The organism is Ideonella sp. A 288 (genome assembly GCF_002198735.1).
Taxonomy (GTDB): Bacteria; Pseudomonadota; Gammaproteobacteria; order Burkholderiales; family Burkholderiaceae_C; genus Pseudaquabacterium.
On the sequence record NZ_MWLO01000123.1, the window covers coordinates 166,743 to 222,239 of the forward strand.

The 55,497-nt window shown below is 68.2% G+C and carries 59 protein-coding genes (2 of these 59 running past the window's edge); 39 read left to right on the top strand and 20 right to left on the bottom strand.

The genetic code is table 11. The features are described 5' to 3' along the window. The 7 genes from EOINJALH_RS14720 to folP all read left to right on the top strand — a co-directional run. Positions 1-694, top strand: partial view of a formylmethanofuran dehydrogenase subunit A gene (locus tag EOINJALH_RS14720; RefSeq protein ID WP_088281267.1) — the end only. Its footprint begins 1,004 nt before the window's first position; the window shows 694 of its 1,698 coding nt (coding positions 1,005-1,698); its start codon lies beyond the left edge, outside the window; the stop codon is at positions 692-694. Next, a complete protein-coding gene (gene fhcD, locus EOINJALH_RS14725; protein ID WP_234413850.1) occupies positions 691-1,629 on the top strand; it encodes a formylmethanofuran--tetrahydromethanopterin N-formyltransferase in 939 nt (312 codons plus the stop codon). The genes EOINJALH_RS14720 and fhcD overlap by 4 nt, the downstream gene beginning before the upstream one ends. Beyond that, positions 1,626-2,441 (top strand): formylmethanofuran dehydrogenase subunit C, encoded by an 816-nt coding sequence (locus EOINJALH_RS14730; protein ID WP_088281269.1) that lies wholly within the window; start codon positions 1,626-1,628, stop codon positions 2,439-2,441. The genes fhcD and EOINJALH_RS14730 overlap by 4 nt, the downstream gene beginning before the upstream one ends. A gap of 54 nt (positions 2,442-2,495) precedes the next feature. Then, positions 2,496-3,029, top strand: a complete 534-nt coding sequence (fae, locus tag EOINJALH_RS14735) for a formaldehyde-activating enzyme (protein WP_088281271.1) — start codon at positions 2,496-2,498, stop codon at positions 3,027-3,029. 22 nt (positions 3,030-3,051) lie between these two features. After that, the gene (locus EOINJALH_RS14740; RefSeq protein WP_088281273.1) at positions 3,052-3,732 is read left to right on the top strand and encodes an HAD family phosphatase; all 681 of its coding nucleotides are present in this window, start codon (positions 3,052-3,054) and stop codon (positions 3,730-3,732) included. Between the two features lie 207 nt (positions 3,733-3,939). Beyond that, complete coding sequence (locus EOINJALH_RS14745) at positions 3,940-5,103, top strand: methyl-accepting chemotaxis protein (protein ID WP_088281275.1); 1,164 nt, start codon at positions 3,940-3,942, stop codon at positions 5,101-5,103. 50 nt (positions 5,104-5,153) lie between these two features. Further along, complete coding sequence (gene folP / locus EOINJALH_RS14750; protein ID WP_088281277.1) at positions 5,154-6,041, top strand: dihydropteroate synthase; 888 nt, start codon at positions 5,154-5,156, stop codon at positions 6,039-6,041. Between the two features lie 7 nt (positions 6,042-6,048). On the opposite strand, the gene EOINJALH_RS14755 is transcribed toward folP, so the two are convergent. The 14 genes from EOINJALH_RS14755 to EOINJALH_RS14820 all read right to left on the bottom strand — a co-directional run bounded on the left by EOINJALH_RS14755 (position 6,049) and on the right by EOINJALH_RS14820 (position 18,526). Next, complete coding sequence (locus EOINJALH_RS14755; RefSeq protein ID WP_088281431.1) at positions 6,049-6,582, bottom strand: thioredoxin family protein; 534 nt, start codon at positions 6,580-6,582, stop codon at positions 6,049-6,051. Positions 6,583-6,640: 58 nt separating this feature from the next. Beyond that, positions 6,641-7,474 (bottom strand): quinoprotein dehydrogenase-associated SoxYZ-like carrier, encoded by an 834-nt coding sequence (locus EOINJALH_RS14760; protein WP_234413851.1) that lies wholly within the window; start codon positions 7,472-7,474, stop codon positions 6,641-6,643. Positions 7,475-7,479: 5 nt separating this feature from the next. Continuing rightward, entirely contained in the window at positions 7,480-8,475 is a 996-nt protein-coding gene (locus EOINJALH_RS14765; protein ID WP_234413852.1) for an MBL fold metallo-hydrolase, read from the bottom strand. After that, positions 8,476-9,033, bottom strand: coding sequence for an SRPBCC family protein (locus tag EOINJALH_RS14770; protein WP_234413853.1), 558 nt, complete (start codon positions 9,031-9,033; stop codon positions 8,476-8,478). It abuts the gene before it with no gap. A 40-nt stretch (positions 9,034-9,073) separates the two neighbouring features. Further along, positions 9,074-10,081 (bottom strand): YncE family protein, encoded by a 1,008-nt coding sequence (locus EOINJALH_RS14775; protein WP_088281286.1) that lies wholly within the window; start codon positions 10,079-10,081, stop codon positions 9,074-9,076. Positions 10,082-10,107: 26 nt separating this feature from the next. Further along, a complete protein-coding gene (locus tag EOINJALH_RS14780; RefSeq protein WP_234413854.1) occupies positions 10,108-10,977 on the bottom strand; it encodes a quinoprotein dehydrogenase-associated SoxYZ-like carrier in 870 nt (289 codons plus the stop codon). 96 nt (positions 10,978-11,073) lie between these two features. After that, entirely contained in the window at positions 11,074-12,114 is a 1,041-nt protein-coding gene (locus tag EOINJALH_RS14785; protein WP_088281289.1) for a quinoprotein relay system zinc metallohydrolase 2, read from the bottom strand. 17 nt (positions 12,115-12,131) lie between these two features. Continuing rightward, positions 12,132-12,500 carry a hypothetical protein gene (locus EOINJALH_RS14790; protein WP_199873377.1) on the bottom strand — a complete coding sequence of 123 codons (369 nt, stop codon included), beginning with the start codon at positions 12,498-12,500 and terminating at the stop codon, positions 12,132-12,134. A gap of 14 nt (positions 12,501-12,514) precedes the next feature. Then, positions 12,515-13,201 carry a hypothetical protein gene (locus EOINJALH_RS14795; RefSeq protein ID WP_088281291.1) on the bottom strand — a complete coding sequence of 229 codons (687 nt, stop codon included), beginning with the start codon at positions 13,199-13,201 and terminating at the stop codon, positions 12,515-12,517. Continuing rightward, positions 13,198-14,256 carry a serine protease gene (locus EOINJALH_RS14800; RefSeq protein WP_158219776.1) on the bottom strand — a complete coding sequence of 353 codons (1,059 nt, stop codon included), beginning with the start codon at positions 14,254-14,256 and terminating at the stop codon, positions 13,198-13,200. The genes EOINJALH_RS14795 and EOINJALH_RS14800 overlap by 4 nt, the downstream gene beginning before the upstream one ends. Positions 14,257-14,279: 23 nt before the next feature. Beyond that, positions 14,280-15,125, bottom strand: coding sequence for a substrate-binding domain-containing protein (locus EOINJALH_RS14805; RefSeq protein WP_088281439.1), 846 nt, complete (start codon positions 15,123-15,125; stop codon positions 14,280-14,282). A 47-nt stretch (positions 15,126-15,172) separates the two neighbouring features. After that, positions 15,173-15,559, bottom strand: coding sequence for a cytochrome c (locus EOINJALH_RS14810; protein ID WP_088281295.1), 387 nt, complete (start codon positions 15,557-15,559; stop codon positions 15,173-15,175). 113 nt (positions 15,560-15,672) lie between these two features. Beyond that, complete coding sequence (locus EOINJALH_RS14815) at positions 15,673-17,439, bottom strand: methanol/ethanol family PQQ-dependent dehydrogenase (RefSeq protein WP_404872764.1); 1,767 nt, start codon at positions 17,437-17,439, stop codon at positions 15,673-15,675. Between the two features lie 475 nt (positions 17,440-17,914). Further along, entirely contained in the window at positions 17,915-18,526 is a 612-nt protein-coding gene (locus EOINJALH_RS14820; protein WP_088281299.1) for a c-type cytochrome, read from the bottom strand. A 334-nt stretch (positions 18,527-18,860) separates the two neighbouring features. On the opposite strand from EOINJALH_RS14820, the gene EOINJALH_RS14825 reads away from it, so the two are divergent. The 17 genes from EOINJALH_RS14825 to EOINJALH_RS14905 all read left to right on the top strand — a co-directional run bounded on the left by EOINJALH_RS14825 (position 18,861) and on the right by EOINJALH_RS14905 (position 33,960). Then, a complete protein-coding gene (locus tag EOINJALH_RS14825; protein WP_088281301.1) occupies positions 18,861-19,883 on the top strand; it encodes a MoxR family ATPase in 1,023 nt (340 codons plus the stop codon). A gap of 3 nt (positions 19,884-19,886) precedes the next feature. Next, positions 19,887-20,738 carry a DUF58 domain-containing protein gene (locus EOINJALH_RS14830; protein WP_088281303.1) on the top strand — a complete coding sequence of 284 codons (852 nt, stop codon included), beginning with the start codon at positions 19,887-19,889 and terminating at the stop codon, positions 20,736-20,738. A gap of 13 nt (positions 20,739-20,751) precedes the next feature. Next, positions 20,752-21,684, top strand: coding sequence for a hypothetical protein (locus EOINJALH_RS31850; protein ID WP_158219777.1), 933 nt, complete (start codon positions 20,752-20,754; stop codon positions 21,682-21,684). Further along, positions 21,681-22,724 (top strand): vWA domain-containing protein, encoded by a 1,044-nt coding sequence (locus tag EOINJALH_RS14840; RefSeq protein WP_158219778.1) that lies wholly within the window; start codon positions 21,681-21,683, stop codon positions 22,722-22,724. The genes EOINJALH_RS31850 and EOINJALH_RS14840 overlap by 4 nt, the downstream gene beginning before the upstream one ends. Further along, positions 22,715-23,260: an MxaK protein gene (locus tag EOINJALH_RS14845; protein WP_088281309.1), complete on the top strand. Its 546-nt coding sequence runs from the start codon at positions 22,715-22,717 to the stop codon at positions 23,258-23,260. The genes EOINJALH_RS14840 and EOINJALH_RS14845 overlap by 10 nt, the downstream gene beginning before the upstream one ends. Beyond that, complete coding sequence (locus EOINJALH_RS14850) at positions 23,257-24,321, top strand: VWA domain-containing protein (RefSeq protein ID WP_199873378.1); 1,065 nt, start codon at positions 23,257-23,259, stop codon at positions 24,319-24,321. Before EOINJALH_RS14845 ends, EOINJALH_RS14850 begins: the two co-directional genes overlap by 4 nt. Before the next feature lie 18 nt (positions 24,322-24,339). Next, entirely contained in the window at positions 24,340-25,266 is a 927-nt protein-coding gene (locus EOINJALH_RS14855; protein ID WP_088281311.1) for a LysR substrate-binding domain-containing protein, read from the top strand. Between the two features lie 158 nt (positions 25,267-25,424). Then, positions 25,425-26,114 (top strand): substrate-binding domain-containing protein, encoded by a 690-nt coding sequence (locus tag EOINJALH_RS14860; RefSeq protein WP_234413855.1) that lies wholly within the window; start codon positions 25,425-25,427, stop codon positions 26,112-26,114. Between the two features lie 36 nt (positions 26,115-26,150). Further along, entirely contained in the window at positions 26,151-27,179 is a 1,029-nt protein-coding gene (locus EOINJALH_RS14865; protein WP_088281313.1) for an amidohydrolase family protein, read from the top strand. Positions 27,180-27,196: 17 nt separating this feature from the next. Then, complete coding sequence (gene ligK, locus EOINJALH_RS14870) at positions 27,197-27,886, top strand: 4-carboxy-4-hydroxy-2-oxoadipate aldolase/oxaloacetate decarboxylase (protein WP_088281315.1); 690 nt, start codon at positions 27,197-27,199, stop codon at positions 27,884-27,886. Between the two features lie 5 nt (positions 27,887-27,891). Next, positions 27,892-28,812 (top strand): NAD(P)-dependent oxidoreductase, encoded by a 921-nt coding sequence (locus EOINJALH_RS14875; RefSeq protein ID WP_088281317.1) that lies wholly within the window; start codon positions 27,892-27,894, stop codon positions 28,810-28,812. Positions 28,813-28,815: 3 nt separating this feature from the next. Then, positions 28,816-29,730 carry an amidohydrolase family protein gene (locus tag EOINJALH_RS14880; protein WP_088281319.1) on the top strand — a complete coding sequence of 305 codons (915 nt, stop codon included), beginning with the start codon at positions 28,816-28,818 and terminating at the stop codon, positions 29,728-29,730. A gap of 3 nt (positions 29,731-29,733) precedes the next feature. Next, positions 29,734-30,132: a protocatechuate 4,5-dioxygenase subunit alpha gene (gene ligA / locus EOINJALH_RS14885; protein ID WP_088281321.1), complete on the top strand. Its 399-nt coding sequence runs from the start codon at positions 29,734-29,736 to the stop codon at positions 30,130-30,132. Continuing rightward, on the top strand, positions 30,132-30,989 hold the full coding sequence (locus EOINJALH_RS14890) for a class III extradiol dioxygenase subunit beta (protein ID WP_088281323.1): 858 nt from the start codon (positions 30,132-30,134) through the stop codon (positions 30,987-30,989). The genes ligA and EOINJALH_RS14890 overlap by 1 nt, the downstream gene beginning before the upstream one ends. Next, complete coding sequence (locus tag EOINJALH_RS14895) at positions 30,986-31,939, top strand: Gfo/Idh/MocA family oxidoreductase (protein ID WP_088281325.1); 954 nt, start codon at positions 30,986-30,988, stop codon at positions 31,937-31,939. The genes EOINJALH_RS14890 and EOINJALH_RS14895 overlap by 4 nt, the downstream gene beginning before the upstream one ends. A 2-nt stretch (positions 31,940-31,941) precedes the next feature. Beyond that, positions 31,942-32,946, top strand: coding sequence for an aldo/keto reductase (locus EOINJALH_RS14900; protein WP_088281327.1), 1,005 nt, complete (start codon positions 31,942-31,944; stop codon positions 32,944-32,946). 54 nt (positions 32,947-33,000) lie between these two features. Further along, a complete protein-coding gene (locus EOINJALH_RS14905) occupies positions 33,001-33,960 on the top strand; it encodes an AEC family transporter (protein WP_088281329.1) in 960 nt (319 codons plus the stop codon). Between the two features lie 30 nt (positions 33,961-33,990). Here the strand turns inward: EOINJALH_RS14905 and EOINJALH_RS14910 are convergent, their stop codons facing one another. From EOINJALH_RS14910 to EOINJALH_RS14920, 3 genes are read right to left on the bottom strand one after another with little or no spacing between them, the layout of a single operon-like run. Beyond that, entirely contained in the window at positions 33,991-35,247 is a 1,257-nt protein-coding gene (locus tag EOINJALH_RS14910) for an NAD(P)/FAD-dependent oxidoreductase (protein ID WP_088281331.1), read from the bottom strand. Continuing rightward, positions 35,244-35,567, bottom strand: coding sequence for a 2Fe-2S iron-sulfur cluster-binding protein (locus EOINJALH_RS14915; protein WP_088281333.1), 324 nt, complete (start codon positions 35,565-35,567; stop codon positions 35,244-35,246). Before EOINJALH_RS14915 ends, EOINJALH_RS14910 begins: the two co-directional genes overlap by 4 nt. Positions 35,568-35,572: 5 nt before the next feature. Beyond that, the gene (locus EOINJALH_RS14920; RefSeq protein WP_088281335.1) at positions 35,573-36,736 is read right to left on the bottom strand and encodes a cytochrome P450; all 1,164 of its coding nucleotides are present in this window, start codon (positions 36,734-36,736) and stop codon (positions 35,573-35,575) included. Positions 36,737-36,858: 122 nt separating this feature from the next. Between EOINJALH_RS14920 and EOINJALH_RS14925 the strand changes: the two genes are divergently transcribed. Further along, the gene (locus EOINJALH_RS14925) at positions 36,859-37,794 is read left to right on the top strand and encodes a helix-turn-helix domain-containing protein (RefSeq protein WP_088281337.1); all 936 of its coding nucleotides are present in this window, start codon (positions 36,859-36,861) and stop codon (positions 37,792-37,794) included. Here the strand turns inward: EOINJALH_RS14925 and EOINJALH_RS14930 are convergent. Next, positions 37,768-38,685, bottom strand: coding sequence for a LysR family transcriptional regulator (locus EOINJALH_RS14930; RefSeq protein WP_310732309.1), 918 nt, complete (start codon positions 38,683-38,685; stop codon positions 37,768-37,770). The genes EOINJALH_RS14925 and EOINJALH_RS14930 overlap by 27 nt on opposite strands. Before the next feature lie 114 nt (positions 38,686-38,799). Between EOINJALH_RS14930 and EOINJALH_RS14935 the strand changes: the two genes are divergently transcribed. Continuing rightward, entirely contained in the window at positions 38,800-39,153 is a 354-nt protein-coding gene (locus EOINJALH_RS14935) for a protocatechuate 4,5-dioxygenase subunit alpha (protein ID WP_088281341.1), read from the top strand. Positions 39,154-39,179: 26 nt separating this feature from the next. Then, entirely contained in the window at positions 39,180-40,016 is an 837-nt protein-coding gene (locus tag EOINJALH_RS14940; RefSeq protein ID WP_088281343.1) for a class III extradiol dioxygenase family protein, read from the top strand. A 10-nt stretch (positions 40,017-40,026) separates the two neighbouring features. Here EOINJALH_RS14940 and EOINJALH_RS14945 read toward each other — a convergent pair whose 3' ends face one another. Both EOINJALH_RS14945 and EOINJALH_RS14950 read right to left on the bottom strand, forming a co-directional pair. After that, a complete protein-coding gene (locus EOINJALH_RS14945; protein WP_088281345.1) occupies positions 40,027-41,826 on the bottom strand; it encodes a feruloyl-CoA synthase in 1,800 nt (599 codons plus the stop codon). A 104-nt stretch (positions 41,827-41,930) separates the two neighbouring features. Further along, positions 41,931-42,167: a hypothetical protein gene (locus EOINJALH_RS14950; RefSeq protein WP_088281347.1), complete on the bottom strand. Its 237-nt coding sequence runs from the start codon at positions 42,165-42,167 to the stop codon at positions 41,931-41,933. A gap of 163 nt (positions 42,168-42,330) precedes the next feature. Here EOINJALH_RS14950 and EOINJALH_RS14955 point away from each other — a divergent pair, with 163 nt between their 5' ends. From EOINJALH_RS14955 to tssH, 12 genes are all read left to right on the top strand, one after another. Then, the gene (locus EOINJALH_RS14955; RefSeq protein WP_088281349.1) at positions 42,331-42,972 is read left to right on the top strand and encodes a response regulator transcription factor; all 642 of its coding nucleotides are present in this window, start codon (positions 42,331-42,333) and stop codon (positions 42,970-42,972) included. Further along, a complete protein-coding gene (locus tag EOINJALH_RS14960; protein ID WP_088281351.1) occupies positions 42,969-44,807 on the top strand; it encodes a hybrid sensor histidine kinase/response regulator in 1,839 nt (612 codons plus the stop codon). Before EOINJALH_RS14955 ends, EOINJALH_RS14960 begins: the two co-directional genes overlap by 4 nt. 186 nt (positions 44,808-44,993) lie before the next feature. Continuing rightward, positions 44,994-45,998: a type VI secretion system protein TssA gene (gene tssA / locus EOINJALH_RS14965; RefSeq protein ID WP_088281353.1), complete on the top strand. Its 1,005-nt coding sequence runs from the start codon at positions 44,994-44,996 to the stop codon at positions 45,996-45,998. Between the two features lie 42 nt (positions 45,999-46,040). Further along, positions 46,041-46,547, top strand: coding sequence for a type VI secretion system contractile sheath small subunit (gene tssB, locus EOINJALH_RS14970; RefSeq protein ID WP_088281355.1), 507 nt, complete (start codon positions 46,041-46,043; stop codon positions 46,545-46,547). A 42-nt stretch (positions 46,548-46,589) separates the two neighbouring features. Then, complete coding sequence (gene tssC, locus EOINJALH_RS14975) at positions 46,590-48,086, top strand: type VI secretion system contractile sheath large subunit (RefSeq protein ID WP_088281357.1); 1,497 nt, start codon at positions 46,590-46,592, stop codon at positions 48,084-48,086. A 54-nt stretch (positions 48,087-48,140) separates the two neighbouring features. Further along, positions 48,141-48,623 (top strand): type VI secretion system tube protein Hcp, encoded by a 483-nt coding sequence (locus EOINJALH_RS14980; protein ID WP_088281359.1) that lies wholly within the window; start codon positions 48,141-48,143, stop codon positions 48,621-48,623. Between the two features lie 106 nt (positions 48,624-48,729). After that, positions 48,730-49,254 carry a type VI secretion system tube protein Hcp gene (locus EOINJALH_RS14985; protein WP_088281361.1) on the top strand — a complete coding sequence of 175 codons (525 nt, stop codon included), beginning with the start codon at positions 48,730-48,732 and terminating at the stop codon, positions 49,252-49,254. A 15-nt stretch (positions 49,255-49,269) separates the two neighbouring features. Beyond that, entirely contained in the window at positions 49,270-50,088 is an 819-nt protein-coding gene (locus EOINJALH_RS14990) for a type VI secretion system accessory protein TagJ (protein WP_088281363.1), read from the top strand. Between the two features lie 23 nt (positions 50,089-50,111). Then, positions 50,112-50,639 (top strand): type VI secretion system baseplate subunit TssE, encoded by a 528-nt coding sequence (gene tssE, locus EOINJALH_RS14995; protein WP_088281365.1) that lies wholly within the window; start codon positions 50,112-50,114, stop codon positions 50,637-50,639. A gap of 1 nt (position 50,640) precedes the next feature. Continuing rightward, the gene (gene tssF / locus EOINJALH_RS15000) at positions 50,641-52,521 is read left to right on the top strand and encodes a type VI secretion system baseplate subunit TssF (RefSeq protein WP_088281367.1); all 1,881 of its coding nucleotides are present in this window, start codon (positions 50,641-50,643) and stop codon (positions 52,519-52,521) included. A 19-nt stretch (positions 52,522-52,540) separates the two neighbouring features. Further along, positions 52,541-53,698, top strand: coding sequence for a type VI secretion system baseplate subunit TssG (gene tssG / locus EOINJALH_RS15005; protein ID WP_199873381.1), 1,158 nt, complete (start codon positions 52,541-52,543; stop codon positions 53,696-53,698). Then, positions 53,691-55,497, top strand: partial view of a type VI secretion system ATPase TssH gene (gene tssH / locus EOINJALH_RS15010; RefSeq protein WP_088281371.1) — the 5' portion only. Its footprint extends 905 nt past the window's final position; 1,807 of the gene's 2,712 nt are visible here — the first part of the coding sequence; the start codon lies at positions 53,691-53,693; its stop codon lies beyond the right edge, outside the window. Before tssG ends, tssH begins: the two co-directional genes overlap by 8 nt.

Below are 55,497 nucleotides of genomic sequence, written 5' to 3' on the forward strand. Positions count from 1 at the left end.
GCGCAAATGGGTCGGTGCCGACATCGAGGGCATGGCCGGCTGCGGCGTGGTGCCGTTCCGCTATCGCGAGCAGAGCTTCGTGAACGCGCTGCAGTGGACCATCGGCCTCGAGGTCTTCCTGCTGGTGCGCAACCCCTGGCAGGTGGTGCTGACCACCGACCACCCGAATGGCGGCCCGTTCACCAGCTACCCGCACCTGATCAAGCTGCTGATGAACCGCGACTTCCGCAACGAGCAACTCGCCAAGCTGCACCCCGAGGTGGCGGCGAACAGCGCCCTGCGGTCGATCACGCGGGAGCTGTCGCTGGACGAGATCGCCGTGATGACCCGCGCCGCGCCGGCGCGGCTGCTGGGGCTGACCGACCGCGGCCAGCTCGGCGTCGGCGCCGCCGCCGACATCGCGGTGTACCGTGAGGATGCCGACCGCGAGGCGATGTTCCGCACCCCCGAGCACGTGTTCAAGGACGGCACCCTGGTCGCGCGCGCCGGCCGCGTCATGGCCACGCCGGTGGGCGGCACGCACTTCGTCGAGCCCGGCTTCGACCCCGCGATCGAGAAGACTCTGCGCCGCCACTGGCAGGACCATGGGGCGATCCGCTTCGACCACGTGGCCATCGGCCGCGACGAGCTGTGCCAGTGCTGCAACGGTGGTCGCCTGCTGCCGGCGGCGTGCTTCGAAGGCGCGGCAACATGAGCGAGTCGATGGTCCCCACGCTGGTCCGCAACGGCGTGCTGGTCGACGACAGCTTCGCCGAGGCCTTTCCGATGAAGGCCACGCGACTCGTCGTCACCGCCCACACCCTGGCCTGGGCGCGCCACGCGGCCGTGGCCGCTACCGGCTTCGCCACCTCGGTCATCGCCTGCGGCTGCGAGGCTGGCATCGAGCGCGAACTCGAGGCCGACCAGACGCCCGACGGTCGGCCCGGCGTGAGCCTGCTCATCTTCTCGATGTCGGGCAAGGAACTCGCCAAGCAGGTGGAGCGCCGTGTCGGCCAATGCGTGCTGACCTGCCCGACCACGGCGGTGTTCGCCGGCCTGCACGAGGGCGAGGCCATCCCGCTGGGCAAGAACCTGCGCTTCTTCGGTGACGGCTGGCAGATCTCCAAGCTCATCGCCGGCGTGCGCTACTGGCGCATCCCGGTGATGGACGGCGAGTTCGTCGCCCAGGAGACCACGGCGGTGGTCAAGGGCGTGGGCGGTGGCAATCTGCTGCTGCTGTGCCGCGACACCGACAGCGCGCTCGCGGTGGCCGAGGCCGCCGTGGCGGCGATGAAGACGCTGCCGAACGTGATCATGCCTTTCCCGGGCGGCGTGGTGCGCTCGGGATCGAAGGTGGGCAGCAAGTACCTGGCGCTCGGGGCCTCGACCAACGACGCCTTCTGCCCCAGCCTGATCGGCCTGGTCGACAAGACCGAGCTGACACCCCAGACGCGCTGCGTGATGGAGATCGTGATCGACGGATTGACCGAAGCCGACGTGGGCGCCGCCATGCGCGTGGGCATGCAGGCCGGCATCGCGATCGGCGCCGCCGGGGGGCTGCTGCGCATCTCGGCCGGCAACTACGGCGGCAAGCTCGGCCCCTTCCACTTCCACTTGCGCAAGCTGCTGGGCGATGGAGGTGACGCATGAGCGGTTGGCGCCTCATCCTCCGACAGCCGCCCGCCCTGCGGCTCGACCTGACCGGGCTCACGCCCACGGCACTGGCAGCGTTGACCGCGGCCGACGTCGAGCGCCTGCCGATTGGCCATGGCAACCGGACACTGCCGCTGGGCGAGTTCTTTTCGCTGCAGCCCGGCGCAGATGACACGCTGCGCCTCGAAGGCGACCTCTCGTGCTGCGACCGCGTCGGCTGGCAGATGGCCGGGGGGCAGCTCGTGGTAGACGGCAGCGTGGGCCACTATGCGGGCGCCGGCATGACGTCGGGCACGCTGCACGTCCGCGGCCACGCCGGCCTGCTGGCGGCCTGCGAGATGGCTGGCGGTCGCCTCACGGTGGACGGCGACGTGGGCGATTTTGCCGCCAGCACGCTGCCCGGCAGCATGGACGGCATGCGCGGCGGCACCTTGGTGGTCGCTGGCAACGCCGGGGCACGATTCGGCGACCGCATGCGGCGCGGCACGGCCGTCGTGTTCGGCCATGCCGGCGATTTCCTGGCCTCGCGGATGGTGGCCGGCACCATTGCGCTGGGGGGCACGGCCGGTGCCCACCTGGGCTACGGCATGCGCCGCGGCAGTTTGGTGCTGGCCTCCGACGGCCCGCCGATGCCACCGCCACCCACCTTCGTGCCCGCGGTGGCCGATGCCCTGGTGTTCTGGCAGCTCCTGTCACGCGATCTGGCCCGCCACGGCGGGCCCTTTGCCCAGCTGCCGAAGCGGCGCATCGAGCGCCATCTGGGCGACCTGGCCGCAGGCGGCAAAGGCGAGCTGATCACCGTGTGCTGATTCTTCTGGCGAGCGCGTCCTGCGCTGCGCCGTTTTCCTCCTGGAGTTCGATCGATGTCCGACAAGTACGTGTTCCATGCCGGTGAAGCCACCGTGTTCGCGGCCGAAGGCCAGTTCACCGACGCCATGCCTGAGATCCTGATCGGGCGAACCGACGGTCCGGTGGGGCAGGCCTTCGCCAACATGATGGCGCAGACCAAGGGCCACACCGCGATGTTCGCCATCCGCGCCTGCAACCAGCTCGTGCGGCCGGCCACCATCATCGTGCCGAAGGTGACGCTGAAGGACATGGCCAACATCGACCTGTTCGGCGGGGTGGTGCAGGGCGCCACCGCCGATGCGGTGGTCGATTGCCTGATCGAGGGCGTCATCCCCAAGGACATCGCCAACGAGCTGTGCATCATCAGCCTGGTGTGGATCGACCCGCGCTGCGCGAAGGACCCGAACTTCGACAAGAAGGACATGTACCGCACCAACTACGAGGCGACCAAGCTCGCCATCCGGCGTGCGCTGAACAACGAGCCCTCGGTGGACGAACTGATCGCCAACAGGCACAAGATCAAGCACGACATGGACGACTGGAGCTGACGGGCGCTGGCGGCACCTCGCCGTGACGGCCTCTGCCGCCCGCAGGCTGGCCCTGTTCGACCTGGACCACACGCTGATCCCGTTCGACAGCGGCATGGCCTGGACCCAGTTCCTGGTCGGCCGCGGGGCACTGCCCGCCGAGGCCGAGGCCCGCTACCTGGGCTATTGCCACCAGTACGTGGCGGGCACGCTGGACATCCACGACATGCACCGCGCCCACATGGCGCCGCTGGCGCGGTTCGCGGCGTCGCAGCTGGCGGCGTGGCAAACCGAGTTCGCCGCGTCCGTGGAACCGCGCGTGCCGGCCAGCGCACGCGAACTGGTGCGTCGCCACCTCGACGCGGGTGATGTGTGCCTGATCGTCACCGCCACCACCCGCCTGGTGGCCGAACCGATGGCGCGGCTGTTCGACGTGCCTCACCTGCTGTGCACCGAAGCGGTGGTGCGGGATGGCGTGCCCACTGGCGACATCGACGGCCTGCCCTGCTATGCCGGCCACAAGGTCACCCGGGTGCAGGCCTGGCTGGACCGGCTCGACCCCCCTCGACAACTGGGTGGGTTCGAGAGCAGCTGGTTCTACAGCGATTCCGCCAGCGACCTGCCGCTGTTGAAGGCGGTCAGCCACCCGGTGGTGGTGCGACCGGACGCGCGCCTGAGCCTGCATGCACAGGCCGCGGGGTGGCCCCAACTCTCGCTGGACTGACGCCTCGCGTTCGGATCGGCACGGATGGCTCCCGCGGCGGACCGTGACGGGCAGCGCGCCGCGCCTGCCCACACACGCCCACCGTTCGTGAACTGTCGTTCAAGTCACCCCTTGTTCAGTCGATAAGGGGTTGATCTGCGTCCACAAAATGCGTCGCAGCCCAGGACGCTTCCGCGTCATCGCCCATCCGCTCGCCAAAGGAACGCCATGCAATGGATCCGCAACATCAGCCTGGTCAAGCGCGTGACCTACGGTTTCGGACTGATGGCGCTCGTCGCGCTGGCGCTGGGTGCCACCGGGATCTGGGCGCTCGGCGCGCTGGCGGCTGAGTTCCAGCAACTGGCCGGTCCGGCCGGCAAAGGCCCGCTGCCGTCGGTGGCCGGGCTGCAATGGCTGCTCGGTTCGGCGTCGGTGGTCGGCTGCGTGCTGTCGCTGGTGGGCGGCTGGATGACGCGCTCGAGCGTGAAGCATTCGGTGGAAGACACGGTGCAATGCGTCGTCCGCATCGCCCACGGTGACCTGGAAACCAAGATCGAATCGCCCGGCAAGGACGAGATCTCCTGGTTGCGCCACGAGCTCAACAGCATGCGCAAGAAGCTGCGCACCATGGTGGTCGAAGTGCGGCAGACGGTGGACAGTGTGAACACCGCGTCCAGCGAGATCGCCAGCGGCAACATCGATCTGTCGGCGCGCACCGAGCGACAGGCCAGCGCGCTGCAGGAGACCGCCAGTTCGATGCAGCAGTTCAACCACATCGTCAAGCTCAATGCCGACAGCACGATGGAGGCCAGCACGCTGGTGGCCCAGTCGCGCGACGTTGCCACGCGCGGCTCGACCGTGATGCGCGAGGCCGTCGAGCGCATGGGCGAAATCCTGTCCAGCGCCACCCGCATCGGCGACATCGTCGGTGTCATCGATGGCATTGCCTTCCAGACCAACATCCTCGCGCTGAACGCGGCCGTCGAGGCAGCGCGCGCCGGCGAACATGGCCGCGGCTTCGCCGTCGTGGCGTCGGAGGTGCGCACGCTGGCGCAGCGCAGTTCCACCGCGGCGCGCGAGATCAAGGCCCTGATCGGCGACTCCACGTCCAAGGTGCAGGCCGGCTCGAAGCTGATCAACGATGCCGGCCACACGATGCAGGACCTGCTGGACGGCGTGTCGCGCGTGTCGCAACTGATCAGCGACATCACGCAGGCCAGCCAGTCGCAAAGCAGCGACATCGGCCACATGAGCCATGCCGTGCAGCAGCTCGACACCGTGACGCAGCAGAACGCGGCCTTGGTGGAGGAGATGTCGGCCACCGCGATGGCGCTGAAGGAGCAGTCGGGCCGCTTGAGCAAGTCGGTCGGCGCGTTCCAGGTGAACGCCTGACCACACGCTGCCGCGGCGGCCGCATCGCCCCGGCAGGCTAAAGTGCCGGCATGGACCTGAGCCCTGCCGCGACCGCCCCAGCCACTTGCAGCCACTGGCAGACCGCGCGATTCCGCCTGCCGCTCGACCGCGTGCGGATCATGGCGATCGTGAACGTCACGCCCGATTCGTTCTCCGACGGCGGCCTCGCCCTCGACGCCGCCACGGCCTTGAGGCGCTGCGAATCGCTGGTGCGACAGGGCGCCGACCTGCTGGACATCGGCGGCGAATCCACCCGCCCGGGCGCGCCGGCGGTGCCGATCGACGAGGAGCTGCGCCGCGTGCTGCCGGTGGTGCAGGGCGCGGTGACCCTGGGCGTGCCGGTATCAGTGGACACCAGCAAGCCCGAGGTGATCCGGGCCGTGCTCGACGCCGGCGTGGACATCATCAACGACGTGCGTGCGCTGCGCGACCCGCTGGCCCTGGCGGCCTGCGCGGCCCATCCCACCGCGGGCGTGTGCCTGATGCACATGCCCGGCGAGCCCGGCACCATGCAGTCGCTGGCTGTCTACGACGACGTGACACGCGAGGTGGGGGAGTACCTGGCGGCCCAGGCCGCGCGCACGGTTCGCGCCGGCATCGCCACCGATCGCATCGCGCTGGACCCTGGCTACGGCTTCGGCAAGACGCTCGAGCACAACTGCCAGCTGCTGCGTGAGCAACGCCAGTTGCTGTCGTTGGGCCACCCGCTGCTGGTGGGCCTGTCGCGCAAGAGCATGCTCGGCACCCTGACCGGTGGGCGGCCCGCGGCCGAACGCGTGGTGGCCAGCGTGACGGTGGCCCTGGCCGCCGCCGAGGCCGGCGCGCACGTGGTGCGCGTGCACGATGTGGCCGACACGGTGCAGGCCTTCGCGGTGTGGCGGGCCGTGCGCCCGCGCACCGCGCCGGACGTCGGTTGACCCAGGCCTACTGGACCAGGTTCAGGATCTCCAACTGCTCGGGCACCGTCTGGAAGGTGCCGTTGCCCGCGGGCATCTGCATCAGCGGCTTTGCCTGCTGGTTGAACAGCCACACGCTGGGATAGACCAGCATCCGGGCCCGCTCGTCGCCGATGCTGCGCTGGAACTCGGCATAGGGCAGCGACCGGTCGCCGATGCGGATGTACAGCAGGTCGGCCGTCACCATCAGCGCGCTGCGCAGGTCGACCACCAGGTACTTCGCCGCAAAATGCGGCACCAGGTCCTGCGCGTTGCGCTCCAGGAAAGCCTCGTAGCGCCGGCAGTACGGGCAGTCGTTGGCCCCCAGGTACACATAGAGCCGCTTGTTGTCGCGCCGTGCCCGTGCAAAGGCCTCGGTCAGATCGAACTCGTGGCGCGCGGGCATGCCCACGGGCTGCACCACCATCGGCGCATAGGCCGCCGGCAGGCCGGCAGCGAGCGCGCGCGGGGGCATCCAGCCCAGCCACAGGGCCACCAACGCGGCCAGCAGCAGCCGGGGCATGGTGGGCATTGCCTTGCGTGCGCGAAGAGCGGCCATGGTCGATGGTGGGCCGGTCGGGCTATCGAACACCCAGGGTGCCGATCCAGCGGCCATCCTTCGAGTCCTCGACCTCGGCCTTCAGCTGGCCTTCGCCGCGCGGCACGAAGTTGAAGCGCAGGGTCGGGTTCTCGCTGACCGAGAAGTCGAGGTCGGCGTCGAACACCTTGCGGTCGGCATAGCTCACCTTGATCGACCGCACGAAATGCGCCGGGATGTACATCACCGTCACCTGGTTGAGCTCGAAGCCGGTGTCGTTCGGGTGCAGCACGGTCACCTCGGCCGGTGTGGGGCGGTTCATCGCCACCGGCTCCGGCAGGGTCAGCACCGTCTTGCCGATCAGGTTCAGCGCGCTGCGGTTGGGCGGCGCCGAGCAGCCGCCAGAGGTCTTGACGTAGCGCGAATCGGTGTGCAGCCGGCCATTGGACAGCTCTGCGACGACGCGAACGTGGCTGTACTCGTCCACCCGCAGGCGGGTCTCGAAGTCGGCCTGGCCGACCTCGGTGGTCAGGTCGAGCACGGCCGCCACCGGCGACGGGTTCTTGTCGACCAGCAGGTACAGGCGCTTGATGTACAGATCGGCGGTCTGCGGCAGCTTGGACACGATCTTGATCGGCACCGAGGCGCCATAGGCCGCCCGCAAGGGGGCGATGATCTGCACCGTGCCCGGGGTGGCGTCGATGGGCCGCGACTGGAACAGCCGCGTGCGCAGGGCTTCCCATTCGGGCGACGAGTCGGTGTGGGTGGCCGACGGCAGGCCGCCGGGCGCCGCCCGCGCCGCGGGGCCAGCGGCCACCAGCAGGAAGGCCGACACGAAGATCGCGAACAGCTTGCCGGTCATCAGGGTCTTGCGCATGGGTGTCATTCCTTGAGGTCGGCCCGCCTGAACAGCAGGTCGCGTTCATGGCGAACGAAGAGTATCGAGGCATTGCGCCGGTGGATCGTGTCGTACTGGTCCCACCCGGCGGCCTCGGGCACTTCGGCCGCATCGGGCACCGCGCTCAACGCGACGCCCGACTGCAGCAGGTCCAGCACACGCTGCTTGAGCTGGCCGAGGTAGTGCTGCACCTCGTCCAGCACCTGTGCCGATGCGACCGGCCCATGGCCGGGTACCACGACGCGCGGGCGCAGCCGACGCATGGCCCCGAGGGCCGAGAGCCAGCCGTCGTGATCGCTGTCCTGCACATCGGGCACCCGCTGGTGGTCGATCAGACCACCAGCGAACAGGCTGCCGGTGCGTTCGTCCAGCACGGCGATGTCGCCGGGCCCGCTGGAGTGCCCGAAGTACAGCACGCGGACCGGCCGGCCGATGGTGTCGATGGCGTGCGAGTCGTCGAACTCGCGGTCGGGCTTGAGCATCTCGGTACCACGCATCTCGTCGTCGCCCAATTGCCGCTGCAGCGTCTTCAGGCATCGCTCGCAGCGCGCGCGCATCAGCCCGGCGGCCTTGTTGTGCATGGCGATCGGGATGGCCTGTTCGCGGAACGCCATCGCCCCGAACAGGAACTCCTGGCGCGTGTGCGTGATCAGCACCTGGCGCACCGGCTTGTCGGTGACGCGGCGGATCTCGGCCAGCAGGGCCACGCCGTGCCGGTAGGATGTGCCGGTGTCGATGGCCAGCACGCCGTCGGGGCCGACGATGAAGCCGGCATTGCCGATGCGCCCGAGCGTGTCGGCATCGACCTCCCCCGGCAGGCCACGGACCATGTGCACCCCGGCGGCGACCTCGACGGCGCGCCCGGCCCGGTCACCTTCTGCCGCGACGACCGGGCCGCCCGATGCGCAGCCCGCCAGCAGCCCGGCCAGCAGCACCGCGCCGACCGCGGCCACCGAAACACCCCAGCGAGCCACGCGCACTCAGCTGCCTTCGACCAGCTTCTTCAGTTGCTCGAGCCCGCTCTTGTACACGCCGGTGACGGCCTTGACCGCGGCCTCGTCGTTGCGGTCGGGCGGCGGGTCGTTGTTCGGGTGGCCGCGGTAGAAGGCACCACGCCATTCGACGACGGCTTGATTGCCTTCGCCACTGACGGCGATGGTGGAGGTGTAGTTGGTGACCGGCAATGCACCGCCGTCCTTGGCGCGGTAGCTGTAGCGCATCTTGGCCTCGTCGTAGGCCTCCAGCGTCTCGGTCAGTTCACCGCCCCCCTTGAGCTTGATCTGCCGCACCGACCCGACCGTGTTGCCGTTGTCGGCCGGGCTCTCGGCCACCGCCGGATGCCAGGCCTGCAGGGCGGCAAAGTCCTTGATCCGGGCCCACACCGCTGCCGGCGGGGCGTTGATGGTGATCTTCTCGTTCGCCTTCTGGCGGGTGGGCCCGTGGGCCAGTGCCGCGACGGGCCACAGCGTGGCGATCGAGGCGGTCAGAGCGACGGCCATCAGGGCGCCAGTGCGCCGGTTGCAACGGAGGGGCAGCATGCGATGTCTTTCGTGTCCTGCAGGGGTTGGTGTGAAGAAGTCAGGGTGCAATGGGCGCACCGATGAAGGCGCCGAAACCTCGGCTGTTCTTGCCGGTGGCCACGGTGCCCAGGGCTCGGCCGCTGCGCGCATCGAGCACGCTCACGTTGTCGTCCATCCAGTTCACCACGTAGACGCGGTCACCATGCGCGGCCACGCCTTCCGGGTAGGCAAAGCCGGTGAGGGTGCGCAGCAGCGTCAGCGAGGCGGTGTCGATCACGCTGACGCTGTCCTCGTGCTGGTTGGTCACGTACAGCAGGGTGCCCTGTGCCGCCAGGGCCGCCCCATACGGGGCCTTGCCGACCTTGATGGTGGCGACCACGGCCAGGCGATCGGGATCGCGCGTGTCGAGCACCGTCACGTCGTCGCTTTGCACGTTGAGCGCATAGAGCCGCTGGCGCGGGGCATCGAAGAGCAGGGCGAACGGATGCTTGCCGACCTGCACCCGCGTGCGTACCCGCTGCGCCCGGGTGTCGACCAGCGCCACGCTGTCGTCGTCGCGCTCGGCCACGAACACCGTGTCGGCGCGGTCGCTGGCCGCCACGCCGGCCGGCGCCTTGCCGACCGCGATGCTGGCCAGCAGGGCGCTCCCACCCGCGGCCGACGCGGCAGGGCGCGTGTCGAACACCAGCAGGCGGTCGCGGAACCAGTCGGCGGCATAGACGCGCGAACCGTCGGGCGCGGCGTCGATGCCCACCGGGCCCTCGCCAGCGGCCAGCGTGCCCACCACCGACTGCGTGCGCATGTCGATCACCGAGATGGACTTGCTGTCGGGGTTCGAGATGAAGACCCGCCCTGCGGGGCTGGAGGCCACCACGCCCGCCGGCGATCGGCCCACCGGCACCGTGGCCACCACCGCCTGCGTGGCCAGGTCGATCACCGACACATCGTGGCTGCCCTGGTTGGTGATGTAGGCGAACGGTGCCGCCAGCACACGGGCCGGCACGGCGGTGGCCAATGCCAGGCAGACGACTTGGCCAAGGAGCGCGGCGAGACTGGGCAGGCGCATCGACGGGGACGGTGGGCGAGGGTGGCTCAATCGGGGCGCCGAAGCACCATCGCGCTCTGGAAGCGCAGGTCGTTGGAATCGATGACCTCGGCCTTCAACTCGCCGTCGCCACGGGGCACGAAGTAGAAGCGGAAGTTCGGGTTCTCGCTGATCGAGAAATCGACGTCCGCGGACATCACGGGCTGGCCGGCGTAGGTGACGTTCACCTGCCGCACGAAATGCGCCGGCGTGAACAGCCTCGACACCTGGTCCATCGCCAGCCCCGAGTTGTTGGGGTGGCTGATCATCAGCTGCGCCAGCACCGGCTCGGTGCCCGTGGGCGTGCCTTCGACACGGATGCGCATGCGGCCCAGCGTGGCCAGCGCCGCCTGAGCGTCCTTGCCAGGGGGCGCCGAACAGCCGCCAGAGGCCTTGACGAAGCGCGTGACCATGTGCAGCTGGCCGTCGTTGGTCTCGGCAATGGCGCGCACGTGCGTGTACTCGTCGATGCGCACGCGGGTCTCGATGTCGGCGCGGCCGCTCAGCGGCGTGAACTTGAAGATCGCGGCAATCGGCGACGGGTTGTTGTCGATGACGAGGTAGACCTTCTCGATGTAGCGCGCCGGCGTCTGCGCCCAACGCGTCTTGATCGCGATCGGCACGATGGCGGCGTCTTCGGCGCGCACCGGCAGTTCGAGCGACAGCACCGCGTCGCCGTCTGACGCGATCGGGCGGGTCTGGAAAAGGCTGGCCCGCACCTTCTGCCAGATGGCACTGGCCTCCGGGTTGTCGCCGGTCTTGATCTGGGCGCGTGCCGGGCCTGCGGCGCCAAACAAGCCGACCAGCAACGCCATGCCGATCATTGCCGTGCGGAACAGCACCGTGGCGCTGTCGTGGTTCCGGAATCGGAGTTCCATGGTGATCAACCTCTGGGTGTCGGGGGTGGCAGGCGATCCACTCGATTCGGGAGCGGGCAGCCTCGGGTGCAGGGGCGGAACAGCTTGGCGGGCACGTCAGTTCACTGGTCGCTGACCGGATGCCGCCGAACTGGCACCCGGGGTCGTGGGGGAACCCGCGGCGTCGTCTTCCCACTCGAGCTCGGCATAGGCCGCCGTCACATTGCGCCGATGGAACCGTTCCGTCAAGCGCCAGCCGGGCGCCGCCGGCGCCGCGATGCGATCGATCGCCTGCTGGATGGTCCAACCCTGGCGGATGGCCCGGCGGGTGTCTGACAGCAAGGCGCCCAGGTAGTCGGCCTGTGCCGACATCATCGCGGTCCAATCGGTGCCGACGGCGCCGTGGCCAGGCACCACCGTGGCCACGTCCAGGCGCCTCAACTCGGCCATGGCCGACATCCAGCCGCGCAGGCTGCCATCGAGCACCGGCAGGTGCTGCACGAACAGCAGGTCGGCGGTGAAGAGCGTGCGCGTGCGCAGATCAAGGACGGTGAGGTCGTTGTCCGTGTGCGCGGTGGGCCAGGCGCGCAGGTGCAGCACGCGGTCGCCGAGGTCGAGCTCGGCGGTCGATTCCACCTTCAGCGTCGGGTAGACGATGGTGGCCGCGGACGTCTGCAGGCCAAAGTCGCGCCGCAGCGCGTTCAGGTAGTAGGGTGCGCGTGCCGCCAGGGTGCCGGGCAACCTGGCGCTGGCGACGAAGGTGGGCGCCGCCGCGCCCGGCGTGGCGAAGGCCTCGTTGCCGAGCATGTGGTCAGGGTGGGCGTGCGTGTTGATGACATAGCACACCGGCAGCGGCGTCGCGCGCTCGATGGCGGCGCGCAAGGCCTGGCCGACGGCGGGCGTGCCACCGGTGTCGATCACCGCCACGCAGCGGCTGCCGACGACGAAGCCGAGGTTGGCCACATCGCCGCGCCAGGCGGGGGCCCAGTCTTCGACCTCTCCGATGTGCACGTAGACACCGGCGGCGGTCTGGGTCACCGCCAACGGCGTCGCGGCCCAGGCGCCCGGCGCGGTGGCGACGGCGGCCGCCACGGCTGCGGCGCGATGCGAGCTCTGCAGCCACCGCGACACGTCGGCATATCGGGCAGGCTTCGGCATCGCCAGGGTCCGCCAGGCTATCGGGCCGGCGACCGCAGGAAACACCCAGTCTCGGCCTTGATGACCAAGGCGCGATAGCGCTTGATCCCCGGTTCGAGCGACGGCACGTCGCGAATGGCGCTGCCACGCTCACCGCCGATCGACATGGCCTTGGCGGCCGTGCTGAGTTCAACGTACTCGTCGAAAGGGAGTTCCTTGGCGATGGCGTCCAACGCGCAGGAACACTTGCTGGACATCTCGAAGCGCGCACCCGGATAGGTGCGCATGCACTCCAGCACGTAGTTGACCCGGTCGGCCGTCGGAAAGTCGTTGGCACGTGCCGGCGTGCCGATTGCGAGCAGGGCGCAAAGGGTGAGCAGGCAGCGGGAAGCGGTCGAGGTTCGCATGGGGCGGCAATGGGTCAGGGTTTGGGCTGCGGCGGCGCTGTCGGCGCGCCGTCGATCAGCAGGGTTTCGGCCATCGCGGCCGGGGCATCGGCAGTCTCGCCATCGATGCGCGTGCGGATGCCGTACAGGCCACCCGGCACACTATCCGACAACATGAACACATAGTGCTTGCCAGCCAGTTTCTCGAACTTCGCCCGGTTGGGATCGTCCACGTACGGGTCGATGCTGATCTCGCGCACCGCGACGGACTTGCCCCGGTAGGGGAGGTTCACCTCGCGGATCGTGGCGCCCTGAAAGACCGCCATCCGGATGCGCTTGCGAAAGTAGTTGGCCTTGCCCTTGGTGAGCCGCTCCATCTCGCGGATGTCGCGCTCCAGGAAGTACAGGATCGCCGGATTGCCTTGTACGCCCTCGATTTCAGGCTGGCGCAACTGCCGCGCGCCCGTGAAGAACTGGGCCTTGGCCGCGCAGCAGGTCTTGTCTGGCAGTGCCGACAGGTTCAGTCGAACCGTGTCCTCGAAACCAGGTTCCATGCTCCCGGTCTTGGCGAAACGGTAACTCAGCACCTGTGGAGGGCGCAGCTTGGCGAGGTGGTTGTCGACGAACAAGGCCTGCTCGGCGGCCGAGAATTCGGTCGCGGCGTGCGCCGCGCTGCCGAGCAGCGCCAGGGCCAGCGTGAGTAGGGGCAGTCGATTGGTCATGTGGGGGGCAGCGTTGCTGCATCGGTGGCACAGGTTGCGCCGGCATCGGCCACCGCAGGAGTTGCGAGGCCTTGTGGCGCCAACGACGCCAATGGCACCGCCCCCGGCAAGGGGGCTGGTTCGGATCTGATGTGATGCGTCTCGACGACCGCCAGTTCCGCCTGTGTGGCGCTGGAGTCCGGGTCGATCGACAAGGAGCATTCGAGTGCGGCACGGGCCTCGGGCCAGCGATTCATGCGGGTCATCGCGAGGCCGAGCAGGTACCACGGCTCGGCGTCGCTGGCATCGAGTCGCACCCAGTCGGACGCCAGCGAGGCCAGTTCGGGCCATCGATCGTCACGCTGCAGCAGCGCAGCCCGCAGGAACCTGGGTTGATCGACGGCCGGTCGCTGCCAGTAGGCCAGTGGAGGCGCAGCATGGCCGGGAGCCCCTCGCCGTGCCGTCTCACTGTCGCCTTGCAGCAGCGCGCTCAGCCATTCGATCGGCGCGGCGAAGTAGTGGGCCTGGCCTCCGCGCAGGCGGAAGGTGAGGATGCCCACCAGGCGAAGATCGGCATCGAACAGTCCGCCGCCACTGGCGCCGGACGTGAACCAGTTGGAACTGCGGATGACTCCGCTGCCGTCGAAGCGGTGCACGGCCACCACTTCACCGGCGCTGTTCTGCAGGCTCATGCCGCCGGTGTAGCCGAGCGCCGTCACCGGCTGTCCGGGCTTGAGCAGATCAGAGCGGCCCAGCGTCACGGCCGCGGCACGCAGGCCGGGCACATCGAGCACGCACAGGTCGTGGTCGAAGTCGCTGAGCCGCGCCGCAGCCTCCCATCGCACCCCACCGCGCAGCACATGGATCTTCGACGTGCCGCCTGTGACATGGCAGTTGGTGACCACCGTCTCCGGTGCGACGACGACACCCGACCCCAGCGAGTAGCCACCCTGGTGGCGCACCGCTTCGATCTTCAACACGCTGGCGCTCAAGGCCAGCATTGCCGATCGGTCGATCTCCGCGGCCACGACCGATGCCGCGGCCGCACCGAGCACGAGGGACAGGAGTCGCTTCATCCAGAGCGCCTGCGCGGCGGTGGTCAGGGCTTGGCGGCCTCGTAGGAGGCATCCACCAAGGGCACGCCGAATTCTTTCAGGATGGACTGGATCTCGGCGTTCTGCGACTCGAGCAGCCCCTCGATCTGCTGCTTCCATTCGCGCTCGCCATAGCGCACGCCCATGGCCATTTGATAGTCGAACTTGACCCCGCGTTCGGACTTGAGCGGCACCACCGTCAAGGCGGGCGTCTTCACTCGCTTGGCAAAGAAGCCAGCGATCGGCCCCCAGACGATGGCCACGTCGATCTTGCCGGCCGCCAGATCCTTCTCGATGATCTCGCCCGGGTACTGCTGCGGATCGGGATTCATGATCGGGTACGGCACGCCTTGCTCGACCAGGCCGTGTCGGCTCAGCCATTCGGAGGCCGGCGAGCGGTCGTAGATGCCGATGCGCAGCGCGGTGAGTTTCGAGCGGTCGAGCGCCAGGAAGTCGTCGGCCGATTTCACCGTATCCAGACCCTTGCCCTGGGCAAACACCAGCGCATAGGTGGATCGGTAATAGGGTTTGGTGACGGACACCTGGTCGTAACCCGCGGGCACGCCCATGACGATGTCGCACGGGTAGTCCTGGTCCGGCAGCTTGAACCGCAGCGTGTTGCGGATGAAGGCCAGGCGCTGCGGGAACGAGTAGTAGGTGACAGGCAGGCCAAGCGCCTTGCCGAACACTTCGGCAATGCGGTTCTCGATGCCTTCGGCCCGGGTGTTGGAGAAGGGCAGGTTGTTCGGGTCCTGGCAGACGCGAAGCGCCGCGCGGGGTGGGGCCGGCTCCTGCGACCATGCGCCTGCCCCGACGGTGGACAACGCAACGGCCACCGCCCCGAGGCGCATCTTGCACCGCGAGTGCGCAGTCTTGCCAGGCGTGCGGGTAGGCTGGGTCATTGGGGAATGGGTTCGACCTTCGCGCGCGTGATTGCGCCGTCGGAGCGCCCCTTCAGGTAAGCATAGAGCTGATTGATGTTGTCCATCACGACAGGGCTGTTGCCGAAGCTCTGCATGCCCTTGTCCAGGCGGCCCACGGTCACCGTCTTGATGAAGTCTTCCTTCGACAGCGTCTTCAGGCTTTCGATCAACGACGGCCCCACCATGCCTTCCTGGTTGGCACCATGGCAACGGTCGCACGCCGCCGCACGCCAGCTGCGGAACCCCTTCATCGTCTCGGCATCGACCTTGTAGCCGTCGACTACTTTGTAGGGCTTGTCTTGCGCCTGCACGGAGGCCGCCAGGCCAAGCAGCACGCAGAACCAGGTTGTCTTCAAGTTCATGAGTCTTCGATCCTCGAGTCGGCGAAAAAAGGGAGACGGCCCCCTTGCGGTTGCCATCCCCCGATCTCAGCAACGGGCCCGCGCCATGAACGGCCAGGCCCGCCTTCCTGCGGTCAGTTGGGCAGGGCGAACACGGTCAGCGAGCCACCCAGGTCGGTGTACTGGCTGAGTTCCTTGTAGCCACCCACGGCGCCCAGGCCATCCTGGTCCTTCTCGAGGCCAGCCGCCATGCCGATGCCGGCCCAGCCACCAATGCCCGAGAACACGCCGATGTACTGCTTGCCCTTGTGCTCGTAGGTGAACACGTTGCCAATGATGCCGGAGGGCGTCTTGAACTTGAACAGTTCCTTGTTGATGTCCTTCTTGTCGACGCACTTCATGTAACCCTCGAGCGTGCCGTAGCACGACAGGCCGCCAGCGGTGTTGAGCGAGCCGCTCCACACCGAGAACTTCTCGGCCTTGGACTGGACGATCTTGCCGGTGCCGGCGTCCCAGGTGATGAAGTTGCCCATGCCGCCGTGGCTGTTGGGGGCCGGGAACATGGACAGCGTGGCGCCGACGTACGGCTGGCCTGCGGTGTACTCCACCTTGAACGGCTCGTAGTCCATGCAGACGTGGTTGGTCGGCACATAGAAGAGCTTGGTCTCGGGGTCGTACGACGCCGGCTGCTGGTCCTTGCTGCCCAGCGCCGCCGGGCAGATGCCCTTGGTGTTGACGTCAGGACCGTTCTGCGCGGTCGAGTACTTGGCGACGACCTGCGGCCGGCCGGTCTTCATGTCCACGTGCGTGGCCCAGTTCACCTTCGGGTCGTACTTCTCGGCCACGAGCAGCGCACCATTGGTACGGTCCATCGTGTAGGCGAAGCCGTTGCGGTCGAAGTGGACCAGCGCCTTGGTGGGCTTGCCCTTGACGTTGATGTCCGCCAGGATCATCTCGTTGATGCCGTCGAAGTCCCACTCGTCGAACGGCGTCATCTGGTAGACCCAGTTGACCTTGCCGGTGTCGACGTCGCGCGACCAGATGGACATCGACCACTTGTTGTCACCAGGGCGCTGCGACGGGTTCCAGGTCGACGGATTGCCGGTGCCATAAAACACGGCATTCAGCGCCTTGTCGTAGCTGTACCAGCCCCAGGTGGTGCCGCCGCCGATCTTCCACTGGTCGCCCTTCCAGGTCTTCAGCGAAGAGTCGGCGCCGACCGGCGTGACCTTGCCGTCGGCCCAGGTGGTGGTCTTGGCCGGGTCGATCAGCATCTCGCTGTCGGGGCCGACGCTGTAGCCCTTCCAGGCCAGCTTGCCGTCGGACAGGTTGTAGGCGGCCAGGAAGCCGCGCACGCCCCACTCGCCACCGGAGATGCCGGTGATGACCTTGTCCTTGAAGACGTGCGGCGCATTGGTGTTCACGGCGCCGAGCTTCGGGTCACCGTTCTTGGTGCTCCAGAGCAGCTTGCCGGTCTTGGAGTCCAGCGCGATGAGCATCGAGTCGGCCTGCTGCAGGATCACCTTGCCTTCGGCATAGGCCAGACCGCGGTTGACCGTGTCGCAGCACATCTGCGGGATCACCGCAGGATCTTGCTTGGGCTCGTACTTCCACTTGATCTTCTGCGTATCAAGGTCGATGGCGAAGACCTTGTTCGGGAAGGGCGAGTGCAGGTACATCGTGCCGTCGATGACCAGCGGCGAACCCTCATGACCCCGCAGCACACCGGTGGAGAACGTCCATGCCACCTGCATCTTGCCGACGTTGCCGGCGTTGATCTGCTTCAGTTGGCTGTAGCGCTGGTTGAACATGTCACCAGCCTGCATCGCCCAATTCTTTGAATTGGCGATGTTCTTTTCGACATCGGCATTGGCCATGGCCAATGTGGGCACAGCGAGCATCGCCAACGCGACGCTGCGCCATGGATGCCAAATTGCTTGCTTCGAACTCTGCATTGAAGTCTCCTTGTGTTGATCACCCGAGCCCGCCCGCACGGAACCGCTGGGAGGCCGTCCGCCGAGCGCCATGAGGAAGCCGGCGAGGTCTTATCTGCAATTTGCGGGCCCATGTTCGAGACCAGCAATCAACGATCAAGCCGCATCGATCGCTTCAAAAGCAACGCGCCGAGTTGACTGAGCGGCGTAAGAAAAAACCCTGCAATGCGGCGCCGCCGAACCAAACTCGGGGTCCGGTTTGCCGACTCCTAGGGAATGCCCCAACAGGGTCAACGCTAAGCCCCGCCGCTCCCGCGGCAAGGCGTTCGAGAACGCGAAATCGTGCGCCGAAATTGTGGCAATCACTTTCGGCACAGAGTGTTTCACCGCGCCGGCGTTCTCGCCGGCTGCGGGATGGGTCGGCTTCAGCCGGCGGCGGGGATCAGAGCGACTGCACGTACTCGGCGACGGCGCGCATCTCGGCCTGCGTCATGGGACGGGTCTCGTCCTTCATGATGACGCCGTGCGGCCGCAAGCGCGTGCCGAACACCTTCAACTGGGCGTAAACATAGTCGGCACGTTGGCCGGCCAGTCGTGGAAACCCTCCAGCGCCCTCCGCGGCGACCCCGTGGCACGACGCGCAGGCCCGAACCCCACGGGCCGGCATGCCGTCGGCATAGATCATCTGGCCGGCGCGGACCAGGCCTGGACGGCCCGGCTTGCCGACCGCTGGCGTCTGGGCCTGGTAGTAGTCGGCCAGGCCGTTGATGGTGGCGTCGTCGAGCAGGGCCGACACCCCCCACATGTAGGCGCGCGTGCCGGTCTCTGCGCGCGTTTGCGAGCGGAAGTCGATGAGTTGCGCGATCGTGTACTGGCGCATCTGACCGGCCAGCGAGGGAATCTCCCGTGTCGCGCTGCGGCCGCCTTCGCCATGGCAGGCTGCGCACACATGGATCGCGCGCCGCACGGTTTCCTGGTCTCCGGCCACGTCCTGGCCCTGTGCCGAACCCATGGCCAGGGCGCAACCGGCCAGCAGCCCGGCCACTGTTCTCATCGATCTCATCGTCGTCTCCTCGGTGTACCGCTGATGCGTCAGGCAAATTGTTGGCGCCGTGGTGTCCGCACGGCCTGACGCCGATCAACCGCCGCAATGGGCCCGGAACCTCGGTGGAAACCAGACTGCGGCAGGTCATGTCCAGCCCCCGCAGGGCAGCGGGCGGCACGGGCAACTCACCTCGCGGCGCGGCGTGTCTCTTGCTAGCCCAGCCGTGCTGTTCGCGAGGCCGGCCCCCTGCGTCGCGTGCGGTGCAGACTGTCCCGCCTTCGACGCACAGGGAGCGGAGCCGACGGTGGCGGCCGTGGCGTGACAGCATCAACGAGGGCTCCGAATGGATCGTGACGACGCGCTGCTGAGCGACTGGCGCCAACGCGCGCTGGCGCTCGAGGCCGAGGTGTCCAAGGCGGTGATCGGGCAGGCGCGGGTGATCCGCATGGTGAACACCGCCGTCTTCGCGCGCGGCCACGTGCTGCTGCAGGGCGATGTCGGCGTGGGCAAGACGACGCTGCTGCGCGCCTTCGCCCAGGTGCTGGGCGGCGATTTCGCGCGCACCGAGGGCACCATCGACCTGATGCCCAACGACCTGATCTATTACACCTACATCAGCGCCGAGGGCAAACCCGCAGTGGAGCCCGGCCCGTTGATCCGGCACGGCGACCAGCTGGCCATCTTCTTCTTCAACGAGATCAACCGGGCGCGGCCTCAGGTGCATTCGCTGCTGCTGCGGGTGATGGCCGAGCGCAGCGTGTCGGCCTTCAACCGCGAGCACCGCTTTCCGCACCTGCTGGTGTTCGCCGACCGCAACCGCGTCGAACGCGAGGAGACCTTCGAGATCTCATCCGCCGCGCGCGACCGCTTCATGATGGAAGTGACCATCGATGCGCCGGCCACCGACGCCGACCGGCGCCAGCTGATGTTCGACCCGCGGTTCCACGACGCCGATCGGCTGGTCAACGCGCTGGCCGGCGCCACGCTGGCCTACCAGGAACTGAACCACGTGGCCGAGGTCATCCAGCGCAGCGTGCAGGCGTCGGAGACGCTGCAGAACTATGCGCTGAACCTGTGGCGCGCCACGGCCGCACCGGCCGAGTACGGTGTGCGCCTGTCCGACCTGGACACGGCACAGCTGATGCTGGCCGGCGCCAGCCCGCGCGGCATGAGCCAGTTGCTGCGCGCTGCACGCGTGGCGGCGTGGCTGGACGACCGCGACTACGTGACGCCGCACGACCTGCAGTCGGTCTTCGTCGAGACCATCGCCCACCGCCTGTGCTACCAGCCGGTGTACGAGATGCGCCGGCACGAGATCGCCGGGCCGTTGATGAGCGGCATCCTGGCCAGCGTGGCCGCCCCCTGAGCCATGGCGACACCGGCCGTCAAGGAATGCCACTACCGCGTCGACGCGCCGGTGCTGGGCCATTTCCCGGGCGCCCACCGCAGCACAAGGGGCGAGAGCGGCTTCGAGTTCCGGGGCCATGCCTCGCTGACCGATGCGCCCGATGCCCGCCGGCTCGACCTGCACGCCAGCCTGCGCGACCCCTTCGGCCAGTGGATCGTCCGGGTCTACAGCCAGCGCAAGTCGATCCCGGTGGTGGTGGTGGCAGACCTGTCGGCCTCGATGGGCTTTGCCGGCACGCGCCGCAAGCTCGACGTGCTGGCCGACTTCGTCGACAGCCTGGCCTGGTCGGCCTGGCGCACGGGCGACAGCTTCGGCTTCATCGGCTGCGACAGTGCAGTTCGACCCGACCTGCTGCTGCCCCAGACCCGGTCCAGGGGTGCGGGCAGCGCGCTGGCCCGGTCGCTGCGGTCGATCCACCTGGACGGCCCGTCGGCGCAGGCGCTGCAGTCGGCGCACCGTCACCTGGGTCGCCAACGGTCGTTGGTGTTCCTGGTGTCCGACTTCCACCTGCCGCTGCCGCAGGTCGAGGCCGTGCTCACGTCGATGGCGCACCACGACGTGGTGCCGGTGGTGCTGTGGCAGGGTCGCGAGTTCGAGCTGTCGGCCGAACGCGGCCTGGCCCAGGTGGTCGACCCGGAAAGCGGGCGTCACCAACTGGTGTGGTGGCGGCCGGCCTTGCGCGAGCGTTGGCGCGTGGCGCACCAGCAGCGCCGCGAGGCGTTGCAGGGGCTGTTCCGCGCCCGGCGATTGAAGCCGCTGTTCATCGAGGAGGCCTTCGACGCCGACATGGTGACGCGGCACTTTCATTCGTGAGCACGGGCCGCCGATGAGGGGACGACTGCGCTCGGCCATCGGCGCCTCGGCCTTGGGCCTGAGCCTCGGCTTGGCGCTGGGTGGGGCGGCGGGCGCCCATGCGCAGACCCAGCTTGGCGCCACCACGGTCGAGCCTCGGGCCTATGGCTACCAGGTCGGGGACGTGCTCGCCCGCAACATCACGGTCCGGGTGCCGGAGGGCCTGGTGCTCGACGAATCCAGCGTGCCGCAGCCCGGCGCCCGCGGCAAGGCGCTGGAACTGCGGCGGGTGGACCGCCAGATCCGCAGGGTTCGCGAGGGCGGGCAGATCGACATGACCCTGGAGTACCAGGTGTTCCTGGCGCCAACGCAGGTGCGCACGCTCGAGATGCCGGTGGTGACGCTGCGTTTCATCGGGCCACCGCGCAACCAGGATCTGCGCATCGACGCCTGGCCCGTCACCGTGGCCCCCCTGGTGCCGGTGGACGTGTCGCCGCGCCAGGGCCTGGGCGAATTGCAGCCCGACGCGCCGCCACCGCTCATCGACACTTCGGCCGCGCGGCTGCGCCTGCTCGCGTACCTCGGCGTGGCGATGCTGCTGCTGGCCTGGCTGGCGCATGTCTACCTGGCCCTGCCATGGTGGTCGCGGCGGCATCGCCCGTTCACGACGGCCTGGCGCGCGCTCCGATCGGCGCTGCCGGGCGAGGTCGCGGCGCAGCGCCGCCAGGCCTTCCTGCGCATCCACGAGGCCTTGAACCAGACGGCCGGCGAGACCGTGTTCGAGCACGGCCTCGACCGGTTCCTGCACGCGCACCCGCGCTTCGAGCCGTTGCGGCCGGACCTGACCACGTTCTTCGCGCAGTCGCGGCAGGAGTTCTTCGCTCCGGGCGATGCCGGTGGCGCGGACGCAGACTGGCTGCTGGCGTTCTGCCGCCGCTGCCGCGATGCAGAACGGGGCTCGGCATGAGCTTCGGTCACGCCTGGGTGCTGTGGCTGCTGCCCTTGGCGGCCTTGCCGTGGCTCGCCATGCCGGGTGGGGCACTGTCGAATGCCTGGCCCTCGATGATGTCGCGCGACACGGCGTCGGAGCTGCTGCGCTGGGCGCTGCGCGCGCTGGCCTCGTTGGCCATTGCGGCGCTGGTGGTGGCGCTGGCCGAGCCGTATCGGCCCGAGTACGAGGTCGAGCGGGTGGGCAAGGGCGCCGAGATCGTGCTGCTGCTCGACCGCAGCCGCAGCATGGACCAGGGCTTCGCCGGTGCGCCACCCAAGGGGGCGCCGGTGAAGGGCACCGGACCGGAGGCGCTGGACTATTACTTCAGCCAGACGCCGGGGCGCCTGCGCGAATCGAAGGGCAAGGTCGCGCGGCAGTTGCTGGCCGACTTCGCCGCCAAGCGACCGGACGACCTGTTCGGCATGATCGTCTTCAGCACGCTGCCGATCCGCACGCTCGAATTCACCCAGAAGCACGACGCCATCCGCGCCGCCATCGAGGCCGGCAACATAGGGCGCGGGCTGTCGGAGACCAACATCGGGCTGGCGCTGCAGGCGGCGCTGTCGACCTTCGAGCAACGCGCCTACACGGGGTCGCGCATCGCCTTGCTGGTGTCCGATGGCGGCGACCGGCTCGACCCGGACGCCAGCGAGCGCATCACCCACCTGGCCCGCAAGCACCGGGTGGCGATCTACTGGCTGTACCTGCGATCGGCCAACAGCCCGGGGCTGATGCTGGACGCCGGCGAGCCGCCGCAGAATGCCGACTCGGTGCCCGAGGTCATGCTGCACCGGTTCTTCCAATCGATGGGAACGCCCTACCGGGCCTACGAGGCCGGCACGCCGCAGGCGCTGCAGAAGGCCATCGAATCGGTGAACCAGTTGGAGAACCTGCCGATCACCTACCTCGACACGGTGCCGCGCCGCGATCTCTGGGGTGCCAGTTGCGGCATCGCGCTGGCCTGCGTGGCCCTGCTGCTGGCCGCCAACTGGCTGGAGATCCGCCGATGGGCCTGACCCCACGACAACGCACGCGCGGCGTGGTCGCGGCCCTGGCCGTGGTCGCCGTGGTCGCGGCGATCGACGGCGCCCGCACCTGGCGACAGCACCAGTGGAACGCGATGATCGCCGCGCGTCAGGTGCCCGACGACGCCGCCGACCCGCCGGTGCAGGCGCAGTTCGCCCAGGCCTGGGCGCAGGCCGCCAGCGGGGCCGACGAGGCCGCGATGAAACGCTACCGCCTGCTGCAGGGCGATGCGGCGCTGGGCCAGGCGGCGCGCTACAACAGCGCCAACCTGCTGATGCGCCAGGCGGTCGTGGTGCGCGCGGGCATCTCCCCCGGCAAGGCCATCCCGCTGATCGAGCTGGCCAAGGAGATGTACCGCGACGTGCTGCGGGCGGACCCACAGCACTGGGACGCCCGCTACAACCTCGAACGCGCGCAGCGCCTGCTGCCCGATCCGGAGGAGGTCGACCTGGCCCCGACCGAGGGTCAGCGCAACGCCGAACGCGCCGCCACCACGATGCGCGGCTGGTCGCCGGGCCTGCCGTGACGGTGCTGTGGCGCTGGCTGTCGGTGTCGTGGCAACGCGATCGCGACCGATGGCTGCTGGGTGCCGCGGCGCTGGCCCTGGTGGCCAGCTTCGTGAACCCGGGCGTGACGGTCGAGCGGTCGCTGTTCGAGCATGTGGTGGTGCTCGACGTGACGCAGAGCATGAACGTCACCGACGAGCAACTCGGTGACAAGCCCGCCTCGCGCCTGGACTTTGCCAAGGACGCGCTGCGCCGCTCGCTGCTGCAACTGCCCTGTGGGTCGAAGGTCGGATGGGCCATCTTCACCGAGTACCGGTCGCTGCTGCTGCTGGCGCCGGTCGAGGTCTGTGCCCACCTCGGTGAACTGCGTGCCAGCCTGGCGCAGATCGATTCGCGCATGGCCTGGTCGGGCAACAGCGAAGTGGCCAAGGGCCTGCACAGCGGGCTGGTGATCGCCAAGGCGCTGGAGGGCAAGCCGTCGCTGGTGTTCGTCACCGATGGGCACGAGGCACCGCCGCTGAACCCGCGCTACCGGCCCTCGTTCGACGACAAGCCGGGCGAGGTGCCGGGGCTGATCGTCGGCGTGGGCGACCTCAAGCCCTCGCCGATCCCGAAGTCGGACCCCGAAGGACGTCCGCTCGGCTTCTGGGCCGCCGACGACGTGATGCAGACCGACCCGCGCAGCCAGGGCCGCGGCGGCAGCGTCAGCGGCGAAGCACTGGTCGACGACCGCCAGGGCAGCGTGGCGCCGTCACTGGGCGCCACGCCGGGGTCGGAACACCTGTCGGCGCAGCGCGAGGCCTACCTGAGGCAGCTGGCGGGCGAGCAGGGGCTAACCTACCACCACCTGCAGTCGGCCCAGGCCTTTGCCGCCGCGCTCACCGCGCCATCGCTGGCCAAGCCCGTGCCGGTGCGGGCCGACGGCCGCGTCGCGCTGGGCGCGCTGGCCCTGGCCTTGCTGCTGGCGCGGCACCTGCTGCCGCTGTGGCAGCGGCTCACGGGGGGTGGCCGTGGGCGGGTCGGCAGCGGCCTGCTGGCTAGAATCTTCCGTGGTCCCCCCCGCACCCCGCGGCGGCGATGACCGCCCGATGGCGCCGCCGTGAACCTCAAGCAGCTCGAGTACTTCATTCACGTGGCCGAGCTGGGCAGCTTCAGCAAGGCCGCACTGGTGCTCGACATCGCGCAGCCGGCGCTCAGCCGCCAGGTGCGCGCGCTGGAGATCGACCTGCGCGAGACGCTGTTGCTGCGCAACGGCCGCGGCGTGGTGCTCACCGAAGCCGGCCGGCGGCTCTACGAGCATGGCGTGGGCATCCTGCAATCCGTGTCGGCCGCACGCGACGACATGGGCGCCACGCGGGACGAGCCGGTGGGCCGCATCACCATCGGCCTGCCGCCGACCATCGGCCGCCAGTTGACGCTGCCGCTGATCAATGGCTTTCGCAACCGCCTGCCGCGCGCGCGCCTGGCCATCGTCGAGGGGCTGTCCACCCACATCGTCGAATGGATCACCACCGGCCGGGTCGACGTGGGCCTGCTCTACAACCCGGAGGCGCAGGAAGGGCTGGAGATCACGCCCGTGCTCGAGGAGCCGCTGTGCCTGGTGGGGCCGGCGGCGAGTGCCGTGATGGCCGTGCGCGGCACGCTGCCACTGCGATCGCTGGGCGCGCTGCCCTTGATCGTGCCCGAGCGGACGCACGTGATCCGTCGCCTGCTCGAAACCCAGGCCGCGATGGCCGGCCTGAAGCTCGACATCGCCTGGGAGGTGTCCAGCATCGCCTCGATCATCGACCTGGTGTGCGCTGGCCACGGCCACGCGGTGCTCACGGCGAGCGCAGTCGCTGCCTCGGGGCGCGCCGACGAACTGATGGCCCGGCCGCTGACCGATCCCCCGCTGACCAGCGTGCTGTGCTTGGCCGTGTCGGCCCACAAGCGGCCCAGCCCGCTGATGCGACACGCCACGCTTCTGCTCGTTGAACTGGCGCAAAGCGTGCCGCAGGGCGCGGCAGCGCAGTCGCAACCGGGCTGACCGAACCGGCTGTATGGGCGGCCGGCTCGTCGGCCATGCCACATTGAGATAGCAGCTATCAGCCGAGCCTGCTTTGTTCGGCATGGCTGCCTGCGCAGAATGCGGCCCTGCGGCAGGGTTCGGTCCGCCGCTGCCCCGTCCAACCCCTCGCTCTCACCATGCCCGACCGCCTCACCGGACTCTCGTCGATGGCCACCCGCGCGCTGCTGGCGGATCTGGCAGCCGAGCACCATCGCCGAACCGGTGCCGAGGTGGTGTTCGAATCCGTTGGTGGGGTCGATGCGGCCCGGCGGGTTCAGGCTGGCGAGCGCTTCGACGTGGTCGTGCTCGCGGCCGACGCCATCGACCGGCTGATCGCCGCCGGGCACCTACTGGCAGGCAGCAAGACCGACCTGGTGCGTTCGGGCGTCGCGATCGCCGTGCGCGCGGGCGCGCGAAGGCCGGCGATCGGCAGCGAGGACGAGGTGCGGCAGGCGGTGCTGCAGGCCACGCGCGTCGGCGTCTCGACGGGCCCCAGCGGGGTGCAGCTGGCGCGCCTGTTCGAGCGCTGGGGCATCGCCGACCAGATCCGCGACCGCCTGGTCCAGGCACCGCCCGGCGTGCCGGTGGGCGCGCTGCTGGCGCGGGGCGAGGTCGACCTCGGCTTCCAGCAACTCAGCGAACTCATCCACCTGGAAGGCATCGACGTGCTCGGCCCGTTGCCGGCCGCCATCCAGATCGACACCACGTTTTCGGCCGGCATCGGTGCGGCCTGCGACCAGCCCCAGGCCGCGCGGCGCCTGCTCGACTTCATGGCCTCGGCCCAGGCCGAGCCGGCCCGGCGGCGGCATGGCATGTCACCCGCCTGAACGCGCCCGCGCACAGCCTCCCCCAAGGAACCCCCGATGATCATCGACGTCCACGGCCACTACACCACCGCACCCAAGGCGCTGGAAGCCTGGCGCAACCGGCAGATCGCCGGCATCCAGGACCCGGCACTCAAGCCCAAGGTCAGCGACCTGAAGATCAGCGACGACGAACTGCGCGAGACCATCGAAACCAACCAGTTGGCCAAGATGCGCGAGCGCGGCAGCGACCTCACCATCTTCAGCCCGCGCGCCAGCTTCATGGCCCACCACATCGGCGACTTCGAGGTGTCGTCCACCTGGGCGGCGATCTGCAACGAGCTCTGCTTCCGTGTCAGCCAGCTGTTCCCGGACCACTTCGTGCCGGCGGCGATGCTGCCGCAGTCGCCCGGCGTGGACCCGGCCACCTGCATCCCCGAACTGATGAAGTGCGTCGAGCAGTACGGCAACGTCGGCCTCAACCTGAACCCCGACCCGTCGGGCGGACATTGGACCAGCCCACCGCTGAGCGACCGCAGCTGGTACCCGCTCTACGAGAAGATGGTGGAGTTCGACATCCCGGCCATGATCCATGTGAGCACGAGCTGCAACGCCTGCTTCCACACCACCGGCGCGCACTACCTGAACGCGGACACCACCGCCTTCATGCAGTGCCTCACGTCCGACCTGTTCAAGGACTTTCCGACGCTGAAGTTCCTGATCCCTCACGGTGGCGGCGCGGTGCCTTACCACTGGGGGCGCTTTCGCGGGCTGGCGCAGGAGCTGAAGAAGCCGCTGTTGAAGGACCACCTGCTGAACAACATCTTCTTCGACACCTGCGTCTACCACCAGCCGGGCATCGACCTGCTGACCAAGGTGATCCCGGTGGACAACATCCTCTTTGCCAGCGAGATGATCGGCGCGGTGCGCGGCATCGACCCCGAAACGGGCTTCTACTACGACGACACCAAGCGCTACATCGAGGCGTCCACGCTGCTCACCGCGGCACAGAAGCAGCAGGTGTACGAAGGCAATGCGCGCCGCGTGTTCGCGCGGCTCGACGCCCGATTGAAGGCCAAGGGCCTGTGACGCACGGAGACCGAACCATGAGCCTGAACCAACTCGGCATCGTCAAACGGCGCATCGTCCGCGCAGACCCGTCCGCCGTGGCCAAGCTGTCGCGCTTCGGCAGCGCCACCGTCCACGAGGCCATGGGCCGCGTCGGCCTGCTCAAGCCCTACATGCGGCCGATCTACCCCGCGGCACACGCTTGCGGCACCGCCGTGACCGTGCTGCTGCAGCCCGGCGACAACTGGATGATGCACGTGGCCGCCGAACAGCTGCAGCCCGGCGACATCGTCGTGGCCGCCTGCACCACCGAGAACGAGGATGGCTTCTTCGGCGATCTGCTGGCCACCAGCTTCCGCGCCCGCGGCGCCGTGGGCCTGGTGATCGACGGCGGCGTGCGCGACGTGAAGGACCTCACCGAGATGAACTTCCCGGTGTGGAGCCGCGCCATCCACGGCAAGGGCACGATCAAGGCCACGCTGGGCTCGGTGAACATCCCGGTGGTGTGCGCCGGCGCGCTGGTGAACCCGGGCGACGTGGTCATCGCCGACATCGACGGCGTGGTCGTGGTGCCCGCTGCCATCGCCCCGCAGGTGGTCGATGCCGCCGAGGCGCGCGAGGCGCTGGAAGGCGAGAAGCGCGCCAAGCTGGCCGCCGGTGTGCTGGGCCTGGACATGTACAAGATGCGCGAGCCGCTGGAGAAGGCTGGCCTGAGGTATATCGATTGACCGCGATGACCGCCCCACACTCCCCCTGGCGCGTCGCGCTCATCGGCTATGGCGAGGTCGGCCGCATCCTCGCAGAAGACCTGCGCGCGCAGGGCGTGCCGGTCAGCGCCTTCGACCTCAAGCTGCTCGGCGAGGCGGGCGAACCGTTGCGCGAGCATGCCCTGCAGCATGGCGTGGCACTGACCGAATCGCACGTCTCGGCGGTGCGGGGCGCCGACCTCGTCGTGTCGGCGGTCACCGCCAGCCAGACCGTGGCGGTGGCGCAGGCCTGCGCACCCGGCCTCCAGGCGGGCACCTTCTTCCTCGATTTCAACTCGGCGTCGCCGGGTGCCAAGAGCCGCGCGGCCGAGTTCGTCGACGGCGTCGGCGGCCGCTATGTCGAGGGGGCGGTGATGACCTCGGTGCCACCGCATCGCATCAAGGTGCCCTTGCTGCTGGGCGGGCCGGAGGCCGCCGACCTGATGCCGCGATTGAATGCATTGGGCTTCGCGGCCCAGGTGGTCAGCGAGACGCTCGGCGTGGCCTCGGCCACCAAGATGTGCCGCAGCGTGATGATCAAGGGCCTGGAGGCCATGGTGATCGAGAGCTTCACCACCGCACGCGCCTATGGCGTCGAAGAGGCGGTGATCGCCTCGCTGGCCGAAACCTTCCCAGGAATCGACTGGGAGCAGCAGGGGGCCTATTTCTTCCAGCGCGCCATCGAGCATGGCCGCCGCCGCAGCGAAGAGGTGCGAGAGGTGGCCGAGACCGTGCGAGAGATCGGCCTCACGCCGTGGTCCGCGAAGGGCACCGCCGAGCGGCAGGCCTGGGTGGCCGACCTGGCCGATGCGGGCGTCTTCGGCGCCAGGACCAGCAGGTCGTTCGCGCGCAGCGGCGACTGGCGCACCGAGGCCGACCGCATCCTCGACCACGTGAAGAAGGACTGACGCATGAGCTTCGAGAAGACGCCGGGCTGGCTGGACTGGCATGCCGGGCCCAGCCAACCGCGGTTCAAGTTGCCGGCCGGCAGCGTCGATGCGCACTGCCATGTCTTCGGCCCCGGTGAGCAGTTTCCGTTCGCGCCCGAGCGCAAGTACACGCCCTGCGACGCGTCGAAGCAGCAGCTCTATGCGTTGCGCGACCACCTCGGCCTCGCCCGCAACGTGGTCGTGCAGGCCACCTGCCATGGTGCCGACAACCGCGCGATGGTCGATGCCTGCCTCTCGTCCGGTGGCCGGGCGCGCGGCGTGGCCACGGTGCGCCGCAGCGTGAGCGACGCGGAACTGCAGGCCATGCACGAGGCCGGCGTGCGCGGCGTGCGCTTCAATTTCGTCAAGCGCCTGGTCGACTTCACGCCCAAGGACGAACTGCTCGAGATCGCCCAGCGCATCTCGAAATGGGGCTGGCATGTGGTGATCTATTTCGAGGCCGTGGACCTGCCCGATCTGTGGGACTTCTTCACCGCCTTGCCCACCACCATCGTCGTCGACCACATGGGCCGGCCCGACGTGGCCAAGCCGGTCGATGGCCCCGAGTTCGAACTGTTCGTGAAGTTCATGCGCGAGCACCCCAACGTGTGGAGCAAGGTCAGCTGTCCCGAGCGCCTGTCGGTCACCGGGCCCAGGGCGCTGAGCGGCGAACAGGCGGCCTACCGTGACGTCGTGCCCTTCGCCCGCCGCATCGTCGAGAGCTTCCCCGACCGCGTGCTCTGGGGCACCGACTGGCCGCACCCGAACCTGAAGGACCACATGCCCGACGACGGCCTGCTGGTCGATTTCATCCCGCACATCGCCGTCACGCCCGAGTTGCAGCGCAAGCTGCTGGTGGACAACCCGATGCGCCTGTACTGGCCCGAGGAGACCTGAGCCATGGCCCTGGACAAACCCTACCTGGACGTGCCCGGCACGACCATCTTCGATGCCGAGCAATCGCGCAAGGGCTACTGGCTCAACCAGTTCTGCATGTCGCTGATGAAGGCCGCCAACCGCGAACGCTTCAAGGCCGACGAGCGCGCCTACCTGGATGAATGGCCGATGACCGAGGAGCAGAAGCAGGGCGTGCTCACCCGCGACCTGAACCGCTGCATCGCCGCCGGCGGCAACATCTACTTCCTGGCCAAGATCGGCGCCACCGACGGCAAGAGCTTCCAGTACATGGCCGCCAGCATGACGGGCATGACGCAGGAGCAGTACGCCGCCATGATGCTGGCCGGCGGCCGCTCGCCCGACGGCAACCGCTACGTCGGCGAGAAGAAGGAGGCGCATTGATGGCCCGCATCACCGCCAGCGTCTACACCTCGCACGTGCCGGCCATCGGTGCGGCACTCGACCTGGGCAAGTCGGCCGAGCCTTATTGGCAGCCGGTGTTCAAGGGCTACGAGGTCTCGAAGCAATGGATGAAGGACAACGCGCCCGACGTCATCTTCCTCGTCTACAACGACCACGCCACTGCCTTCAGCCTGGAGCTGATCCCCACCTTTGCCATCGGCACGGCGGCCGAATTCCAGCCTGCCGACGAAGGCTGGGGCCCGCGCCCGGTGCCCAAGGTCATCGGCCACCCTGAGTTCGCCGCCCACATCGCGCAGAGCGTGATCCAGGACGACTTCGACCTCACCATTGCCAACAAGATGGACGTGGACCACGGCCTCACGGTGCCGCTGTCGCTGATGTGCGGCCAGCCGGTGGCCTGGCCGTGCCCGGTGATCCCGTTCGCGGTCAACGTGGTGCAGTACCCGGTGCCCTCGGGCCGGCGCTGCTTTGCCCTCGGCCAGGCCATCCGCCGCGCGGTGGAACGCTACGACGAACCGCTCAACGTGCACATCTGGGGCACCGGCGGCATGAGCCACCAGTTGCAGGGTGCGCGCGCGGGCCTGATCAACAAGGCCTTCGACAACGCTTTCCTCGACCGGCTGATCGCCGACCCCGCCGGACAGGCCGCCGTGCCGCACATCGACTACGTGCGCGAGGCCGGCAGCGAAGGCATCGAACTGGTGATGTGGCTGATCGCGCGCGGCGCGATGGCCGACGTGAACGGCGGCAAGGCGCCCGTCGTCAAGCACCGCTTCTACCATGTGCCCGCCAGCAACACCGCCGTCGGCCACCTGATCCTGGAGAATCCTGCATGACCATCAACGTCGCCCTGGCTGGCGCTGGCGCCTTCGGCATCAAGCACCTGGACGCCATCCGGAACATCGACGGCGTCGAAGTCGTCTCGCTCGTCAGCCGCGAACTGGAGAAGACCCGCGAGACGGCCAAACAGTACGGCATCGACCACGTCACCACCGACCTTGCCGACAGCCTCGCGATGCTGGAGGTCGATGCCGTCATCCTGTGCACGCCCACCCAGATGCATGCCTCGCAGAGCATCGCCTGCCTGAAGGCTGGCAAGCATGTGCAGGTGGAGATCCCGCTGGCCGATTCGTGGCACGACGCGCAGGCGGTGGCCGAACTCGCCAGGCAGTCGGGCAAGGTGGCCATGGTGGGCCACACCCGCCGCTTCAACCCCAGCCACCAGTGGGTGCACAGGAAGATCGGCGCCGGCGAGTTCAACATCCAGCAGATGGATGTGCAGACCTATTTCTTCCGCCGCACCAACATGAATGCGCTGGGCCAGGCGCGCAGCTGGACCGACCACCTGCTGTGGCACCACGCCGCCCACACGGTGGACCTGTTTGCGTACCAGTGCGGCAGCCCCATCGTGATGGCCAACGCGATCCAGGGCCCGATCCATCCCACGCTCGGCATCGCGATGGACATGTCCATCCAGTTGAAGGCCGCCAACGGCGCCATCTGCACGCTGAGCCTGAGCTTCAACAACGACGGACCGCTGGGCACCTTCTTCCGCTACATCGGCGACACGGGCACGTACATCGCGCGCTACGACGACCTGTTCAGCGGCAAGGACGAGAAGATCGATGTGTCGAAGGTCGATGTGTCGATGAACGGCATCGAGCTGCAGGACCGCGAGTTCTTTGCCGCCATACAGCAGGGCCGCGAACCGAACGCCAGCGTTGCCAAGGTGCTGCCCTGCTACCAGGTGCTGCATGATCTGGAACAGCAACTGAACGCAGGATGAGCATGCAGCAGCGACGCATCGGCCCCTTCGACGTCTCGGCGATCGGCCTGGGGTGCATGAACCTCAGCCACGCCTACGGTGCGCCGCCCCCGGTGGAGGACGCCGAGCGACTGCTGCTGAAGGCGCTGGACCTGGGCGTCACCTTGTTCGACACCGCGGCGCTGTACGGTTTCGGCGCCAACGAAACCCTGGTGGGGCGCGTTCTGAAGCCGCACCGCTCGAGGATCACCTTGTGCAGCAAGGGTGGCATGGCCGGGGTGAGCTTTCCCGATGGCGTCAAGCGCGTGATCGATGGCTCGCCCGCCGCGATCCGCCGCAACTGCGAGGACAGCCTGAAGCGCCTGGGCACCGACGTCATCGACCTGTACTACCTGCACCGCTGGGACAAGCAGGTGCCCATCGAGGACTCGGTGGGCGAGATGGCACGCCTGGTGGCCGCAGGCAAGGTCAGGGCGCTGGGCCTGTCGGAGGTGTCGGCCGCCACCCTGCGCCGCGCCCATGCGGTGCACTCGATCGCCGCCGTGCAGACCGAGTACTCGCTGTGGACCCGCAACCCGGAGATCGCCGTGCTGGCCGCCTGCCACAAGATCGGCGCGACCTTCGTGGCCTTCAGCCCGGTGGCGCGCGCCTTCCTGACGAACACCTTCCACGACGTGTCCACGCTGGACGCGAAAGACATCCGCCGCAGCATGCCGCGCTTCACGGCCGAGCACTACGCCGCCAACCTGCGCTTGCTGGACGGCCACGTCCGCCTGGCATCGGAGGTCGGCTGCACGCCGGCGCAACTCGCCCTGGCCTGGTTGCTGACGCGCGGCGAGCATGTCGTGCCCATCCCCGGGACGACGAATCCCGACCATTTGGCCGAGGACGTGGGGGCCGCCGGCGTGCGGCTGACGCCGCAGACCGTGGCGGCACTCGATGCACTGATCAACCAGCACACGGTGGTCGGCGCGCGCTACAACGCGCAGGCCAGCTCCGAAGTCGACACCGAGGAGTTCGGGGCCTGAGTTCTCCCGCGTGCCCGGCCGCGGCACCGCGGCCGGGCACGGGCCCCTGCACCCATGCTGGACACGCTCGCGGTCATCGCACCGATCTTCCTCGTCATCGGCCTGGGCTTCTGCGCCGTGCGGTGGGGCTGGTTCGCCGCCGCCGGGCTGCCGGCGCTCGGCGGCTTCGTCATCCGCTTCAGCCTGCCGGCGCTGCTGTTCAATGCGCTGGCCCGCCGATCGTTCGCCGAGGTGATGAACCCGAACTACCTCGCGGCCTATGCGGCCGGTTCATTGTTGGCCATGGGGGCCGGGCTGGCCTGGGCGCTGGGTTGGAAGCGGCTGCCCCTGCCCGCGGCCGCCATTGCCTCGATGGGCATGTGCTGCGCGAACACCGCCTTCGTCGGTTTCCCGGTGGCCTTGCAGGTGGTCGGCCCCGAGGCATCGGTGGCTCTGGCCCTGTCGATGATGGTCGAGAACCTGCTGATGATCCCGCTGTGCCTGGCGCTGGCCGACACCGGCAGCGGGCACGACGGCGGGGGCGGGCGCCGCTTCTGGTCCGCCTTTGGCAAGGCCCTGGCCGGGCTGCCGCGCAACCCGATCATCGTGGCCATCGCGGTGGGCTTCATGTTCGCCATGCTGCAGTGGCGCCTGCCCGCGCCGGTGGCCCGGACGGTGGACATGCTCGCCGCGGCGTCGGCGGCCGCGGCGCTGTTTTACGTGGGCGGCATGCTGGCGGGCCTGTCCTTGCGCTCGATGGCGGCCGACGCGGCCGCCGTGAGCGTCGGCAAGCTGGTGCTGCACCCGCTGGCCACGGCGGGGGCGCTGTGGACCTTCGGGCCGGTGAGTCCCGGCCTGGCCACGGCCGCCGTGCTGATGGCCGGCGCGCCGATGCTCGGCGTCTACGCGATCTTCGGCCAGAAGCACGGCCAGCAGCATGCCTGCGCGGCCCGCATGCTGGTGGCCACGACCGCCAGCTTCGTCACCCTCGCGCTGCTGATCGGTCTGTTGCGCCAGGCGGCGCCGGCCGGCTGAGCGCGGGCGCGGACAAGGCGCCGCCTGCGCTCAGGCGGAGAGCAGGCTGTTCAGTTCGAAGGCGGTGTCGGCCACCTGTTCGGGCGTCGGTGTCACGCCCGCATCCAGCAGCTTGCGCGCCTGCAGGTGGTCCTTCGGCGAGTTCACCGAATCGACCGCGACGAGCTTGCCGCGGCGATAGTGGTAGACGGAGAAGGGCCCTTCGTCGAGCCGCCCGCGCAGCGCCCAGTGGTCGGCACCGGTGGACAGACCGGCCATCTGCAGCTTGCGGTCGTACTGGTCCGACCAGAACCACGGCGTCGCGGTGAAGGGGCGCGGCTGGCCCAGCAAGGCGGCTGCGGCCGACTTGCCCTGTTCGGTGGCGTTCTGCACCGATTCCAGCCGCAGCAGCGACCCGTCGTCCAGCCGGCGCGCGGTGCAGTCGCCGGCGGCCACGATGGCCGGATCGTCGGTGCGCCCGCAGGCATCGACGACGATGCCGCGGTCACACGCCAGTCCCGCCTGGCGCGCCAATTCATCGTTGGCGGTGACGCCCACCCCGAGCACGACCAGCCCGGCCGGCAGACAACGGCCGCCGACCAGCCGAACGGCGTTGACCTCGCCCCGGGCATCGGCCTCGATCGCCTCGATGCGGGCGTCCAGCACCAGTGCCACACCATGGTCGGCGTGCAGGCGGGCATACCAGTCGCTCAACATCGGTGCCAGCACCCGGCCCAGCAAGCGAGGGGCCGCTTCCAGCACGGTGACGGCACAGCCCTTCTTGCGGGCCGTGGCCGCGACCTCGAGCCCGATGAAGCCGCCGCCGATCACCACCACGGGCAGTTCGTGCGCCAGGCAATGCGCCAGGCGTTCGGCCATGGCGGATGCGTCGTCGCGGTTGCGCAGGGCCAGCACGCCCGCGGCATCGCCGCCCGGCAGGGCCAGGCGTCTGGGCGTCGCCCCGGTGGCCAGCACCAGCCCCGTGTACGGCAGCGTGCTGCCATCCCGCAGCCTGACCGTGCGTGCCTTGCGGTCGATGCCCTCCACATGGCAACCGGTTCGCAGCGTGATCGATTTGCGGGCCAGCATCTCGGGGGCGCGCATCACCAGTTGCGCCGCATCCATGTCGCCGGCCAGCCACGCCTTCGACAGCGGCGGGCGGTGGTACGGGCCATGCGGTTCTTCGCCGACGATCGTCAGGTCGCCGGTGTAGCCGCCGGCCCGCAAGGCTTCAGCGGCCTGCACGCCGGCCTGGCCTGCGCCGACGATGACGATGTGCGGGGTGGCGGGCAGGGCGCTGTGTGTCATTCCTGGGTCTCGGGCAGCGTGACGGCCAGGCCCTCCAGGGCCGGGCCGGCTTTCAGTTGGCACGACAGGCGGCTGTTGGGTCGGCGCTCCGCCGCCACGTTGTCCAGCATGCCCAGTTCGCCCTCGGTCGGCGGGGGCAGGTCGGCCAGCCGGTCTTCCTGCACGTAGCAGTGGCAGGTGGCGCAGGCGCAGGAGCCGCCGCACTCGCCCACGATGCCGTCCACGCCGTTGGCGATGGCCGCCTGCATCAGACTCCACCCGTCGGTGACGTCGACCGTGACGCGTTGGCCCGAAGGCTCGATGTAGGTGATGTGGGCCATGGCGGTCAGTGGACGGAGAGTTCGAGCCGCAGCGGGCTGCGGAAGGTGGACGACGGCATCCACGCCAGTTGCTGTTCGGCGCGATGGTACTCGGGCACCACCCGGTGGAACTCGTCGAAGGCCAGCTTCACCGACAGCCGGGCGATGGCCGTGCCCAGGCAGGCGTGAACGCCGCCGCCGAAGCCGAGATGCCCGCGGGGTTTGCGGCCGATGTCGTAGACGTCCGGGTTCGGGTACTGGCGTTCGTCGCGGTTGCCCGAGCCGTAAGCCAGGCAGACGAAGTCGCCGGCGCGCATGGTCTGGCCGTGCAGGGTCACGTCGCGCTGCAGGCAGCGCCGGAAGCGCTGAGCCGAGGTGTTGAAGCGCAGCGACTCTTCCACCGCATCCACCAGCAGTGCCGGGTTGGCGACACATTGGCGTCGCGCATCGGCCTGCTCGGCCATGTTGACCGCAAACATGGCCATGAAGCCGCCCAGCGACTCGATGCCCGCCATGATCAGCGTGGTGGTGGTCAGCAGCACCTCGCGCTCGTCGAGCCGGTCGCCGTCGATCTCGGCCATGCTGAAGTGCGAGATCAGGTCGTTCAGCGGCCGCGCGCGGCGCTCGGCGATCACGCCAGCGGCGTAGTCCTGCATCCACTGGTAGGCCGCAATGTGCTCCGGCCCCTTGGCGCGAGTGACCGGATCGCTCTGCACCATCAGCACGGCCTGGTCGCGCACCTTCTGCTCATCGCCGAGCGGCAGCCCCAGGGCGGCGAACAACACCCGCACCGTGAACTTGGACGAGAACTCGGTGATGAAATCGAAGCGCTCGCGGCCCTGCAGGGCCTGCGCGGTGGTGCGGGCGATGTCGCGGATGGGCTCGGTCAGGCTCTCGAGGTTGCGCTTCATGAACGCATGCTGGATGAGCCCGCGCAGGCGGTCGTGCCGCGGGGGGTCGGTGGTGCCCAGGGTGGCCCCCGCGCGATTCGGCAACTCGGTCATCAGGTTGCCCTTGGCCGACGAGTAAGTCTGCCAGTCCTGCCCCGCGCCGACGATGTCGGCGTAGCGCGAGAGGATCCACATCTGCGCCTCCTCGCTCCAGAAGCAGGGATGCTCGTCGCGCAGCACGCGGTAAAAGGGGAAGGGGTCGGCGTCGACGGCCGGTGAGTAGGGATCGAAGCGGAACATCGGTGGTCTCCTGGGGTGGCGCGGTCTGTGTCGACCCTGTGTGCCGGACTCTAAGGGTCACCTCCGGCTTTGGCAGTGGACAAAATGCCCCGAGAACTTGCACTTTTCGGGAAGAATCGGGCATGCCCAAGCACAGCACACCGGGCCGCAGATCCGCCAGGTCCGCCACGGCCAGCCCTGCCACGATCCCGGCATTCGGCCTCTACGGCGAGGCCGTGGCCGCCGCCGGCGACACCTTGCATGTCGAAAGCCTGCAATCGCGCAGCCGCCTGTACCGCTGGGAGATCGAGGCCCACGTGCACCAAGGCCTGCACCAGGTGCTGTGGCTGCGCTCGGGCTCGGCAGCGGTGACGCTGGACACCGACCGCCAAGCGTGCAGCGGCCCGGCGCTCATAGCCATTCCACCGGGTGTCGTCCATGCCTACCGCTTTGAGCCCGACAGCGAGGGCATGGTCCTCACACTGAGCCCGCGCGCGATGCTCGAGGGCGGCCAGGACCTCATCGGCGGTGCGCTGCGCAGCCTGTTCGCATCACCGCGCGTGGTGCCGCTGTCCGCCGAGGAGGCCCGGCGCATCGACGGCCTGTTCGAACCGCTGGCGCAGGAGTTTGCGTCGCCGGGTTCGGCCGGTTCGCCGGTGGCCCTGTGGCTGGCCCGGGCGCTGGTGTGGAGACTTGCACAAACCACGGCCCAGCACGACCAGGCAAACGGTGCCGTCGGCCGCGGACAGCAACTGCTGTTCACGCGCTTCCTGGAACTCGTCGAGGCGCATTACGCCGAGCACTGGCCGATGGCCCGCTATGCCAGCCGCCTGGGCCTGACACCCGAGCGCCTGAACCGCCTGGCGAGGGCCGAATCGGCGCGAAGCGCGCTCGATCTGGTGCACGACCGCGTGGCCCGCGAGGCCTGCCGACGGCTGGTCTACATCGCCGCGCCCATCTCCCAGGTGGCCTTCGAACTGGGCTACGACGACCCGGCCTACTTCTGCCGGTTCTTCAAGCGCAGGCTCGGCGTCAGCCCGCGGGAGTTCCGCCTACAGGCCGGGGCCTCGAGCGTCTGAGGATTCATCGGCCGCCTGCAGTGCCGGCTTCACCGCCGCTTCGACCTGGCGGCGCAGCCACAGGTGCATCGCGTCGTCCTGGTGCCGCACGTGCCAGATCAGGTACATGGGCATGCGCGGGCAGGGCACGGGCACGGGCACCGCGGCCAGGCCGCGCATCAGGCCGGCGCGCAGCAGGCTGGGGGCCGTGGCCAGCAGGTCACTGCCGCGCAGGAAGGGCGGCACGCCGGCGAACCCGGGCACGCTGGCCACCATGCGGCGGTGGATGCCCCGCGAGGCCAGCACCTGGTCGAGGTCGAGTTGGCGGCGCGGCTCGTAGACCACGGTCACGTGATCGGCGGACAGGTAGGCGGCGCGGTCGCGCGGCGGGTCGCGCCGGGACGCGTCGTAGAACACCAGGTAGCGATCGTCGAACAGGCGCTTGTGTTTCAGGTCGGCCGCCTCCGGCGGGCGCGGCGAGATGACCAGCTGGCAATGGCCGTCGCGAAGCATCTCGGGCGTGGGGGCACCTGACGGGATCACGCGCAGGGTGAGCCCCGGTGCCTGCTGCCGCGCGCGCTGGAGCACCAATGGCAGCAGCAGGTCGCGTTGCAGGTCGTTGGCGGCGATGGTCACCGACATCGACAGGGTGCCCGGGTCGAAGCCGCCGGTGGTGGCGAACGCCCGCATGTCGTCCAGCAGCAGGCGTGCACGCTGCGCCAGCGCCTCGGCCCGAGCGGTGGCCACGATGCCGCGGCCGGAGCGCACGAACAGCGGGTCGCCGACGATGACGCGCAGCTTGTCCAGCAGGTGACTGACGGCCGACTGCGTGACACCGAGCCGGTGCGCCGCGCGGGTGACCGACTGCTCCTCGTAAACCGCCAGCAGCAGTTGCAGTAGGCGCCCGTCCAAGTCTGAATGATCGAATCGGCTCATGTGACAAATCAGTGGATGGGGCTTTTTCTGAATCATGCACCACTGAACAATCCACGTCACACCCCAGCGGCAGCACTGAAGGAGAGCCAGATGCGACCGACCCAGGACCGACCCAGGATCCCCGGCACGACCATCTTCGACGGCGTGCAGGCCCGCAAGGGCTACGCGCTGAACAAGATGTGTTATTCGTTCAACGAAGCCCGCAACCGCGACGCCTTCCTCGCCGATGAGGACGCCTACTGCGCCAGGTTCGGCCTGAACGCGCAGCAGCGCGACGCGATCCGGCAACGCAACGTGCTGCAGCTGATCGCGGCCGGAGGCAACGCCTACTACCTGGCGAAGTTCGCCGGCATCTTCCACCTCGACATGCAGGACATCGGTGCGCAGCAGACCGGCATGACGAAGGACGAGTTCAAGGCCAAGCTGCTGGCCGCCCGCGGCTGAACCCCTCGCTGGAAGGAACACCCCACATGGCCAGGATCATCGGTGGTATCACCACCTCGCACGTGCCCGCCATCGGCGGCGCGATCGCCAAGGGTCTGCAGAACGACCCCTACTGGAAGCCCTTCTTCGACGGCTTCATCCCCATCCGGCACTGGCTGTCGGAAACCCGGCCCGACGTGGTGGTCGTGCTGTACAACGACCACGGCCTGAACTTCTTCCTCGACAAGATGCCCACCTTCGCGGTGGGCGCGGCACCGCAGTACACCAATGCCGACGAGGGCTGGGGCATCCCGACGGTGCCGCCGTTCACCGGCGACACCGAGCTGTCATGGCACCTGATCGAATCGCTGGTGGCCGACGAGTTCGATCTGACCACCTGCCAGGAGATGACGGTCGACCATGCGTTCACGCTGCCCATGGCCCTGCTGTGGCCCGATCAGGCCTGGCCGGTGAAGGTGGTGCCGGTGTGCATCAACACCGTGCAGGCGCCGCTGCCGAGCGCGAAGCGCTGCCACCGTCTGGGTGAGGCGATCGGTCGTGCAGTGTCCCGCTGGGCGGGCGACGAGAAGGTGCTGGTGCTCGGCACCGGGGGCCTGTCTCACCAGCTCGACGGCGAGCGCGCCGGCTTCATCAACAAGGACTTCGACCTGAAGTTCATGGACAGCATGGTGAGCGACCCGACCTGGGCCACGCAATTCGACACCTACCAATTGGTGGAGCAGGCCGGCACCCAGGGCGTGGAGCTGCTGATGTGGCTGGCCACGCGCGGCGCGCTCGGCCCCAGCGTGCGCGCACTGCACAGCAACTACCACATCCCGATATCGAACACGGCCTCCGGCCTGATGCTGCTGGAGCCCGTCTGATCGGCCAGCCTCACACCCGCACCGTGCGGGTGTCGGGCACATTGCTGTACAGGGCGATCACATCGCCGTTGCGGCGCCTCAGCACCGCGCCCTGGTTGATGTAGCCCTTGTCGGTGATCTCGCCGGCATCGGCACTGGGCGGCTCATCGAGCACCCGGGCGCGCGTCGGCGCCTGCGACGAGCCGCCGCCTTCCTGCCGCATCGCGACCAGCGCCTCGCGCACGCGCTCGCCCAGGGCCTGCGTCGACAGCTCGCGTGCGGCGGGGCTGGGGAAGACCAGCAAACCCACCTCCTCGCGGTCGTGGCCGGTGACCACCACGTCGGCAGCCAGCGGCGTCAGCGCGGTCACCGCGCGCACGCGCAGCGTGCCCACCGACACCCAGGTGCCGCTCATCAGCTTGAAGTCCTCGGCCACCCGGCCGTCGAAGGCCACGCCGCGTTCGGGCCGCTGCGGATCGACCAGCCGTCCCGCATCACCGATCAGGTAGTAGCCTTCGTCGTCGAAGGCCTTGGCGGTGAGCTCCGGCGCATTGCGATAACCCGGAAAGACGTTGGGGCCACGCACCCGCAGCTCCAGCTTGCCGGCATTGGGCACGAACTTCAGGTCGACCCCCGGCAGCGGGCCGCCGATGCAGCCGGCGCGTTCGATCTGCCAGTAGACGGACGTCAGGGCAGGGGAGGTCTCGGTCGATCCCCAGGCCGAGGTGAACCACACCGGGCGTTGCCGGACACGCCGAGCCACCCCTTCGAGCCGCTCCCACAGGCTTTGCGGCAGCGCCGCGCCGGCATAGAACAGGCCCTCCAGGCGATCGAAGAAGTCGCGCGCGAACCTCTCGTCCTGCTCCAGGTAGGGCAGCAGCATGTCGAATCCGCGGGGCACGTTGAAATGGAAGTTCGGCTTGACCTCGCGGAGGTTGTGCACCGTCTTCTCGATCAGCCCGGGGGCGGGCCGTCCCTCGTCCACATACAAGGTGCCACCATGAGCCAGCACCATGTTGAAGTTGTGGTTCCCGCCGAACGTGTGGCTCCAGGGCAGCCACTCGAGCAGCGTGAGCCGGTGGCGATTGAGGAAGGGCCACACCTGCGAGATCTGCTGCTGGTTGGCCGTCAGCATGCGGTGCGTGTTGATCACGGCCTTGGGCAGCCCGGTGGAGCCACTGGTCAACAGGTACTTCGCGTGGTCGTCGGGCCGCACCCGGTGGTACACGTCCAGGACGGCCGGCGTTTCGTCGGCCTCGAGCAGGTCGGTGAAGGCCACGGCGCCCGCCTGCGCCTGTGCGCCGGCACTGAACACCCGTGGTGTCGAGCCAGCCCAGGTCGACATCGCCGGGCCATAGACCGCCGAATCGGCCGCGTACACGAGCGCCGGCTCGAGAGCGTCCAACATGCCGTGGACCTTGGTGTAGTCCTTGGTCAGACGGCAATAGGCGCTGGAGATGGTGCACACCGGCCGCCCGACGTGCATGCTGCCCAGCAGCAGCAGCGCATGATCGACCGAGTTGTCGCTGAGCACGACCACCGGGCGCCCCGGCGGCAGGCGCATGTCCAGCAGCGATTGCGCGATCCGCCCCACCAGGCGACGCGTCTCTCGGTAGGTCAGGCGGCGCCAGGCACCGCTCGCATCGCGCTCGGCAATGAAATCCAGGTCCGGTGTCGTCACCGCCCAGTGTTCGAGCCAGGCGCCGACGCATCGGGCGTAGGGCTGGAGCGGCTCTGGGTGGCGCAGGACGAATGCGCCTTCCGGGCGATCCTCGCGCACGGCGGCAGGTGGCGCCAGTGCGGCGGCGTCGCTGAACAAATGCTGGCTCATCGGACGGTCTCCTAGTGCGGCCTTCGTGGAGGCCGTTCACCAGCGATTCTGCGCGAGCCGTTCGCGCGGTCCGAGGATAACCGGCGCCCGTAGGGCGCCCAGTGTCACTTCTTGGTCAGTTCGGCCTCTGCGTCCTTGCAGGTCGGCGAGCACACGAACTGGGCCTTGCCCAGCAGGCGGCGGGACTTCAAGGCGCTGCGGGGCCTGTGCTTGCCGCACAGGAAGCACGACATGGTGGCTGCGCCAAATGCCCCGGCGGCCGTGAAGGGCGAGCCGGGGGTCTTGCTGCGGTAACGCAGTCCGTCGGCATCGATCGCTGTCTTGGTGTCGGCTTTGGCCATGGGGAGGTGCGCGGTATCCAGGTTGGGCTCAATTATGCAACAATCGACAGTAGTTAACATAATATACATTGTCACGCTTATGGCAGCAGTCAGCAGGTGCGGCGGAGCGCGGACCATGGCGGCGGTTAACATCTTCGAAAGACGGCCGGAAGCCCACGAACCCATGTCCGAGAAGCGCAAGGTGCTGCTGGTCGATGACCACGAACTGGTCCGTGTCGGCGTCAAGACGATGTACGCCGAGATCCGCGACGTGCCCATCGAGTGGATCGAGGCCTCGACGCTCCAGGAAGCCATCGCCGCCTATGCCGCACAGCCCGACATCGATGCCGTGCTGCTCGACCTGAACCTCGCCGACTGCAAGGGCCTGCAGGGCCTGCGACATTTCCTGTTGGCCCACCCCAAGGCACGCGTCGCGGTGTTCAGTGGCACGCAGGACGAGTTCGTCGTTCGCCAGGCTCGGGCCCTCGGTGCCTCGGGCTATGTTGGCAAGAGCACGATGATGTCCGAGATGCGCGACACCTTGACGGCCCTGCTGTGGCCCGGTGGCGCCAGCGAGACGCGCGCGCCGTCGTCGGTGTCCAGCAAACTGTTCCCACGCTTTCCGTCGTCGGCGATGTACGACCGCGTCGCCGAACTCGGTCCCAGGCACCTCGAGATCCTGGAACTCGTTCTGTCTGGTTGCACCAACCAGGAGATCAGTTCGTCAACCGGCCTGTCGCTGGGCACGATCAAGAACTACGTGTCGTCGTTGCTGCTGGCCCTCGACGTCCGCTCGCGATCGCACCTCATCAGCCTGTTCCGATGACCGAGCCGGACGGTCCGGCACCGCCAGGGCCTGCGGCCGCTGCGGTCGCGCCGACCGTTTACGTCGCAGTCGGTGGGCCTGATCAGCCGCCTGAGCCCGGCAGCGAGAACGAGTTACGCCAGGCCGACCGCCGCGCCGTGATGTCGCGACTTCGCGAAGCCGCGTTGCGTGCGGCACTCGCGAACATGTCCCTGTGGGGTCTCGTGATCGCCGCATCATCTCTGCTGGTGGCCAGCGCCATGCCGTTTGGCGTGACCAGCGCAGCGTGGACCCTGACCTGCGTCTTCCTCGGCGCGATGGCGTGGCAGATGCCGGCACGTCTCGGGCGGCAAAGGCCAACAGACAAGCGCCAGGACCAGCTTTACCGGTGGCTGGTGGCGCTCGTCGTGATCAGCAGCGCCTGCATGGCCGCCGGCCCCTGGATGGCGCCGCCGGAGGCGCCCGCGGTGTTGCTGGGCGGCGCGGCGTTCGTGCTGGTGGGCGCCGCCGCCGTGGCACCGGTGCGCGGGTTGGATCTCCTGCTTTGTGGCGTGCCGGCCTCCACCGCCCTGGCCACCTGGGTTGCGGGCAACGACCCCGCGTTCGACCATGCTTTGGCGGCGCACGCCTTGATGGCGCTGGCCGTGCTGGTCGTGGCCCGCCAGCGGAACAGGGCCTGGCGACAGAACACCAAGGCACTGATCGAGCAAGGTGACCGCATCCGCACACTCGAAGCCGAACGCGACGCTGCGGCGCGTGCGGACGTGGAGAAGAGTCGCTTCCTGGCCATTGCCAGCCATGACTTGAGGCAGCCGGTCCATGCGCTCGCGCTGTTCACGGCCACCCTGCACAAGCGGATGAAGAGTTCGCCCGATGAGCCACTCGTGCGAAACATGGTGCGCGCCATCGACGGACTCGAGCGCTCGTTCAATGCCCTGCTGGACATTTCGCGCATGGACGCTGGCAGCGTCGCGCCCGCGTTACAGACCTTCAGCCTGCGGGACACCTTCCGTCGCCTGCACATGCACTATGCAGGACAGGCCGAACTGGCCGGGCTGGGACTGCGCTTCTCGCCAGGTGGCAAATCGGTGCACAGCGATCCGCAGATGCTGGAGCGCATCCTCGGCAACCTGATCCAGAACGCCATCAAGTACACCGAACGGGGCGGCATTGTTGTGGTGGCCCGCACTACGGCCAATGCCGTGAACGTGGAAGTCTGGGACACCGGCGCCGGCATCGCAGCCGAGGAACTGCCGCGCATCTTCGACGAGTTCTATCAGATCGGGCGCGGCGAACGAGACCGTGCACATGGTTTGGGCATGGGCCTGGCCATCGTGAAGCGCCTGGTCCGCCTGCTGGGGCACCGACTGACCGTGGCATCGCGCGTCGGCCGGGGCACCATGTTCCGTGTCGGCATCCCGATCGGCGGACTGCCCGAGCTCCAGGATGCCCTGGCGCCAGCCGACACCGTGCCGATGCAGATCAGCCGGCCGCAAATGGTGATGGTGATCGACGACGAGGAGCCCATCCGGGAGGGCTTGCGAGGCCTGCTGCAAGAATGGGGCTATCAGGTCATGACTGCCGCCTCGGCCGCCCAGGCCGAACAGGTGACCCAGGCCCTGGAAGGTCGGGTCGACCTGGTTCTGTCCGACCTGCACCTCGGCGATGGCGCCGACGGACTCGAGGCGATCGACGGCGTGCGCCGGATGTGTCGCCACGAGGTGCCGGCCATCCTGATCACTGGCGACACGGCCCATGCGGAGATCCGCCGCATCGCCTCCAGCGGCCACATGGTGATGTTCAAGCCAGTGCAGCCGCGCCGTCTTTACGACGCGCTGCGCAACCTCTTGGGCTGACCATCCACCATTGGCGGGACGGCACACCGGCCCTCGACGGCCCGGCGCAGTGACATCCCCCGGTCGACGGATGCGCCTCGGCCCTGACCGCGCCAAAGTGACTTTAGACCACTGCGCGGCATCGATCGGGCTCCTAGAGTTCGATTCCAGCACCTCCCGGCTTGATACGGCATTTTCATTTCACCCATGCTCGACACCGAGTCCCTGCTAGTTCCCCTGTCGGATGACGCCCCCAGCGGCAGCGATCTGGAGTACGACCCGGTGTTCCTGCAACTGGAGCAGGCCGGCGCGGGCAAGCCCGAACAGCAGTTTGGTGACAAGGTCATCCCGGCCGAAGCCCCCGATTGGCGCACGGTACGCGAGCACGCGCTCGATCTCGCCTCACGGACACGTGACCTCCGTGTGGCCGTCTGGTTGGCCCGCAGCGGTGCCCGCCTCGAAGGCGTGTCGGGTGCAGTCGGCGGTCTGAAGCTGTTGCACGGCCTGCTGTCACGCCGTTGGGCGGACGTCCATCCCCAACTCGACGAGTCGGACGGCAATGATCCGACGATGCGGGTCAACGCGCTCGCGCCGCTGGCGGCGACCAACGCCTTTCTGGCCGATCTGCGCAGCGCCGCCCTCACCTCCACCCGCGGCAGCATCGTGGTCCGCGACATCGAACTCGGTCTCGGGTTGGCCGAAGCTGCTGGTGACGAATCGGTGCCCAGCGAGGCCGGCGTGCTCGACGCCCTGCGGCAAGCGCTTGGGCAGGACACCACGCTGGCCGGCATGCTGCAAGGCGCCATCGAGGCGGCCAAGGGCATTTCACAGATCCTCGAAGAACAACTGGTGCCGGGCACCGGGCCCGACCTCGCTCCCTTGCTCAGCCTGACGCGCGCGCTCGACCAGGCGCGGCAACGGGCCACGGGCGCAGATGACGCGTCCGCGGCAGGTGCCGGCGCATCGGCAAATGCCGCCACGGGCGGCACCAGCGCGCCGGGCAGCATCAACTCCCGGGACGACGTCATCCGCACGATCGATCGCCTGTGCGAGTGGATCGAGCGCAACGAACCCAGCAATCCGGCTCCGTTGCTGCTGCGGCGGTCGCAGCGGTTGATGAGCATGAGCTTCCTCGATATCGTCAGAGACCTGATGCCCGAGGGCGTCGACCAGATCGAGCGGCTCGCCGGCACCGACGGCCGATCGAGTTGATCCGCGCCGACAGACCGTACAACCCACCAGCAGAGGTAAGCCATGGCAACCAGCAGCCAGAAGTTCATCGCCCGCAATCGTGCACCGCGTGTACAGATCGAGTACGACGTCGAGCTTTACGGCGCCGAGAAGAAGGTTCAGCTGCCCTTCATCATGGGTGTGTTGTCCGACCTGTCCGGCAAGCCTTCCGAGCCCCTGCCTCCCGTGGCTGAGCGCAAGTTCGCGGAGATCGATGTCGACAACTTCGATTCGCGCATGAAGTCCATGAAGCCGCGGGTGGCGTTCCAGGTGCCGAACACACTCACTGGCCAGGGCAACATCGCCGTCGACATCACCTTCGAGAGCATGGACGACTTCTCGCCGGCCGCCGTGGCCGCCAAGGTCGACGGCCTGAAGCAGATGCTCGAGGCACGCCAGCAACTGGCCAATCTGATCACCTACATGGACGGCAAGACCGGTGCCGAGGAACTGATCTCCAAGGTCATCAAGGACGAGGCGCTGCTGAAGTCCCTGGCCGCCGCGCGAAAGCCGGAAGGCGAAGGCGCCTGATCCCCGTGACCCCGAATCGAACCGCATCCCCGGAGATCCACCATGGCTGAAACTTCCGCATCGCAACTGTCGAGCCTGCAGGGCGTCACCTTCGAAGGTGGCGAATTCGCCTCGCTGCTGAACAAAGAATTCAAGCCGAAGACGGACGAGGCCAAGTCGGCGGTCGAGAACGCCGTGCTGACCCTGGCGCAGCAGGCCTTGTCGCAGACCAATCTGGTCGGCAGCGACGTGCTGGCCTCCATCGAGGCCATGATCGCCGAGATTGACAAGAAGCTGTCGCAACAGGTCAACGCGATCCTCCACCACCAGGACTTCCAGCAACTCGAAAGCGCCTGGCGCGGCCTGCACTACCTCGTCAACAACACCGAAACCGACGAGATGCTGAAGATCCGCGTGATGAACATCAGCAAGAACGAGGTCGCCAAGACGCTGAAGCGCTACAAGGGCACCTCGTGGGACCAGAGCCCGTTGTTCAAGCGCGTCTACGAAGAGGAATTCGGCCAGTTTGGTGGCGAGCCCTACGGCTGTCTCGTCGGCGACTATTACTTCGACCAGAGCCCGCCGGATGTCGAGATGCTGGGCGAGATGGCCAAGGTCAGCGCCGCGGCGCTCACGCCTTTCATCTCGGCCGCCAGCCCCACGCTGATGGGCATGGGCTCGTGGCAGGAACTGGCCAACCCGCGCGACCTGACCAAGATCTTCGGCACGCCCGAGTACGCCGCCTGGCGCTCGCTCCGCGAGTCGGACGACGCCCGCTACATCGGCCTGGCCATGCCGCGGTTCCTGTCCCGCCTGCCCTACGGCGCGAAGACCAGCCCGGTCGAGGAATTCAACTTCGAGGAAGAAACCGCGGGCGGCGACCACAGCAAGTACACCTGGTCGAATGCCGCCTACGCGATGGCCGTCAACATCAACCGGTCGTTCAAGCTGTATGGCTGGTGCTCGCGCATCCGCGGCATCGAATCGGGCGGCGCAGTCGAGGGCCTGCCCACCCACACATTCCCCAGCGATGACGGTGGCGTGGACATGAAGTGCCCCACCGAGATCGCCATCAGCGATCGGCGCGAGGCCGAACTGGCCAAGAACGGCTTCATGCCGCTGGTGCACAAGAAGAACAGCGACTTCGCTGCCTTCATCGGCGCCCAGTCGCTGCAGAAGCCGGCCGAGTACGACGATCCGGACGCCACTGCCAATGCCAACCTGTCCGCCCGCCTGCCTTACCTGTTCGCATGTTGTCGCTTCGCGCACTACCTGAAGTGCATCGTCCGCGACAAGGTCGGCTCGTTCAAGGAACGCACCGACATGGAGAAGTGGCTCAACAACTGGATCATGAATTACGTCGATGGCGATCCAGCCAACTCATCCGAGGTCACGAAGGCTCAAAAGCCGCTGGCCGCTGCAGAAGTCGTTGTCGAGGAGGTGGCCGGCAATCCCGGGTACTACACCTCGAAGTTTTTCCTCCGCCCGCACTATCAGCTCGAAGGGCTGACGGTGTCGCTGAGGCTCGTGTCGAAGCTGCCCTCGCAGAAGCAGCAGTAACCTGACTTTCCTGTTTCAACAGTTGCCCGCACCGGGCTCAAGGAGTGATTCATCATGGCAACCGATACCCATATCAAGTTCGATGGCGTCGACGGCGAGGCAACCCACGCCGACCACAAGGGCGAAATCGAGATCCTGTCCTGGACCTGGGGCGTTTCCAACGTCAACGCAGGCGGCACGTCCGGTGGCGGCTCGGGCAAGGGCAAGGCAACCCCCAACGACTTCAACTTCCTGCACACCTACGACAAGGCCTCTCCCATCCTGGCCAAGAAGTGCGCCCAGGGCGTGCACTTCCCGTCCGTGGTGCTGACGGCCCGCAAGTCCGGCGAAGGCCAGAAGGACTTCCTGAAGATCACCCTGAAGGAAGTGTTCATCACGTCGGTGCAGCCCAGTGGCTCATCGCAGGGCGACATCGTCGAAAGCGTGTCCATGTCCTATGCGTCGGTCGACTTCGCCTACAAGGCGCAGGACGACAAGGGCGCACTCGGCGGCGACGTGAAGTTCGGCTGGAACGTCAAGACCACCACGATCACCTGATCGACGCATCGGCCCTGCCCTGCCCGGCGACGGTCGCGCCACCCGGTGCGGTCGCTGCTGTGGCGGGATGCAGGTGGCGTGACAAGCTACAACCAGGGCAGGTGCCATGCCAACACTGATGGATCCACTGGCCGTCGCCGGAGCCGGCGAGACGGCAGACGTTTACCTCTACGTCAAGACCAAGCGGGCGGGCGTCGTCAAGGGCGAGAGCCAGACGCCCAACCACATCGACGAGATCGCGCTCCACGGCTGGCGTTGGGGAGTCAGCGCCAGTTCTGCCATTGGCCACACCTCGGCGACCTCCCGGCGTTCCTACACCGGATTGACCGTTCACAAGCGCATCGATCAGGCGACCACCCCGTTGCTCGCGGCACTGGCCACGAACGACGAGGTCACCGAGGCGCGACTCAGCATGCGTCGGGCTGGCGGCGAACAGGACATCTACTTCACGATCGTCCTCAAGGGTGCCCGTGTGTCCGCGGTCGAGCACGACGTCGAGCCATCCGGACAGGTCAAGGAGACGGTCACGCTGATGTTCACCAAGGTGGAAGTCGAGTACCGTCCGCAGAAGACCACCGGCCTGCGCGGTGGCAGCATGACCTTCACGGATGAGTTGACCACCAACACCTGATGCCGAGGCCCTGACTTGACCAGCGCTGCCGAACTCATTGCCCAGGGCGACCCTGACGCCGCACTGGCCCAGCTTCAGAAAGAGGTTCGGGCCAAGGCGGCCGATCCGAAACTGCGCGTCTTCCTGTTCCAGTTGCTGTGCATCTTGGGCCAATGGCCCCGTGCGTTGAGCCAATTGACCGTGTGCGGCGAACTCGACGCAGGCGCGCTGGCCATGGTCAATACCTACCGAGAGGCCGTGCAGTGCGAGGCCGTGCGCGAGTCGGTGTTCGCTGGCCGCACCATGCCTCACCTCTTCGGAAAGCCCCAGCCGTGGGTGGCCCTGTTGGCCCAGGCCCTGCAATCCGAGGCGGCCGGCGACCTTGCCGGCGCCGCCAGCCTGCGGCGGCAAGCGCTCGACGACGCCCCGGGAACTTCCGGACAGATCGACGGCGTGGCCTTCGACTGGATCGCCGACGCCGATTCGCGGCTCGGACCCGTGCTCGAAGCGGTGATCAACGGCCGGTACTGCTGGGTGCCGTTCGCGGCATTGTCGAAGGTGCAGTTCGAAGCGCCGGAAGACCTGCGAGACCTGGTCTGGTTGCCGGCGCACCTCGAGTTCGTCAACGGAGGCGAGATCGTGGCCTTGGTGCCGTCACGCTATCCGGGCACAGGTTCGTTGCCGGATGCCGCACTGCGGATGGGCCGCAAGACCGAATGGCTCGAGCTCGCTGAAGGCCAGTACCGCGGACTCGGGCAACGGTTGTTGGTGACTGACGTGGTCGAGAAAGGCCTGCTCGACGTGCGCGAGCTGGTGCTGGACTCCACCCCAGAAGTCGACACGCCGCCCGCCTGACCCCCAACCCAGCGCGTGCGTTCATGGCGACCCAACTCGAGCCCCGGGAGCGGCTGCAACCGGCCCTGCTCGACCGGTTGACGGATGATTCGCCGACACAGCGCGTCGAGCCCGAAGGGCAGCGCGTGATGAGCAAGAATCAGCTGCGTCAGGCCGTGCTCCGAGACCTGAGCTGGCTGTTCAACGCCACCCAACCCACTGACCGCCTTGGCGAAGACTACCCCGCGCTGGCGTCCAGCGTGCTGAACTTCGGACTGCCGGCACTGAGTGGTCAGTTGGCCTCGAAGGTCGACATCAGCGTGCTCGAGCGCGCGATCCGCGATTGCGTCTTGCGCTTCGAACCCCGGTTGCTGCCCGAAACGCTCGAGGTTCGTGCACTCGAAGCGACCAGCGTGCTGGACACTCACAACATGATCGAGTTCGAGATTCGCGGCCACCTCTGGGCCCAGCCGGTGCCGCTCGAGGTGCTGCTGCGCACCCGGCTCGATCTCGAGGCCGGGCTCGTCGAAGTGCGCGATGCTGGCGCCTTCACGTCCACAAGGGCCCGGTAGGATGGATCCGCGGCTGCTGCGGCTGTACAACGACGAACTCACCCACCTCCGCGAGGTCGGTGCCGAGTTCGCCGCAGAGTTCCCCAAGATCGCGTCCCGCCTGGGCATGGAAGGCCTGGAGGTTGCTGATCCCTACGTCGAGCGACTGCTCGAAGGCTTTGCCTTCCTGGCGGCGCGCGTCCAGCTCAAGATCGAGGCCGAACAGCCCCGGCTGATCGCGCATCTGCTGGAGTCGATCTATCCAAACTTCCTCGCGCCCACGCCGTCGATGATGGTGTTGCGCATGGGAGCCGACCTGGGCGACCCGAACCTCGCCAAGGGCCATCGCGTGCCTCGGGGCAGCATGGTCCAGGCGCGACTGCCGAGAGGCCAGAACACGTTGTGCGAGTTTCGGACGTCTCAGGACGTGACGATCTGGCCCATCGAGATCACGGGCATCCAGTACTTCAGCTACGCCCCCGATCTGCCCATGGTGAGGGTACCTGTGGCACAGGGCGCCAAGGGCGGTATCCGCATTCGCCTGCGCTCAGGGGGTGGTTTGCGGTTCTCGCAGCTCGGGCTGGACCGGCTTACCCTGTACATCGGCGCGGCCAACGACACGGCCAACCGCCTGCACGAACTTTTGCTGGGTGCCGCGCTGGGCACCTGGGTACTCCACGGCACTGCGGGCAGCCTGGCCGAGTGGCGAGATGCCGACAGCGTGCAGGCCTGCGGATTCGAAGACGACCAAGCGCTCCTGCCCGAGACCGAGCGTGCGTTCTCCGGCCACCGGCTGGTGCAGGAACTGGCCGCCCTGCCCCAACGGCTGCTGTTCTTCGAGATCACCGATCTCGCGTCCCGTCTTTCCCGGGTGGACAGCGACACGGTCGAGTTGGTCGTGCTCTTCTCCAGAGGTGAGCCATCTCTCGAGTCGCTGGTCGACGACCAAAGCCTCAGCCTGCACTGCACCCCGGCCATCAACCTGTTCCGCAAGCGTCTCGACCGAGTTCAACTGGGGCAGGGCAACAGCGACTATCACCTCGTTCCGGACCGCACGCGGCCGATGGACTTCGAGATTCACAGCATCGAATCGGTGATCGGCCACGGTGCAGGCCGCGACGCCCAACGACAGTTCAGGTCGCTGTACGACACGCGGCACGCCCCCACGGGCAGTTCGGTCGGGTACTTCGCGCTGCGCAGAGAACCTCGCCTGCCTTCGGAGCGACAGCGACTTCAGGGGGCGCGCTCGGCGTATATCGGCGAAGAGGTGTACCTGTCGCTGATCGATGCCGACCACGGCGCCTATCGCGAAGACCTTCGTCAGCTGTCGGTGCAGGCCTGGGTGACCAACCGTGATCTGCCCACGCTGCTGCCCGCTGGCACCGATGCCCGCAGCGGCCCGATCTGGCGACTGGAATCGCCGGGCCCGGTGGCCACCGTCGACGTGCTCAAGGGCCCCACTCGACCGGTGTCGCGACAACCCGGCGGCGCCATCGGTTGGAGCTTGGTCAGTCAGCTCAGCATGAATCACCTCGCGCTCAGCGGCAATTCGCCGGACGAAGCCGCGGCCGGTCTGCGCACCATGCTGAAGCTGTATGGTCCGCTGGACGATGTTGCCTGGGCTCGGCAAGTGGATGGGTTGCGTGCATTGATCGCTCGCCCCGTGGTGAGGCGATTGCCGTTCAAGGGCCCACTGAGCTTCGGCAATGGACTCGACATCGAGCTCGAGATCGATGATCTGGCCTTTCAGGGTGCCAGTGCCTTCATGTTTGCGTCGGTGCTCGAGCGGTTCCTGTGCCGGCACGCCGCCGTGAACAGCTTCACCCAGCTCAGCTTGCGCTCCAGCCAGCGTGGTCTGGTGCACCGCTGGCCGCCCCGCATGGGCGGCAGGGAGCGGCTGTGAACGCCGCACGGCCGTACCGTTGCCCGCCCGGCGGCCCGAGCTGCGGTGTCGAGGGGGCGGCATGACGACCGGGGTCGACGCGCCGACAAAGCCGTGGCGACAGCAAGCGCTGGAGCACCTGCTCGACGACCTCGAGCGCCAGCCCTGGGCCTACGATTTCTTCGCATTGATGCGCCGGATCGAGTCGTTGCGCCCCGACTCGCCACGCATCGGCAAGGCGCAGCGGCCATCGCAGGAACCACTGCGGCTGAGCCAGGTCGCCGAGATGGACTTTGCACCGGCGCCCATCGCCCGCTTCGACCGCACCGGGCCCGGCACCGGGCGCCTGGGGGTCCGGTTCTTCGGCCTGCTCGGCCCCCAGGGGCCGATGCCGTTGCACCTGACCGAGTATGTGCGGGAGCGCCGCCATCAGCACGCCGACCCGACGCTGTCGCGATTCCTCGACATCTTTCACCACCGGCTGCTGAGTCTGTTCTATCGCGCGTGGGCGCAGGCACAACCCGCCGTGCAGATGGATCGCCCGCAGGACGACCGCTACGGGGTCTGGCTGGGCGCATGCTTCGGACTCGGCTCCGGCACCTCGGGCCGCGACTCCGTTCCCGATGCCGCCAAACGCTTCCAGGCCGGGCTGCTGGTCTGTCGCAGCCGACATCCCGAGGCCATGCGCAAGGTGTTGCGCCACTATTTCGGCGTGCCGGTGGCCCTGCAATCGCATGTGGCGCACTGGATGCCAGTGGCACAGGATGACCGTTCGCGGCTGGGCCATGCGGCGAACCGGCCCCAGCGGCGAGGCCTGGGCGGCGGCGGTGCCCAGCTCGGGCGCACTGCAAACACGGGCAGCAAGGTGTTCGATCGCCAGTTCAAGTTCCGCCTCGACATCGGGCCGCTGAACCTGGCCAGCTATGAGTCCTTCCTGCCTGGAGGCCGGGCCTTCGTCGAACTGCGCGACTGGGTTGGCCTGCTTGCCGGGGGCGACCTGTTGTGGGACGCTCGCCTGGGCCTAACCGGCGCCGAAGTTCCGCCGCCGCGGCTCGGCCGCACAGTGCGCCTTGGTCTGACCACCTGGCTGGGGCACGGCAGCCGCGGCGCTGCCGACCGATCCATCGACCGCTGGGACCTGAGGCTTCGGCCCGCTGCGTCCTCCACCCCGTACCGTCCTGGAGCCACCCATGGCTGAAATTTCCCGCACCGCCCTCTTCGGCAAGCTCAATCCGCTGGCCTACAAGGCCATCGAGGGCGCCACGGTGTTCTGCAAGCTGCGCGGCAATCCGTATGTCGAACTGCAGCACTGGATCTACCAGATCCTCAACACGCCCGACAGCGACCTGCACCGCATCGTCAAGCAGTACGAGATCGACAGCTCGGTGCTGGTGTCGGACCTCACGGCGTCGCTCGACCGGCTGCCGCGCGGCGCCTCGTCGATCACCGACCTGTCCAGCTTCATCGAGAACGCTGTCGAGCGTGGCTGGGTCTACGGCTCGCTGATGTTCGGCGACCGGCAGGTGCGCACTGGCTACCTGCTGATCGGGCTGCTCAAGACGCCTTCGCTGCGCGGCGCCTTGATGTCGATCTCGCGCCAGTTCGACAAGGTCAAGCTCGACGATCTCTGCGATCGCTTCGGCACCCTCTTGTCCGGGTCACCCGAAGAGCGGCAGTCGGCCACCGAAGGCGGTGGAGCGCCTGGCGAGGCCAGCGACGCCATTGCCCCGGCGGCGATGGGCAAGCAGGAGGCGTTGAAGCGATTCACCAGCGACCTGACCGAGCAGGCGCGCGGCGGCAAGATGGACCCGATCGTCGGCCGCGACGACGAGATCCGCCAGGTGGTCGACATCCTGATGCGACGCCGCCAGAACAACCCGATCCTGGTGGGCGAAGCCGGTGTCGGCAAGACGGCCGTGGTCGAAGGCTTCGCGCAGCGCATCGCCCGGGGCGACGTGCCGCCCTCGCTGAAGGACGTTGAACTGCGCGTGCTCGACGTAGGGTTGCTGCAGGCCGGCGCCAGCATGAAAGGCGAGTTCGAGCAGCGCCTGCGCTCGGTAATCGACGAGGTGCAGGCCTCCCCCAAGCCGATCATCCTGTTCATCGACGAAACCCACACCCTGGTGGGTGCCGGCGGCGCGGCGGGCACCGGCGACGCCGCCAACCTGCTCAAGCCTGCCCTGGCGCGGGGCCAACTGCGCACCATCGGCGCCACCACCTTTGCCGAGTACAAGAAGTACATCGAGAAGGACCCTGCCCTCACCCGCCGCTTCCAGAGCATCCAGGTCGATGAGCCGAGCGAACCCAAGGCGATCCTGATGATGCGCGGCGTGGCATCGACGATGGAGAACCACCACAAGGTGCAGATCCTCGACGAGGCGCTCGAGGGTGCGGTCAAGCTGTCGCACCGCTACATTGCCGGCCGGCAACTGCCCGACAAGGCGGTCAGCCTGCTCGACACGGCCTGCGCCCGCGTGGCGGTCAGCCTGCACGCCACGCCGGCCGAGGTGGACGACAGCCGCAAGCGCATCGAGTCGCTGGAGACCGAGCAGGGCATCATTGCCCGCGAGGCAGCGATCGGCATCGACACCAAGACCCGCTCGGCCGACGTCGAGGAACACCTGGCAGCCGAGCACCTGCGGCTCGAGGGCCTGCAGGCGCGGTGGGACGCCGAGAAGGCCTTGGTCGACCGCCTGCTGGCCCTGCGCGCCAAGCTGCGCGGCGCCGTGGCGCCGGTCGAAGGCACTGGCAGCTCGCTCGAGAAGCACCCGGATGCGGCATCGCCTGCAGCGCCCCACCTGAGCGACGAGGAGCGTGCCGCAGCGATGGCCGAACTGCAGCAGGTGCAGTCGGAACTCACCACGCTCCAGGGCGAGACGCCACTGATCCTGCCGACCGTCGACTACCAGTCCGTGGCCAGCGTGGTGGGCGACTGGACCGGCATCCCGGTCGGCCGCATGGCCGCCAACGAGATCGAAACCGTGCTGAACCTGCCCA

Coding starts and splice junctions, on each gene's coding strand:
- EOINJALH_RS14755 (WP_088281431.1), bottom strand. CDS start 6,582: ATGCCCCGGCTGCTGCTGGCCGCGTTGGTGGCCCTGTGGCTGGGCTGG.
- EOINJALH_RS14935 (WP_088281341.1), top strand. CDS start 38,800: ATGCGACCGACCCAGGACCGACCCAGGATCCCCGGCACGACCATCTTC.
- EOINJALH_RS14980 (WP_088281359.1), top strand. CDS start 48,141: ATGGCAACCGATACCCATATCAAGTTCGATGGCGTCGACGGCGAGGCA.
- EOINJALH_RS14860 (WP_234413855.1), top strand. CDS start 25,425: ATGCCCGACCGCCTCACCGGACTCTCGTCGATGGCCACCCGCGCGCTG.
- tssB (WP_088281355.1), top strand. CDS start 46,041: ATGGCAACCAGCAGCCAGAAGTTCATCGCCCGCAATCGTGCACCGCGT.
- ligK (WP_088281315.1), top strand. CDS start 27,197: ATGAGCCTGAACCAACTCGGCATCGTCAAACGGCGCATCGTCCGCGCA.
- folP (WP_088281277.1), top strand. CDS start 5,154: ATGGACCTGAGCCCTGCCGCGACCGCCCCAGCCACTTGCAGCCACTGG.
- EOINJALH_RS14810 (WP_088281295.1), bottom strand. CDS start 15,559: ATGAACTTGAAGACAACCTGGTTCTGCGTGCTGCTTGGCCTGGCGGCC.
- EOINJALH_RS14950 (WP_088281347.1), bottom strand. CDS start 42,167: ATGGCCAAAGCCGACACCAAGACAGCGATCGATGCCGACGGACTGCGT.
- EOINJALH_RS14805 (WP_088281439.1), bottom strand. CDS start 15,125: ATGCGCCTCGGGGCGGTGGCCGTTGCGTTGTCCACCGTCGGGGCAGGC.
- tssA (WP_088281353.1), top strand. CDS start 44,994: ATGCTCGACACCGAGTCCCTGCTAGTTCCCCTGTCGGATGACGCCCCC.
- EOINJALH_RS14985 (WP_088281361.1), top strand. CDS start 48,730: ATGCCAACACTGATGGATCCACTGGCCGTCGCCGGAGCCGGCGAGACG.
- EOINJALH_RS14815 (WP_404872764.1), bottom strand. CDS start 17,439: ATGCTCGCTGTGCCCACATTGGCCATGGCCAATGCCGATGTCGAAAAG.
- EOINJALH_RS14905 (WP_088281329.1), top strand. CDS start 33,001: ATGCTGGACACGCTCGCGGTCATCGCACCGATCTTCCTCGTCATCGGC.
- EOINJALH_RS14875 (WP_088281317.1), top strand. CDS start 27,892: ATGACCGCCCCACACTCCCCCTGGCGCGTCGCGCTCATCGGCTATGGC.
- tssF (WP_088281367.1), top strand. CDS start 50,641: ATGGATCCGCGGCTGCTGCGGCTGTACAACGACGAACTCACCCACCTC.
- EOINJALH_RS14925 (WP_088281337.1), top strand. CDS start 36,859: ATGCCCAAGCACAGCACACCGGGCCGCAGATCCGCCAGGTCCGCCACG.
- EOINJALH_RS14775 (WP_088281286.1), bottom strand. CDS start 10,081: ATGCGCCTGCCCAGTCTCGCCGCGCTCCTTGGCCAAGTCGTCTGCCTG.
- EOINJALH_RS14840 (WP_158219778.1), top strand. CDS start 21,681: ATGAGCTTCGGTCACGCCTGGGTGCTGTGGCTGCTGCCCTTGGCGGCC.
- tssE (WP_088281365.1), top strand. CDS start 50,112: ATGGCGACCCAACTCGAGCCCCGGGAGCGGCTGCAACCGGCCCTGCTC.
- EOINJALH_RS14825 (WP_088281301.1), top strand. CDS start 18,861: ATGGATCGTGACGACGCGCTGCTGAGCGACTGGCGCCAACGCGCGCTG.
- EOINJALH_RS14800 (WP_158219776.1), bottom strand. CDS start 14,256: ATGAAGCGACTCCTGTCCCTCGTGCTCGGTGCGGCCGCGGCATCGGTC.
- EOINJALH_RS14880 (WP_088281319.1), top strand. CDS start 28,816: ATGAGCTTCGAGAAGACGCCGGGCTGGCTGGACTGGCATGCCGGGCCC.
- EOINJALH_RS14795 (WP_088281291.1), bottom strand. CDS start 13,201: ATGACCAATCGACTGCCCCTACTCACGCTGGCCCTGGCGCTGCTCGGC.
- EOINJALH_RS14785 (WP_088281289.1), bottom strand. CDS start 12,114: ATGCCGAAGCCTGCCCGATATGCCGACGTGTCGCGGTGGCTGCAGAGC.
- EOINJALH_RS14770 (WP_234413853.1), bottom strand. CDS start 9,033: ATGCTGCCCCTCCGTTGCAACCGGCGCACTGGCGCCCTGATGGCCGTC.
- tssC (WP_088281357.1), top strand. CDS start 46,590: ATGGCTGAAACTTCCGCATCGCAACTGTCGAGCCTGCAGGGCGTCACC.
- EOINJALH_RS14790 (WP_199873377.1), bottom strand. CDS start 12,500: ATGCGAACCTCGACCGCTTCCCGCTGCCTGCTCACCCTTTGCGCCCTG.
- EOINJALH_RS14915 (WP_088281333.1), bottom strand. CDS start 35,567: ATGGCCCACATCACCTACATCGAGCCTTCGGGCCAACGCGTCACGGTC.
- EOINJALH_RS14920 (WP_088281335.1), bottom strand. CDS start 36,736: ATGTTCCGCTTCGATCCCTACTCACCGGCCGTCGACGCCGACCCCTTC.
- EOINJALH_RS14940 (WP_088281343.1), top strand. CDS start 39,180: ATGGCCAGGATCATCGGTGGTATCACCACCTCGCACGTGCCCGCCATC.
- EOINJALH_RS14780 (WP_234413854.1), bottom strand. CDS start 10,977: ATGGAACTCCGATTCCGGAACCACGACAGCGCCACGGTGCTGTTCCGC.
- ligA (WP_088281321.1), top strand. CDS start 29,734: ATGGCCCTGGACAAACCCTACCTGGACGTGCCCGGCACGACCATCTTC.
- EOINJALH_RS14830 (WP_088281303.1), top strand. CDS start 19,887: ATGGCGACACCGGCCGTCAAGGAATGCCACTACCGCGTCGACGCGCCG.
- EOINJALH_RS14900 (WP_088281327.1), top strand. CDS start 31,942: ATGCAGCAGCGACGCATCGGCCCCTTCGACGTCTCGGCGATCGGCCTG.
- EOINJALH_RS14945 (WP_088281345.1), bottom strand. CDS start 41,826: ATGAGCCAGCATTTGTTCAGCGACGCCGCCGCACTGGCGCCACCTGCC.
- EOINJALH_RS31850 (WP_158219777.1), top strand. CDS start 20,752: ATGAGGGGACGACTGCGCTCGGCCATCGGCGCCTCGGCCTTGGGCCTG.
- EOINJALH_RS14745 (WP_088281275.1), top strand. CDS start 3,940: ATGCAATGGATCCGCAACATCAGCCTGGTCAAGCGCGTGACCTACGGT.
- fae (WP_088281271.1), top strand. CDS start 2,496: ATGTCCGACAAGTACGTGTTCCATGCCGGTGAAGCCACCGTGTTCGCG.
- EOINJALH_RS14820 (WP_088281299.1), bottom strand. CDS start 18,526: ATGAGAACAGTGGCCGGGCTGCTGGCCGGTTGCGCCCTGGCCATGGGT.
- EOINJALH_RS14960 (WP_088281351.1), top strand. CDS start 42,969: ATGACCGAGCCGGACGGTCCGGCACCGCCAGGGCCTGCGGCCGCTGCG.
- EOINJALH_RS14955 (WP_088281349.1), top strand. CDS start 42,331: ATGTCCGAGAAGCGCAAGGTGCTGCTGGTCGATGACCACGAACTGGTC.
- fhcD (WP_234413850.1), top strand. CDS start 691: ATGAGCGAGTCGATGGTCCCCACGCTGGTCCGCAACGGCGTGCTGGTC.
- EOINJALH_RS14890 (WP_088281323.1), top strand. CDS start 30,132: ATGGCCCGCATCACCGCCAGCGTCTACACCTCGCACGTGCCGGCCATC.
- EOINJALH_RS14760 (WP_234413851.1), bottom strand. CDS start 7,474: ATGCGCAAGACCCTGATGACCGGCAAGCTGTTCGCGATCTTCGTGTCG.
- EOINJALH_RS14845 (WP_088281309.1), top strand. CDS start 22,715: ATGGGCCTGACCCCACGACAACGCACGCGCGGCGTGGTCGCGGCCCTG.
- EOINJALH_RS14865 (WP_088281313.1), top strand. CDS start 26,151: ATGATCATCGACGTCCACGGCCACTACACCACCGCACCCAAGGCGCTG.
- EOINJALH_RS14730 (WP_088281269.1), top strand. CDS start 1,626: ATGAGCGGTTGGCGCCTCATCCTCCGACAGCCGCCCGCCCTGCGGCTC.
- EOINJALH_RS14895 (WP_088281325.1), top strand. CDS start 30,986: ATGACCATCAACGTCGCCCTGGCTGGCGCTGGCGCCTTCGGCATCAAG.
- EOINJALH_RS14910 (WP_088281331.1), bottom strand. CDS start 35,247: ATGACACACAGCGCCCTGCCCGCCACCCCGCACATCGTCATCGTCGGC.